Here is a 56,756-nt window from a genome sequence, read left to right as displayed (position 1 = left end):
TTTTGATCCCTTTATGCGGGGAGATATGGGTAATATCACATTTTATGGCGGACAGGTTCAGCAGCAAACCAAACTGAAGAATATGGCTGACAACAATACCGGCAATAAATACCCCGGTAAGTGATATCAGCGGGGGAAGTAATTTCCCGGCAATCAGCACTTTTATATCCGATATCATCAGCGGCAATGGCCGGGTGGCAGCACTCTCAAGGGTATATTGTAACAGTGAATAAAAAGCGGAATATAATGACGGAATAAAGGTGATCAGCCCGCAGACCTGACACAGAGAGATCAGAAAAAGCAGTAATTCCCGGCTTTTAAATACCATGCCTTGTTTGCGGTTATCCCTGCGTTTTTTGGCCGTGGGCTGTTCAGTTTTTTCTCCGCTCATACTGTTTCTGTCGTCACAATAACGGCATATTCAGACGGGTGATAAGGGTAAATGTTTCCCTGACCAGGGTGGTCAGCGGTTCATTGACCAGCATGATATAACCGGTCGCGACAAAGAGTGCAACTGCCGATTTAAGCGGCATGGCAATAACAAAGACATTTAAGGCGGGAACAAATTTATTGATAAACGCCAGCGCAATTTCGGTCAGATACATCGGTATGATAAGCGGCAGGGCAAAATTAATCACCGCATGGCTATAAAGTGACAGTAATCCGTAAAACAGCGGCAGCAGCGTTGCCGGAAACGGAAAATCAGATGCGGTGATCGGATACCAGATCAGACTCCGGAAAAATAATGTCAGTAACTGAAAAAATAAACCTGATGTCAGATAAAACAGGATCAGATACTGCGTGAAAAAGATGCCGGTCAGAGATGCCTGCTGCCCGGAAAGCGGGTTCAGCATGCTGCCTGCCGTGGCACCGCGTTGCTGATCAATAAATTGTCCGGCTGCTTCGATGGCCCAAAACGGTATAACTGCAATCACACCAAAAAGTAACCCGGTGAAAAATTCCCGCAGAATAATAAAAAAGAAAACCCAGGACGTCAGTTCAGGCAGCAATGGCGGCAGACTCTGACGGACAAATAATCCCAGAGATAATACGATAGCATTATAGATTAAGCGGTGTCCGGTCAGTGATTTATTTATCAGCGGTAATAATAAGAAAAAACCGTATAACCTGGGCAGTGAGAGGAAGAGGGAAATCAAAAAGGGATAAATTAATCCGGTTAATAACATTACAGTAATCCGAATATCTGATTCATAAATACCAGTAATTGCTGACCGGACCAGCTCAGCGTCATAAACAGTGTGATAACCACCGCAGTCAGTTTGCACAGAAACCCCAGTGTTTGTTCCTGAATCTGTGTAATAGCCTGAATTATCGCCACCAGTACACCAACGATTGTTGCTGCGAGGATCGCCGGCAGTGACAGAATAAAAATCAGCCAGAGCATTCGTCCGGTGCAGAAAAGCAGTTGCTGATCCATCGTCAGAACTGATAACTGAATAACAGGGCGCGGGTCAGTTTTTCCCAGCCGCCGACCATCACAAATAACAGCAGTTTTAAAGGAACAGAGAGTGTCATCGGTGATACCATCATCATTCCCATTGCCAGTAAAATATTGGAAACAATAAAATCAATGGCCAGAAACGGTAAATAAAGTAAGAAACCCATTTTAAAGGCATTGATTAATTCACTGAGCGTAAAAGAGGGTAACAGAATATATAACGGCGGATTATTTTGTGACGGGTGGTACCGTTCCGGCCAGATGCTCTTAACCGTTTCCTGAAAGAACTGACGGCTTTCAGGGGCGGTATTTCTGATTAAAAAATGGCTGTATATTTTTTCTGCCCGGATGACGGCCTCTGACAGATATGCCGGTTCAGACGATAACCGGTCAGTATCAACGGCATCTTTAATATCGAATATCACGGGTCCCATAACAAACATTGTCAGGATCAGGGCGAAGGCGTGCATCGTCAGATTTGATGGGATTTGCTGTACGCCGAGGGCATTACGGAACAGAGACAGCACAATCCCTATTTTAATAAAGGCAGTTCCGGTCACAATAATCACCGGTATAAAGGACAGCAGTGCCAGCAGGACAATTAAAGAGACCGGTTCTGAAATAGTCATGACCCGGTGTCACTGTTTTCCGGGATACCGGTCAGTGTTTTAATCTGAACGGCAAGGCGCTGCTGAAATGAAACCAGTATGCCGTCAGCAATATAATCGTCGTCGCAGAAAACACGGATATAATGTTCAGATTGCCCGGTCAGTGTTATCAGTGAATCCGGCTTCAGTGCGGCCAGTTCATCCAGTGTTATCTCTGTTTCTGCCAGCTCAAAACGGATCACACTTTTCAGTGATGATAATGCGGTTTTACGCCGTGAATGTAGGGTCATTTTTCGGATAGTCACCTTATTTGAATCCAGGGTGCCGGTTGCCGCAAAAGCGTGCCGGTAATAAACAGAAACCGGAATGTGGTCATCAGAAAACGGGCTGATAATCAGATCATCGGTGTTCAGTCTCAGTATTTCACACCGGGGCAGATAAAAATCGGCAGAACAAATATGTATTTTCAGGGGTATTTTCGCGGTTGGTGTATTCATTAATTCAAGGTGGGAATGAATGAGTGATATATCAGAAAATACGAAAATAGCACTGCTGAAAATAACGGTAAGTCCGGTAACAGTTTTGTTTTCTTTTATTATTTCCTGTAAATGAAATTCTGCGGAGTGGCTGTCCAGCCATGCTGTAATCAATGTTGTCAGTATATCATCCGGTAACAAGCGAATGTCGGTACCTGATAATTGCGGCTGAAGTAAAACAGCCAGGTCATCATAAGTACAGTAAACAGAGCCGGACTGTCCGCGCCGGGTGACAGCCAGTGTCAGTGTTGTGGTGTGTGTCTGATACCGGATTTCCGCATCCCCTGAACCGGAGGAATAGCGCGTCCGGTAACGCTGTTTCAGCCGGATAGCGGCAAGATCCTGTTCGCTGAGGATAATCACCGGGTTTGAAGAACTGTCGTTCATTTATTTGCGCCTCACGGCAGAGGCGGACCCGGAAAGGTGTCCGGTGAGCGAAATAGTGACCGGCTGAGGCGTTTTCTGTGTCAGCCGATCCTGTAACTGAGACAGGCAGGACAGCAGAAGTGCCTGTCCCGCTGACGGACAGCGGATCTGAATATGCACACCGTCTGCACTGTGGCGGACAGTGAAACTGACTTCTCCCAGAACCGGAAAGGTGGCCCGGCAGGTGCTCAGTGAACCGGTTTTTCCGGCAATATGGCTGATGCGGCTGAGCAGTGTATCGCTGATAGCGGTGATAAGATCGTTTCTGCGAAGCTGAAGATGTGCCGTTATTTTTTCTGTGTGGCTGTACGGAACAAGATCTGCGGGGATAGTTTCTGTTTCACCGGGGATTTTGCGGTCAGTGCCTGTATCCTTATCTGCGGCGTTGCCGCGGAAAACCGGCGGTGTTGAGATCGGTTCCCCTTTATCTCCGGCCGGGAACAGACAGAATCCGGGAATCTCTGTTTTTGGTTGTGGCGATATGGCTTCTTTCTGTGGCCGGGCGGAGTGCTGCGGAGATATATCAAATGCCGGCGGGAACTTTCCGTGCTGAGTGACAAACAGAAACCGCCGGATCTCCGCGCTGGTGGCGACAGCTGCCGCTGGTGTGTATACAGCCGGTTTCAGTAACGGTACCGGAACTGCGGTGGTGGCCGGCGGAGAGAAGAAAAAACGTGCCATCAGAACACGTTCCGGTTGATAAGCTGTTGTTTCAGATCCAGTCGTTGTAACTGTTTCTGACGATCGTTCAGAATGCGCTGTGCGGCTTCCGTCGTCTGCGCATGACTGCGCAGCGCATCTTCCGCCAGTACGGTATCGGCACTCAGTCCGATCATTTGCCGGCGGCAGAGATCCAGATAACCGGCGGTCGTGACGGACCCGGCATCCGGGCCTGCGGCAAGTGCATCACGGCACCGGGATAGTACGGCGGCCTGTTGTTCCAGTGTTTCCCGGCGGTGGTTCAGTTGTTGTACTGTTTTGCGGGCTTCCGCCGCCAGTTGTTCTGCCTGTGCTGACTGATAGCGGTAATAACGCAGAATGCGTGCCCGTTTGCTGTTGCTGATGGCGATCATAATACAGACTCCGTGATTTCCCGGCAGGTTTGTGCATAATCCTGAGATTCATCCGTTCCCTGTTTCAGCCATTGCATGATGTTGCGGTATTTGCGGATGATGTCATCATTATCCGGATTTTTTCCGGGCTCATATTCGCCAAGCTGGATCAGAAACTCCAGTTCATCATATTGCGCAAGTACCGTCTTTACAGCGGAAGCCGCTTTTTTCTGACTTTCCGGAATAATACGGTTCATGACCCGGCTTGCGGATTTCAGAACATCAATGGCCGGATAGTGCTGCATTTCCGCCAGTTTTCGCGTCAGAATAATATGTCCGTCAAGGATTGAACGGGTTTCATCCGCAATCGGTTCATTCAGATCGTCACCTTCGACCAGAACGGTATAAAGCGCGGTGATTGACCCGGTATCGGATTGTCCGGCTCTTTCCATCAGCGCCGGTAACTGCGCAAAGACGGACGGCGGATATCCCTGACGGGCAGGCGGTTCTCCGGCAGCCAGGCCTATCTCACGCTGTGCGCGGGCAAACCGCGTCACGGAGCCCATCAGCAGCAGAACCCGTTTTCCCCGGTCACGGAAATACTCGGCTATCCGGGTGGCGGTAAAACCGGCTTTAGCCCGCTCAACAGCGGGTCTGTCCGATGTGGAGACAACCAGCACTGCTTTTTTCAGCCCGCATTCACCAAGGTCATGCTGAATAAATTCATTCAGCTCACGTCCCCGTTCCCCGACCAGCGCCAGCACACAAATATCCGCTTCGGTATTGCGGATAATCGCGGCAAGCAGGGTACTTTTTCCGCCGCCGGCGGCGGCAAATATTCCCATCCGCTGCCCCTCGCCGCAGGTCAGCAGACCGTCAATCGCTCTGATACCCAGAGCAAGCGGAGTGGTGATCATCTTCCGGGTCAGCGCCGGCGGCGGGTCGTTATGCAGATCGCCGTATATCACCTCCGGCGGCAGTGTCACCGGTGTCAGTGCTTCCCCCAGTCCGTTAAAAATGTGACCGGTCATCGACGGCCACAATGCAATCCGCAGGGGGGCACCGGTAGTGAGGACGCCGGTATTGGCCGAGATTCCGTTCACTCCGCCGTAAGGTGTGAGCAGAGCATCACTGCCGTCCAGACCGGCCACTTCGGCTTTTATCCGGTTTCCCGGGGTCAGCAGCAGGCAGATATCCCCGATTTTAACGTGGCTGACCGACGCCCGGATGAGAGTGCCGGTGACACTGAGCACCCGGCCGATTGGCGTGAAAAAGCGATCACCGGTTATGTTTGTCCGCTGTTTTCTGAGACGGGAACGCAGTGTGGTTATTGTCATAAAAACTCCTCCGCACCAGTCTGACGGAAACGGTTTGCCTGCGATGGCAGCGGAAGGGGGAATTTTAGTAAAAACTGCGGGGAGAATATAAAAATAAACGGATGCTGCTGTCAGGGAATCGCAGCAGAGCGGCCGTTATTATTTGCGGGAGGAGTTAACGGATGATTAATCGTATTTCGGCTTACGGCGCTGTTTTTCCGGAGGGAAATCCGCAGGAAATGTCAGCCGGAATGACCACGGCGGCAGTGAAACCGGCCGTATCCGGTGAATTCAGTGATATTTTTCCGTCTGAACTGGCGGCGCTGTATCAATCCGGAGACAGCCGGAAACAGTTATATCTTGCTGCCCGTCCGGTCATTGATCCGCAGCTGGCCGGGCAGCCGGTATTATTCTGTCATTTGCTGAGTGACCTCTGTTTATTAACACATTCAGAGTCTGATCCTGATATCGTCGCTGCTTTTCCGATCTTAAGCTCATTGCTCGACAATATGTTACTTCTGATATCCCACAAAAACCTGATGATAAAAGTATAATATAATGAGCCCATTACAGATCGAAGTATTACTCCAGCAATCCTGGCTGCAATTTCAGTATGGTTTTTTCAGTAACAGTATTACGCTGATCCGGACATTACTTATTTATAATCCGGATCATATCCGCGCACGTAAAATATTAATTCTCGCCCTGATTGAGCATAAACAGGGACAGGAAGCGTTATTTCAGTGTGCACTGCTGCATCATGCCGGATACAGTGATGCGAATCTGCTGTTGTGTGAAACACTGGCATTTCAGCAGGAGGGATTATACGAGGAAGCACTCGAAACCTACCGGCGTTATTTACTGCACAGGACATACTGTGGCTGACGCCAAATCCTTACTTCTCCGCATTGCCGGGCGGCAGGATATATTTCTCGCGCTGTTGTTACTGGCTGTCATTTTTATGATGATTCTGCCGCTACCGGATTTTATTCTGGATACGCTGATTGCCGTCAATATGATGATATCCGTCACCTTGCTGATGATGGCTGTTTATATCCGCTCTCCGCTTCAGTTCTCTGCCTTTCCTGTTGTTCTGCTGGTTACGACGCTTTTCCGGCTGGCTCTGGCCGTCAGTACCACACGGATGATATTACTGGAAGCGGATGCCGGGCAGATCGTTGAGACATTCGGCGAGTTTGTGGTCGGCGGGAATCTGGTGGTGGGTATTGTGATTTTCCTGATTATCACCGTGGTACAGTTTCTGGTGATAACCAAAGGTGCGGAGCGTGTGGCGGAAGTCAGCGCGCGTTTCTCTCTGGATGCGATGCCGGGCAAGCAGATGAGTATTGACGGCGACATGCGTGCGGGCGTGATTGATATGGATGAAGCCCGCGAACGCCGCCGGGTGGTGGAGCAGGAAAGTCAGATGTTCGGTTCGATGGACGGTGCGATGAAATTCATCAAAGGTGATGCTATCGCCGGACTGGTGATCATCTGCGTTAATATCATCGGCGGGCTGGCTATCGGAACCGGGCAGAAAGGGATGAGCGCCGCGGACGCGTTACAGCTGTACAGTATTCTGACCGTCGGGGATGGTATGGTGTCGCAGATCCCGGCACTGCTGATTGCGGTGACCTCCGGGATTATCGTTACCCGGGTCTCTTCCGGGGACTCACGTGATCTCGGAAATGATATCGGACAGCAGATAACCGGGCAGCCGCAGGCGTTACAGGTCGGTGGTTTTCTGCTGCTGTTGTTCGGGCTGGTGCCGGGGTTTCCGGTTCTGACATTTATGACGCTGGCACTGCTCCTGACAGGCGGGGGGTATCTGCTGAAACGGCGTGCAAAAAGTCAGAATATGCCCCCCGCGCAATCACTCAGTGCTGCAGTGGCCGGTGGCGCGGGCGCACCGGTACTGCGTTCTTCTGAGAGGACGACAAAGGCGGACGGTAGTGATGAGGCGCTGGCAGAGCCGGAAACCTTTGCACTGACGGTACCGCTGATGATGGAATTCAGCACATCATTACAGGCCGGACTGATTGCGGATGATTTTAATCAGGCGCTGATCCGCCTGCGCCGCCGCCTTTATCTTTCACTCGGTGTACCGTTCCCCGGCGTGAGTCTGCATTTCAGTGATTATCTTCCGGCGGATACTTACCGGATCTTATTACAGGAAGTACCGGTCGGAGAGGGCGTTCTGCCGGAAAAACAGCTTCTGGTGCGTGAGGAAGAAAAGCAGCTGACGATGCTCGGGGTGCGGTATGAGCAAAGAGGAACATGGTTCGATGGTTCACCGGCGTACTGGATCACAGAACAGGAGTCTGTGCGGGCAAAAGATGCCGGTTTACACTGCTTACCGGCGATGGGCATTATTAAGGCCCATCTGGCGTTTATTCTGCAAAAATACGCTGCCGATTTTATCGGTATTCAGGAAACCCGCTATTTACTCGGGCAGATGGAAGGCAGTTTCAGTGAATTAGTCAGAGAAGTACAGCGGGTGGTACCGCTGTATAAAATCACTGATGTACTGCAACGGCTGGTGGAAGAGGATATTTCTATCCGTAATATGCGCACCGTTCTGGAGGCACTGACAGAGTGGGGGCAAAATGAAAAAGACGTTGTGATGCTGACGGAATATGTCCGCGGAGAGCTGGGCCGTTATATTTGTCATAAATACAGCAACGGCAATTCGGTGTTACCGGCGTTTTTGTATGATCATGAACTGGAAGAACTTATCCGCAGCCATATCCGCCAGACCCTTTCAGGCAGCTATCTGACACTGCCGCCGGGAGTGCACGAAGCATTGATGGCCGCAATGAAAGCGATGTTCGGGGATTTACAGAGAATGATGAATAAACCGGTGCTGATTGTATCACGGGATATCCGGCGTTATGTCAGACGGCTTATTGAGCAGGAATTTTCGTCATTGCCGGTTATTTCTTATCAGGAATTACTGCCTTCGGTGAATATCCAGCCGCTCGGCAGAGTGAGAATTGATGAAGTGATAAACTCACAGATTGATAATGACATAAAATAGCGGGTTTTTATCTTACTATTCCTGCTATGGAAAATGAAAAAATAATAAAAAAAACGCTGAGCGACAGTATCTCTGTGATCAGAGAATATCAGTGCTGTCAGGCAAAATATAATCTGGCATTAATAAGACTGGATATTCATCCGGTGATTGTCAGGTTATATCTGAGTAACATTCCCCGCGAAGAAATAAGGTGAATAAATGGATAGTATCAGCAATATTAATCAGCCGGCTCTCTGGCAACAGGATAATAATAACTGCGGGGCCACTGAAAATTACCGGCTGGTATCCGATATACTGAATAAATATAATATCAGCGTGAACAATGAAGACTACCGTCAATTTTCACCCGATATGGTGATTGATACCTTCTGCCGGAAAAATAACATCATTATTGACAGACAGAAGCTGGATGACAATATCAGTCATATCCGCGGGATCACCGGCGATACTATCAGCCTGAAATCACTGCTGATGATTGTCGGGGCGAGCAATCAGTATAACGACATGGTCAGTGAGATCCTGTCCGGCATGAATAACAGTGTCGAAAGTACACGGGAAGCCCGCGATAATATCAAAGAGGAACTGCATGAACTGGCCATTGAGCTGAAGATTTTCAGTATTATCCAGTCTCAGCTGAATAAAACGCTGTCATCGGCAAATCAGGAAATCAATATTGATAATAACGGCCAGAATTTACTGGATCCGGCGCTGTACGGAATGACAGCGGCTGAGTTTAACGGCCCGCCGCCATCAAAAGAAAAAGTCTTTCTCGATAAAATTGCCGGAAAAGAAACCGGTCCCGGCGATATTTTATCTATCAAAGATTTTCTGCAAAGCGATAAGAAATCATCACCGGCAATGAGCGGGCTGGAAAATAAATATGTCTATGACAAGAATAACAATAAATTAGGGCACTTTGCCGGTATGGTCGGCGATGTATCACGACCGCTTAACGATATGGTGAATGAAAAAAGCACACAGCTTAATGAAATCAGCAATATCTATAATTCATCCATTGAAGCATTAACCCGTTTTATTCAGAAATTAGATACATTACTTCAGGATTTATCCGGCTCGATATAATTAAAGGAAAATAACATGGATGTTCATGACAATACCACAACAGAATCAGAACTGAATAAATTTATTTCGGAAGGCGGATCACTGGCGATGCTGAAAAATATTTCCGGCGATGAACTGGAAAAAATATATGCAGTTGCCTGTGATTTTTATGAATCCGGAAAATATCCGGATGCGGAAAGTTTATTTCAGGTGCTGTGCATGCTTAATCACTACGATAGCCGTTTTTTCCTGGCGCTGGGCGCCTGCCGTCAGCAGCAGGCGCGTTATCACCAGGCGCTGGAAACCTACAGCTATGCTTCGCTGATGTCGCCGTCAGATCCGGCATTTCCGTTTCATGCCGGTGAGTGTCTGCTACATCTGAAAGAGTTCAGCTCAGCAATACAGGCGTTTACCAGTGCGGAATTGCTGGCCAAAACCCGTCCGGGCCATGACGTGCTGCTGAAAAAAGCCGGTGTCATGTTGACGGCGGCCAGAGAACAGGCGGAGGCCGGAAATGCAGAATGTCATTGATTTACCCGGGGTAAGACCGGCACCGGCGAATGATTTTTCTGCCGTATCCCGTGCCGCTGCCCGGCCGGTTCAGCAACCCGGTGCCACCCCGGTTGAGCCGCAGCCTCTGTTGCCGCAGGAAGCAGAGTACGGCCTGACCAAAGATATTATCCCGCTGGTTAAACCGGATATTGAACAGCCGGATAACACGGAAGCATTGGCGGATAAAACACAGGGGGTGGCGGATAAAGACGCTCACCGCAGCTGGCAGGCACTGATCACCAGCCGCGATACGATTGAGAAAGTGCTGGCGAAAGGTAATTTTGAAACCGAACTGGCGTTGTTGCTGACACAAATAAAATCCGATATGAAGGATATCAAAGTCAGCCAGATCCGGCAGGCGCGGGAAGAGAATACGCAGAAAATTGCGGAAAACAGAGAGCAACTGAAAGAAGCGGAAACCCGTTTTGAGGAAGCAGAACGTTCGCGTACGGCGAATAAAATATTCGGCTGGCTGAGTTCGGCGGTTTCAGCCATCGCGGGAACGGTATTAATCGCAACCGGCGTCGGGGCGCTGGCCGGCGCGATGATGATCGCCAGTGCAGTGACCAGCGTTGCATCTCAGATAGTCAATGAAGCGGCGGAAGCCGGTCTGATTGATGATGAAACGATGAAATATCTGGGCCCGGCGATGACAGGACTTCAGGTTGTCGCGGGGATCGCCACCTGCGCGGTGACATTTGGTGGTGGTGCGGCCGGTGTGATTGCTCAGGAGGGCGCCAGAGCCGGGAGTACGCTGGTGCAGACCGGGTTGTCTGTTTCCGGCTCAGTACTGGATGCGGGGGCCGTTATCTCCGGTACCACCGCGGCGGTTTTGTCAGGTCTCGGGAACAAGCAGATTGCCGGTTCACAGGAAACAAAAGGGCAGATGATGCTGTTACAGCAGGCCATGACAAAGCTTCAGAATGAATTCAGCAAAATGATTTCACAGCATCAGGATGCAATGTCGGCATTATCCCGTTTTTCTCAGGAAAAAGCGGAAGTTGCCGGCCGGATAGCCGCGGCACATGCCGCAAAATAAATAGTCGTGAAATTATTATATTAATCAATTAACCAGGGAAAAGGATAGTAATCATGGACGCAATTTCAGGCACAAAAACACCCGTCATCACACTGAATGACATTCAGCAGCCGGACAGTAAACCGGTGAAAACAGCTGAATCAGGCGGAAAAACACCGGTGGAAATGGGACACTCCCCGGTAAAAAATACGGTTATCAGCGGTGACAGCGGTATTGCGCTGCCGAAACCACCGGCAGACGGCAAAGACAGTTCGGTACTGGACACGATATCGTCATCACTGGCGGATTTACAGTCTCTCCTCAGCAGCGTGAAGGACGCCAAAGAGCAAATCAGCAATAAACTGAGTGAAATGACGAACTTCGCTTCTGTTGATAATCTGAAATCATCCGCAGGTGAGCTGAACCTGAGCTCAAACTGGCAAATGGCGTTTTCGGTGATTTCCGGCGTGTTATCAGTGGGGACAATGGTACTGAATAATGTGTCGGCTTATCAGGATCAGATTGCCGCGCAGCAGGAAAATGCACTGAGCAGCGGTATTGAAAAAACACAAAGTGATATTGCCAAAACCACAGAGGCACTGAAAGACCCTGCTCTGACGGCAGAAAGCAAAAAGGCGCTGGATGAGCAGCTTTCGGCTCTGAATACATCACTGGCATCACAACAGGATGCGCTGGCGGAATTGATGTCCGGTACTGAAACCCGCAAAGCCTGGACAGAGCTGGCGCTGAATCTGATGCAGGGTACATCCGGTTTTATCAGTGATAATCTGATCAGCGGCGGTACAGAAGAGATACAACCGGAGACGGAAAGCGTGAAAGAAGAAGGCGGTACTCTCTCCGTACTGGATGACATTATCAGCAAATCAGAATCGGTGCTGGAGAAAGCGAAAAATAATATGGCAGCAGCGGACGCTTTTCCGTACATTCCGGCAAAAGCATAAGGAAACAATACCTTCTATTTCAAAGGGCGCAGAAGCGCCCTTTTTGCTATTTTTACGGCTGATGTTATCAGGCCGGAAACGTCTTTTTTTATACAATCAGCCCTGATTTTTATATGGGGCAATGATGAAAAAATATCTGCTTTTTCCGGTGATAATGCTGGCCGGATGCGTGGTTGTGAAACCAGAGCCTGCGGGCAGGGTAACCGGCTATGCCGATCTGCCGGGGTTCCGTTATGAACAGCAGACACTGGTGCTGACTGTCTGTCAGGGCAAAAAGGCGGTGACATCTCCGGTCGTTGAACAGCGCGCTGAGGTTTCTGTACTGCCCTATTATTTCGACTTTGAACTTCCGCGCTTTATGATTGACGATAAACCCCTGCGTCTGAATGTCCGGCTGTTGCGGGCTGATCAGCTGACGGTTGAAGCGGAGCAGGAACAAACGTTTCTGCCGGGAGAACCGGTCAGTATTACGCTGAAACCGGGCTCTGATTAAGGTGTCTGTTATTTTCATGAATTCTGCACGGAGTAATCTGCCGGAAAATAGCCTGTTTTCACTGGTTCGGGTTGTATATGAATCTGAGAGGAGGGGAATCCCGGCAGAATAAATCGTTGAAACAGAAGGCAGAAAAATCCGGGGGACGACAAGGGCTTGAGGAAGATAAAATCCTGATGTAATTATGATATTTTTATTCTGTCCTCTTCAGTTAAGGTAGACATCTGAGAGGGCGGTGACGGATTGTAATGCAGGGATGTTGTCACGGGATACACGGAGTGTATCCGGATATAGTCACCGCTTTCTCTATTTCCCTGATTACATACTGATACTGGTCTTAATCCGCCCTTTACCGGCGCGGCGGCTGCGTACAATATGACAAAAGAATCTTCCGTAATATAAAAATACCGTGATAAAGGTCTGCCATGCTTAATATTATGCTGACATCCCTTTGGTTTCTATGGGGATTGTTATTGTATGCAGTAATAGCCGGGCATGCATCGTGGCCTGTTTATTTAACGGGTATCGCCGCTGTTATTTGCGCTATTACGATTCTCCCGAAAAGGAAAAAGGAAAGGAAAAACGTCATGTTCGGTAAGAAAAAACAATCAGATGTCCCGGAAGCGGAGCCGGTTGCGGCACCGTCATCAAAAAACAGAGAAGAAAGAGATGAAGAGGACAGAAAAGCAGCTGAACTCAACGCTCAGGCAAATGAAATCAGTCAGTTGCTGTCAACCCGCGGTGAAGAGAAACAACGCCCGCTGGCTTCCCTCGAATCCCGCCAGCCGACTGTGATCAGCAAAGAAACCCGGCTGACCGGTGATCTTGAAATCAGCGGTAACCTGCAAATCTGGGGCAAAATTAAAGGTCAGATCAAAGCCCGTTCCGGCACTGTCAGCATTATGCAGTCCGGTGTGGTGGAAGGGGATATTATTGCTGAAACACTGCTGATTGATGGCGTGCTGACCGGCACCTGTACAGCAGAGCAGGCGGAGATTCTTGAGCATGGTGAACTTAACGGTATCTGCCGGGCGTCTGCTTTCTCCATCCGTAAAGGCGGCACTTTTATCGGCCAGTCAGAACCGTATGTTCCTGCCGGTAAAGCAACCGCAGCGGCACAGGCCCCTCAGTCCCGCCCGGAGAATAATAAACCGGCCGCAGTGACAGAGCCGAAACCGGCTGAAAAAACCGGTGCGGCAGAGAAAGCTCAGGAATCAGCACCAAAATCATCCCCGTCACAGAACGGCAACGGTAAAAGTAAAGAACCGGAAAAGGTCCCGTCTGTCTTTAAGCGCGTATAACCGCGCCGCGTTCAGCCAAATCCGTTATACTTCTCCGGTATCGTTTATCACTGAATACACCGGAGGAGTATATGCTGATTATTGACACCCCGCGTCTGCGCCTGCGTCCCTGGACGCCGGAAGATTATGCGCCGTTCCGCGCGCTGAATGCTGATCCGCAGGTTATGCGTTTTTTTCCTGCATGTCTGAGTGCGGCAGAAAGCGATGCGATGGCCGATGAAATTATCCGCCGTTTTGAGCGGCAGAAATTATTCGGATTATGGGCAGCGGAAGAAAAAAACAGCGGGGAATTCACCGGTTTTGTTGGCCTCAATATTCCGTCAGCTCCTTTTGATTTCAATCCGTGTACTGAAATCGGCTGGCGTCTGGCGAAACGCTTTCACGGCAAAGGCTATGCGACAGAAGCGGCAAATGCGGTGCTGCATTATGCCTTTATGCAGTTGAATATGCCGGAGATTGTCGCTTTTACCGCGAAAGTGAATCTGCCTTCCGAACGGGTGATGGTGAAAGCAGGGATGCAGTATCAGCGGGATTTTCAGCATCCGTCACTGGAACAGGGTCATCCGTTACAGACCCATGTTCTGTATAAAATCACACAGGCGGATTACCGCGCCCGGCAATCCTGATTATTCGCGCGGTGTACGGCGTCTCGGCGGCAGAGGCGGCACCGGTTTTTTGTCATCAATAAGATGACGGACAGCCAGGATCGGATGATGCCACAGCATACGCGGACCGGCCCAGCGCATGATCACTTTCATTTCTTCCCGCGGCTTTGGCTGATAGCAGTGTACCGGACACTGCTTACAGGCGGGTTTATCTTCACCGTAACGGCATTTTTCCAGCCGTTTCACCGCATAAGCCAGCAGATTACGGTAATGTTCCGGGGCATCTGCCGGTGCCGGATGGCGGCGTTCATACAGTTCCACCATACGGGTAACGGTGTTGATTTCCCGCAAAATACGTTTACCGGCCATCGGAAACTCCTCTTTCGTGCAGTAAAACCCATAAATTTAAATAGTGTGCTTAAAATTTGCTTTCTTTTTATTTAAAAATAAAATACTGTATATCTATACAGTTCACGGAGAGCAACATCATGCGTATTGAAATTCTGTTAGATAAACGAAATGCAGTGCCTGCGCATCTTATTCAGTCCCTCGAAGTTCAGTTAAAACGCCGGATCCTGCCGTTATATCCGGACATGCAGTTCCGTATTGCACAAAGCAGCCAGACCACCATTAATATTTCGGGTGTGAAATCCCCCGACGATAAACAGTCACTGATGGATACCATTCAGACCATCTGGGAAGATGACAGCTGGATGGACGATGATAACGCATCATCATGATTTTTTTCCTGTTACAGGAAACGCTATCTCCCTGTTTTTGTGCCTTCAGGGGAGATAGCGGTTTTTTCATGTCACTCAGTGATTGCAGATTTTCTCAGCAGATGTGCTGAACCCTTCTTCACTGCCAATAAATTTTCCGCGTGCCGCCAGAAAACTGACCAGCGCTTTCGCATCCATATTTTCTGCCGAGCAGGTATGGAAACGGGTATCTTCGCCGAATGTGGCGTGAATATCCGCGATAAGGGATTCAGTGGTGTAGTTTTTCCCGCTTTCAATAATCATGTTCATGACTTCGTGGCCATGGACAGAGGCTTTCTCAGACATAATAACTCCGGTCGGATATTAAAGATGTAATTATTATGCATCTTTTAAGGCGCAACAGAATTGCGTCAGGTCAGATTATGGTGAGAAAGGGAAGGTGACATAAGATAACGCCCCGGGAAAGGGCGTTATCTGACAGGGAGAAGTTACTGACACTCCGCTAAAATACGCTGCATCTCATCTTTTACGTGTAGTTTTTCTTTTTTCAGCCGGACGACATTGTCGTTATAGCCTGCGCCGTTCGGGCCTTCAAGCTCGGCAATCTCATTATTTAACTGATGATGCTTCAGATGCAGTGCGGCAAAACGAGGATTTGAATCTTTAAGCTGTGCTATAAGGGCTTGCTGATCAAGTGGCATAGAACCTCCTGTTTGACGGGGAATGTAGCCTTTTCAGTATAACAAACACAATACGGAATGCATGGATCGCGTCGTTATATCCGTGATCAGAATGGCATAAATAGGTGGTGATTTATTGGCGGGATTGATGGCGCTCACCGGAATCATTGGTTTAACACACTGGCCATGATTATTTTTATGATATTATATGCCACTTTATAAGAATACTCTGTGTTTTAGTCTGGCGGTGAACTAAATATTATTATAATGTTCTTAATAGTCAGCATGAAGATTATGAGATGATTTCGTAATCATATGTACTTATAAAAACAAGGTAATTATCTGATGAAAAAATTGATTCTTCCTGTTATGGCCATGTTTGCTGCCGCAGGCGCTTATGCTGAAGAAGCAAAAATTGTTGCTGCAACACCACTGACTGCGGTAAAAGCAGCAGAGCTTGTCAAAACAGAGCCCGCTGCTGAGGTAAAAGCAGCAGAGCTTGTTAAAGCAGAGCCGCTGAAGATGATAAAAAATGACAATGGCATGAATGAGCTGAAACATTTCCCGCAGGCTGCGTCAGGTCAGGTTCGCCATGTGATTGCTGTTGAGCCGAAGGCGGATGAAAGTCAGTATAAAATCGAACTGGTGATCGGTAAAAACCAGATGACGGACTGCAACCGTCAGTGGTTCGGCGGGACGCTGACACAAAAAACCGTTGAGGGTTTCGGTTATGACTATTATGAAACCGGCGAATTAACCGGGCCGATGTCCACCATGATGGGCTGCCTGAATAATGAAAAACATGAAGCATTTATCAGTGCGAATCTGGGCGATGAAGCGTTTGTCCGCTACAACAGCCGTCTGCCGGTTGTGGTTTACGCGCCGAAAGATGTGGATGTGAAATATCGTGTCTGGAGCACGGACAACCAGCTGCTGGATGCACCGGCAAAATAATCCGTTAATTTCTGACATATAAAACACGGCATCCGCCGTGTTTAAGATTGCCGACAAAGCAGGATAAAACGTGGTTTTTCCTGCTTTGTGTTATCAACCAAAAGCGTTATCAGCCGAAAATCAATAAATTGATTTTCCTGGTTTACTTTTACAACCTTTGTCGGACGTCGCCAACCCCTGCGGGTTTGTCAACGGCCTGAAACACGGCATTCGCCGTGTTTTTTTATTCTGTTCTGTCATCATTTCGTCGTACACTTAAACCCATACTGTTTACAGGCGTAACTGTCATTTATTACTGAGGCTATTGATTATGGAATTTCAGCCATCCCGCCAGATAGCAACCGTTCTGCAATGGATTCTGAATATTGCGCTGCTGATTTTAGGTGTGCTGCTGATTGTGTTTATGGGAAAAGAAACACTGACACTGATTAATCTGCTCTTTTCCGCACAGGAGAAAACGACCTATCTGTTATTAGACAGTATCGTGACCTATTTCCTGTATTTTGAATTTATTGCCTTAATTGTGAAGTATTTTTCGTCGGGCTATCATTTCCCGCTGCGCTATTTTATCTACATCGGTATTACGGCGATGGTGCGGTTAATTATTGTTGACCACTCTGACGCTAACGCGACATTCCTGCATACCTTGTCAATACTGGCGCTGACGGTGGCGCTATATCTGGCAAATACCGATAAGCTCAAACGCAGCTGAAATAATATGCCCCGCAGTATCGCGGGGCAGAACCGGCAGATAAACGGGATTAACGGATAACCATCACTGAGGTTTTGGCGTGACGGACAATCGTTGCTGCGGTGGAACCGAGCAGGAATGTTGCCGCCCCCGGGCGGTGAGAGCCCATCAGGATCAGATCGGCGTTAATCTCTTTGGCATAAGAAAGAATTTCATTTTTGGCTGATCCGATAGCCGCGTGCAGGGTGTACTGACTTTCCGGCACGGCAATCCCTTTAATAATCTCTTTCAGTGCGGCAAGCGCCAGCTCAATACGCTCTCCGGACTCCCGCATACTGACCGGCATTGAGGCGTATTCCACACCGAAGAACATTTCCACGTTAGGGATAACGGTGAAGAAATGGATTTTCGGGTTATCAATTTTTGCCAGCGCTTCCACATGGGGCAGCATTTTGTCTGTCAGGTCATCTTCCAGAATATCAATCGGAACCAGAATTGTGTTGTACATACAGCCTCCTGTTAACTGAAATCAGTATCAGTATGGCAAAAAATGACAGGACGTGCTGTGATCATGACGGCAGCTTATTTAATTTGTGAAATGAAAATAACTATCGTTTATTTTTATTATCCGCACTTATGAAAATAACAAAATAAATTAAAGGGAATAATGATGGTTTAATCCGGGCAGGGAAATGAAATAAGTCGTTTTAAAAGCGATAAGAATAATGATTCTCAGTTATAAAAATCAAATGAAATCATAAAATTGGAGACGTGAAAAAATTATTGTGGCATACTGCAGACGCTGAATTATTATTCTGAGATAACCTTATTAATTGTAATTTTTTATTTCCTGTTCATAAAGAACGGCATTTATCCGTTCGCTGAACTATAATGATCACGATTCACTGCAATGATTTGCTTTGTGTTGACCACAATATTAATGTGGAATTAAATTATGTCTAATATACCTGCACAGGCGGATGAAACCGTCAAAAACTGCGCGGATATCAGCCGTGAGATAAAATTTGCGGCCGCGAAAAAAAGTACCTGGGTCAGTGTCTGGGTGAATAGCCTGCTGTCTGCGTGGCAGATAGCGGCAGGTATTTTTTCGCATTCACAGGGTCTGATTGCTGACGGGGTTCATACCTTATCTGACCTTATCGCTGACTTTGTGGTACTGATTGCCAACCGCGGCAGCCGCAAAGCGCCGGATGAAGAACATCCTTACGGCCATTTCCGTTATGAAAATGTGGCATCGCTGGTTCTGGGGGTGCTGCTGCTGGTCGTCAGCGGAGGCATGTTGTGGACGGCCGGTTCACGGATTATGTCGCCGGAAACCATCCCCGAAGTGCACTCACTGGCACTGTATGTGGCGCTGCTGGCGCTGCTGGCAAAAGAGGGGCTGTTCCGTTATATGCTGCATGTGGCGCGCAAAGTGAAATCCAATATGCTGGAAGCCAATGCCTGGCACGCCCGCTCGGATGCTGCGTCATCGCTGGTGGTGGCTGTCGGGATCACCGGCAGCCTGCTGGGTTATAAAATACTGGACCCGATCGCGGCACTGGTCGTCGGGTTATTTATTCTGCGTATGGGGGTGAAATTTACCCTTCAGTCACTTCAGGATTTGATGGATCGCGGTGCGGATGAAGAAACCGTCGCCAAAATTACACAGTTGGTGATGGACACCCCGGGGGTGGAGGGGGTTCATGATCTGAAAACCCGTAAGTCAGGTGATTATCTGCTGGTGGATGTTCATCTTGAAATCGATGAAAACCTGACAGTTAAAGAAGGGCATGACATTGCCATTGTGGCTGAAATGAATATCCGCCGTGACCCGCAGGTGCTGAGTGTGATGACGCATATTGATCCCGCCCAGTCCGTCCGTGCCGGGCTGACAACCTGATTATTATCTTCTGGCAGAATCACCGTTGCGGGTATGAATCCGCAACGGTTATCTGTTATTAGTTGCACCTGTACCCGGTTTAATTAGAATGGCGGACATAATGACATTAATGATCAGAACGCTGCGGGTATGATGAAATTTTTGGGATGGGAAAAATGCAGCTTCAGTGACTATGAAGCCTGTTGTGAAAAATTCGGTTATAACGCGGAAACCTCACCGCACTATATTAAGTTTGCTATGGCGCAGGGTGCTGAACCGGATTTTTACGCCTATACAAAAAAAGGTGTTATTGAAGGTGCGGTCTGCACGGATAATGGCTGGCTGGCAAATGACGATAAAAACCCGGAAAACAGTCTGAAGTGGATGTATTTCCCCCGTTATTCCATCCTGCTGCCTTTTAATAAAAACGTTAAATGTTTTTTGCCGTTTAAAACCAAATCTCTGAGTACGGAATGCCGTCAGTTTTATAACAGCTCATTCTCATTGTTCTCCCGGCGTCATGTGGCCATTTCAAAAGATCTTTCTGCTTTTTCAGCTAAAACCAAAGCCACCCGGAAAAAAGAGATCCGTAAATTTATGGCGGATGGCGGGACATTTGAAAATGTCAGCACTGCGGGGCCGGATTTTTTATTTGAAACTTACTTCCGGTTATATGCTGAACGGCGGGAGCATGAAGTGGAGAATGATCCGGTTATCCGCGCACTTTTTCATCATTGCTATAATCATTTTTTCGGGGAAATTGCATTTTTTGACGGTAAAGCGGTGGGTATTCAGTTATTACTCTCCACGTCGTCAAAACAGGGAACATTTATTGATTTTCTGAATATTGGTTATGATATGGGCTTACGTAAATATTCCGTCGGCACTATGCTGATGTGGCGTAATCTCTGTCTGACAGCGGAACTGCCTGCGCCGGTGACCTATTCTTACGGCATGATGTCGGGGGAATATAAAACCCGCTGGTGTGACCCTGTCAGTGTCGGTCGTTCAATTACATTCTGACGAACAAGACAGGCTATCCCGGTATATCCGTCTTTTTATATAGAACTGCGGGACAGGCGGATAAATCTTCCCTGTTTATCCCGGTGCAGAGAATAAAGGACTTTTTTATTCTGTGCGGATAACCAGATTTCATTCTGTCCCTGATCCTGAGTTCGGTAGAGGTAATAGCCGGTATTATTCAGATAATCTTTCAGGGGCGTGTAATCCCGTGCATCATGAAAAACAATACTGCTCATTTCAGATATTGTTCCCTCTGTCGGGATATATTCAAACTGATATTTTTCTGAAATCCGCGGTGCATTACGTATCCCGCTGTCAGTATACATATAATAGCGGTAAGTATCGGATTCATGATAAATGATGCGCCCCGTTTCATGAAAAAACAGAAATAAGCCAAAAAGAAAAACAGGAATACAAAGAAGCGGTAATCTGATTTTTTTCATGTGCTGACCTTTAATACACTGCCTGTACTATTTTCAAATATCTGTACTCAGGAATAAAGTGTTTCAGGTCAAAATGCTATCGTATTTATCTGATAATTATAATAATTAATATTTTTATCGTGAGCCGGGAGTGACAGCTTCAGCAGATTATCCGCTAAAGATAATCTGCTGTGTTCAGACAGGAAAATTACTGTTGCAGAGCCTGCGGATTGACGCAATTCTGACTGACATCACCTTTCAGGGCGCGCAGAATATTATCGGCGGCACAGGCCGCCATGGCGTAGCGGGTTTCATGGGTGGCGGAGCCGATATGCGGCATCAGTACCACATTATCCAGTGACAGCAGTGGGGAATCCGGCGGCAGAGGTTCCTGCTCAAAAACATCCAGACCGGCGGCGAGAATGGTTTTCTCTTTCAGTGCCTGTGCCAGTGCGGCTTCGTCGATCACGGCACCGCGCCCGATATTAACCAGAATGGCACTGCGTTTCATTTTCTCAAACTGTTCACGGCCGAATAAATGGCGGGTTTCAGCTGTCAGCGGCAGCGTGATGCAGACAAAATCCGATTCTGCCAGCAGGGCATCCAGTGAACGGTATTCAGCCTGATACGCTTTTTCGGTTTTTTCATGACGGGAGCGGGCGTTATAGAGTACTTTCATGCCGAATCCGCAGTGCGCCCGGCGCGCCAGCGCATCACCGATGCGGCCCATCCCGGCGATCCCCATCGTTTTATGATGAACATCGCAGCCGTACCAGTCAGGTGTGATGCTTTCCGTCCACTCGCCGCGTTTCACCCGTTCAGAGCTGATAATCATTTTCCGTGCTGTCGCCAGCACCAGCGCCATAGTAGCGTCGGCAACGGTCTCTGTCAGCACATCCGGCGTATGCATCAGTACCACATTCCGTGCACTGAGGGCTGATACATCAAAATTGTCATAGCCGACGGTGATAGTGGAGGCCACCCGCAGTTTGGGGGCCATCGCCAGAAAACGGGCATCAATTTTCCCGCCGGAACCGAGGATAGCATCCGCTCCGGCCAGCAGCGGTTTCACTGACGGGTCAATGGCCGGATCAATTTCCGGCACACGGCGGACATCACATTCAGCAGACAGGCGGGTGAGGATATCGTCAGGAATATCGCGGTAAACAAGTACGGATGGTTTCATCATGACCTCTCTGAGTGAAAAACTCATAAAATAATCTCTCTTTGATAGTATGATCATTATCACTATATTAACAATAAATCTGACACAGCATCCGAAAGGCGTTATCCCATGATAAAAATGCAAAAAAGCCACTGGTTGTCCGGCTTTCAGTGGTATTTCTTTATTTTCTGCAATACGGTGCTGATCCCGCCGACGCTGCAATCTGCGTTTCATCTCTCTGACGCCGTTACACTGACTATCACCCAATACAGTTTTATTGCCACCGCGCTCGGCAGTCTGGTACAGGTATTTACCGGCCACCAGCGTGCCATTATGGAAGGGCCGACCGGCCTGTGGTGGGCGACTATTCTGGGGATCGCGGTGGCAGAGGTGTCTTTCGGTATTTCTGCGGGCGTCACAGGGGCTAACCTGGCTATCGGGATTGCCTGTGCCGGGCTTATCACACTGGTGATTGGCTTTACCGGTGCGGGGGCCCGTATCGCCCGGATCTTTAACCCGGCGGTGATGGCGGTGTTTATGTTTATGATAGGCGCACAACTGGTGTCTATCTTCCTGAAAGGGATGCTGGGTCTGCCGTTTGGTATTATGCCGCCGGATGCCACGGTGAATTATCCGGTATTTTTCCTGGCGCTGGCAACGCTGATCCTGGTGCTGGGCGTGATTGTGTATGCCCCGGTATCGGTGGCCAAATATGCGCTGTTGATTGGCGTGTTGCTGGGCTGGGGCGCGTATGTGCTGCTGTTTTCCCCGCCGGCGCGGGATGTGGCATCTGCGTCATGGGAATTTCTGCCGCTCGGCAGCACTGACGGGTTTGAATTCCGCTGGGGTGTGATTATTACCTGTATCCTGACCGGATTGCTGAATATCAGTAATACCTTCGGTGCGATCCGTTCGACAGATATGTTTTACATGGATAAATTGCAGGAAAACAGTGTCCTGTTCCGGCGCAGTTTTATTGTCACCGGCTCGGTGACGCTGCTGACCGCACCACTGGCGGTAGTACCGTTTGCACCGTTTGTCTCCTCGGTGGGATTAATCACGCAGACCAATGACAGCAGCCGGACATCGCTGGTGGTCGGCAGTGTGCTGTTTCTGCTGATGGGGCTTATTCCGCCGGTCACGCTCTTTTTCAGCGGACTGCCCCTTGCCATCGGCAGTGCGGTGATGCTGGCGACCTATCTGCCGCTGATGTTCTCCTCGCTGGCTTTTGTGGACAAAATTTCTCTGAATGCGCGCAATATTTACCGGCTGGCAATTCCGTTGTTTGTGGGTATTTTCCTGATCAATCCGCCAGCGGTGTTTATCAGCGACCTGCCGGTGCTGCTGCGTCCGATGCTGGGGAACGGCATGCTGGTGGCAATTTTACTGGCGGTATTATCAGAAAGTCTGGTCCGCTGGGATAAGGTAAAGTAACGCTATTCTGCGGCATTTCTCCGGATGCCCGGGAAACTGTGATAAACTTTGTGTCTGTTCCGGCTCCGGAAAATGCACTGACAAAAGGATATTTATGACGCACAAACTCTGGCTGGCAACCGCACTGCTTCCGATTTTGCTCAGCGGTTGTGCCGCGCCCCTGCCACCGGCGCAGACACAGGAAAACTGCCCGGATTTCACCGGTATTTATCAGCTTCCGTTACAGGGAGAATCACAGAATATCGCCCTGACGCTGCTGGATAAATCCACCAATCAGTATGGTGTGGCAGTAAAAGATAAGAACGGCGTCGATCATTTCACCTCACGTCCGTATCAGGGCGATATGGTGCGGATGGATAAAAAAGAGATGAACGGCCAGCTGGCATGCAGTGTGATGATCGACCAGGTGGGGCTGATTAAGCAGGTTGAAAAGGGCGGCCCGATGCCGGGTTTCCCGGGGATTGCCCGTAACGACGATATTAAAATGGCCACCGGTTATGCGCTGTTTATTTTCAGCCCGCAGGGAATTGATTTTATTAATCTGATCAAAACTTCCGACGTAGTACCGGCGGAGTTGCAGCCACCACGCTGATAGTATGAAGGTGGATTGTGACGCCGGTGATTCCGGCGATAACCGGTAAAAATGAAAAGTCGCTGTGAATACGTCCCTGTAAGCTCAGGCTCGCCATCCATGGCTCGCATGCTTTTCATTTCTTTACCGGCCATCACCCTGTTACATAAAGTCAGAAATTCATAAATGCAAAAAGCCACCATCTGGTGGCTTTTCTGTATCTTCAGGCTAATCAGATATTCTCAACGGACTGCTCGCCGCGTTCCAGCGCGGTTTGCGCGGTCGGGGCATCGGCGATTTTCCGTTCTTCTGCGGTCAGGGTTTTCTCATAACGGCTGTATTTCCACCAAGCGTAGCCCAGGAAAATCAGTATCCCGCTGACGTTATAGAACAGGATGGTGGCAATATTGGCACCGGTCGGGAAAGTGGACGCCAGGAAACCGACAGTGAAAATCACAATCAGCAGGGAGACGACAGCAATCCCTGTGGTGCGTGAGCCCATGCGGAAATCACGCGGGATATGATCCAGTTTGCGGCGCAGGTTCAGATAGGCCAGCATGATAAACAGCGGCGGCAGCATTGAAGCGGCGGCGGTCATGTTGATTACGGTATTCATCAGATCCTGAACGGTATCGGAGCCGAGTGTCGGGATAAACATCAGCGGGATCACAATCAGGAACTGAATCCAGGCGGCACGTGCCGGAACACCGTGTTTGTTCAGTTCGACAGTTTTGGCACCAAAGACACCTTTCGGGATCTCAGCAAAGAAGATTTTGACCGGTGCCGCTGTCCACATCAGGAGAGAGCCGAACATCGCCGTGAAAGAAACCACGCCGACAAAACGGTTCATCAGGATCTCCGGCAGACCGAAATACGTGGATAACCCTTCAAAAACCTGCACAGAGCCGCCGGTGAATTTCAGTGCTTCACGCGGTACAAACACGTTAATCACCACCGAAGAGACAGAATAAAGCAGACCGATGAATAACCCGGCGATAATAATCACTTTTACGAATGCCTTACTGCCGCCTTTGACGTCATTCACATACACGGCAACAGATTCCGCGCCCCCGGCGGCCATAAAGATCCACGCGGTGATCCCGAGGAATGCCCAGTTAAAGTCCGGCGTCATGGCTTCTACGGTGATCGGATCAGCAGGCTGAATTCCGCCGACAAGTGCAACACCGGCCAGCGCGATATAGGAGAAGGTCAGCAGCAGCATCATCGAAGACGTGACCGAAGTCATCGGCCCCAGCAGTTTTGCCCCGTTGGTGGAAACGTAAGTGGAGAATGCAAACAGTATGGTACTGAGCAGCGCGGTGGTGACCGGCGTGAAGATATATTCATAGCCGAGGAACGCGTAAGAGGCATAGGCGATAACGCGCGGCAGCAGTGAGGTGAAGAAAAACAGGTTCACAAACCAGTAGGTATACGCGGCGAGAAAAGCCCAGCGGCCGCCGAGAGCACTGCGCACCCAGGCATACACACCGGCTTCGGAATTTTTATTCAGAGAAACGAACTCTGCGATAATCAGACAGAACGGAATAAAGTAGAAAATCGTGGCGATAAAGAACATCGGCGCAGAGGCCAGCCCGAGCTCGATATTATTATTAATAACATTATTAAAACTGTATACAGCGGCAAAAGTCATGGACAGCAGTCCGAACTTGCCGATGGTATTACGCGCGGATGTGGACATAGCGTTCTCCGTGGATCTCGACGCGGGCGGGTACAGAGCCCTGTTTTGTCGGGTGAAGGCGGGGTGGTTCCCCGCACATTTATTTATTCAGAAAATAACCGTCTTCAATGGTCACGGTGAGCACCACTTTGCGGACATCACCGGTGCAGGCGAACCGGTATGCCTCGTGATTTTCACACACCAGCACATTGCCGGGTTTGCAGAGCAGCGTTTCCCCGTTGCCGCGCAGGGTTTCGCGGTCAGTTTCATCGCAGTAGGCACCCACCGGTGTCAGGGTGGATTTGGCGGCGTATTCTGCGTTTTCTTCCCCCTCCAGCCAGTAATGCACCTGAAAGTAACGGCGTTTGCCGAGGAAATCCGTCTGCGGCTCTGCTTTTGTCTGAAGCCGGTACACCAGTGAATCGCCGACTGAGTAGGTCACATCAGGGCGGATACCGGGCAGGTTATTGATGGCCTCAATACAACGCTGCCATTTTTTTCCCTGACGGAAAAAACGCTGAAAATCAGTTAAATCAGTAAACAGGATCATGCTTCGCCTCCTGAGTGTGTTTCGCCGGAAAAGCGCAGTGCTGCGAGTGTTTCCGCGCGGCAGTCGCCCTGCGTGAACGGCAGCAGTGTGAATCCGAAACGGAACGGGCGGAAATAGACGCGGTAACTGTCGAGGACTTCACTGCCCCAGGAGTTCGAGCCCAGCCCGGTCAGGGCGTGGTCAAGATTCAGGGTGATATGGCCGTCCGGCTGCCATTCATGCTGATGTTGTGCACGGTGAAGCTCTTCCCCCCGGCACGGCCAGCAGCTGAAATTGACAGGCTGATCAGGACGCACAAACAGGCCGCTGCCGTGATTGTCCGTCAGCGCCAGCCAGCGGGTGTCCTGATGGTTGCCGTTGTTTTGCGGGAACGGGTAATTGACAAACAGATCACTGACCGGTGACTGATAGCGGCCGATAAGGTTGGCTTTGCAGCTGTCGGCATAGTTCTCGCCCGGCCCGCGTCCGTAGTATTCCGCGTGGTCAAAGCGGGCATCGATGCCCATATCCATACCGATACACGGGATCACATGCGGATAATCGCCGTACGGCTCGCCACTGAGTGTTACCGCAACATGGCCGTCCGGTGCAATGCTGTAGCGGTAAGTGCAGCGCATGCCGAAATCAAACACCGGCGGGGCTACCACGGAGTTCACCGTGACAATCACATGGCCGTTTTCCTGTGTCGTTTCCATACCACGGAAGTGTTCCTGCATGATTTGCAGGTGTGCCGGATGCCATAACCCTTCATATTCCTGTTTATGGTTATCAATCATCGGTTTAAAGAAACGCATCCGCGGCGCGGCGGCGAGCAGGGATTGCCCGCGGTTTTCCCAGTGAATTAATTTACCGTCGGTTTTTGAGAAGGTGAGGGTAAAATCACAACCGAGGATATGCATTTCCAACCGTTCGTCACAGATAGTCAGCGGAGTCGCATCATGGCGGATAAATGGCAGCACCGGTGCGGATGCCGCCGCCAGCGGGAACTGATAAACTGCGATTTCGTGTCCGGCGGCACTGTAACGGGTGGCATTCGGGCGGGTGACGATGATATTAACAAACATCTCGCGGCCATCAGCCTCCGGCAGATTCAGGGCAACACGTGCACTTTCACGGGAAGCGAGTTCCGGCAGTGATAAGATTTCACTGTGAATAATATTGCCGTCAGCGATGTATTCAGCGCGGATCTGACACTCCGCCAGCGTACTGAACCAAAAACGGTTTTCAATGGTGATTTCGCCGCTGTTCGCATCAAAATCGCGCACTTTCACCGGTGCGATGACCTGTTTGTACTCTTTCAGACCGGCGGATGGCGTCTGATCCGGGAAAATCAGGCCGTCCATACAGAAGTTATAGTTGTTCGGGTAATCGCCATAGTCGCCGCCGTATTTATAGAACGGACGGCCATGTTCATCCTGTGCCAGAATACCGTGATCACACCATTCCCAGACAAAATGTCCCTGAATGGCATCGTGGCGGTCAAATACCGCCTGATATTCACTCAGTCCGCCCGGCCCGTTGCCCATAGCGTGGGCATATTCGCAGATAATGCGTGGTTTCGGGTGCGGATATTCACCAAACTCATTCATCATCTGCACGCGGGAATACATGGTGCTGATGATATCCACCACATCCGCATCACGATCTTCTTCATAGTGGATCAGGCGGGTGTCATCAATAGCTCTGGCTGCATCATACATGGCGCGGATATTACAGCCGTAACCGGATTCATTACCGAGCGACCACATAATCACGGACGGATGGTTTTTCTGCGCATGCACCTGGCGGCGGATACGGTCAACATACACCGGCTCCCAGGACGGATCATCGGTGATCTGACTGAGATTGCCGACGTTGGCAAAACCGTGGGTTTCGACATCGGTTTCCGCCATCACAAACAGGCCGTAAATATCACACAGCTCGTAAAAACGCGGATCGTTCGGGTAATGCGCTGTGCGGACGGCATTGATATTGTGCTGCTTCATCAGCCGCAGATCCTGCTCCATCCGGCGGATACCGACAGCACGGCCTTTCTGTTCATCATTATCGTGGCGGTTGACACCGTGTAATTTCACATAATGATTATTGATATAAAACAGGCCATTGCGGATTTTTATATCGCGGAATCCCACGCGCTGCGGGATCACACTGAGCAGATTGCCGTTACTGTCCGACAGGCGGATCAGCAGGTGATACAGATACGGATCTTCTGCGCTCCAGCAGTGCGGGGAATCCATATCTGCGGTGAATGTAACGGTCTGCTCACCGGCAGTCAGGGTTGTTTTCTGCGAAAAACAGACGGTGCTGCCGTCATACAAAACAGCCTCAATCTGCATCCCGGCGGCGGAACCTGAAATTTCAGCGGATGCGGTCAGGCGCGCGCTGCGGTAATCCGGCGCAAAATCAGTGCGGACAGTCAGATCACGGATATGTACCGGCGGCTGTGCAATCAGATACACATCGCGGAAAATCCCCGCCATCCACCACATATCCTGGTCTTCGATATACGTGCTGTCCGCCCACTGCATGACACGGACCGATAACAGGTTTTCCCCGGTGCTGACAAACGCGGTGATATCAAATTCAGCGGTCAGGCGGCTGCCTTTGCTGAATCCGGCGTAGTGGCCGTTTACATAGACTTCAAAATAGGTTTCAACACCGTCAAATTTAATAATGATTTGCTGTTGCGACCAGCTTTCATCCAGGGTAAACGCGCGCTGATAAGCGCCGGTCGGGTTATCTGACGGGACAAACGGCACATCAATCGGGAACGGCCAGCCTTCATCGGTATACTGAAGCTGTCCGTGGCCCTCCATCTGCCACATATTCGGGACAGTAATGGATGACCACTCTGTCATCGGCGTATGGTAAAAAGCCTCCGGTACGCGCAGCGGATGATCAAAATAGCGGAACTGCCATTGTCCGCTGAGCAGTTTAAAACCCTGACTCAGTTCGCGCTGATACGTGCGTGCGGCGGCATCGTTATCATAGGCAAAGAAATACGCGCGCGGCGGCAGGCGGTTTTCATGCAGCAGGGTATAGTTTTCCCAGTTATTCACAGAAGCTCCTTCTTTATAGTCAGCAATCACTGCGGGCTATCGGATGAGATCAATCATTAACGGGATATTAGTAAAAGTTTTACTAAAAACTATAGAGTAAAACTAAGATATTTAACCTGATCACATATTCAGCATATCAGCGGCGCGATCTTGTGAGCTGAAGCGATAAATTGTGTAAAAGGTGGTCATTTTTTCAGAAGGAAAATTTTACTGAAAGAAAAACAGCAGCCCGGAAAGGCTGCCGTCTGTTCAGTACAGGGGAGGGGTTACTTTGTGGTGCCGCGCAGAATAAGGCGCGAGGCGGCAAAGACCTGAAGCGGTTCCTGCCGTTCATCCCGCAGGCGTTCAAACAGCAGATTGACGCCCTGACTGCCCATCACCTCGGAGTGGATACGGACGGTCGACAGTGACGGAATGGTAAATTTGGCCGTCGGAATATCATTAACACTGATAAGGGCGATATCCTCCGGGATGGCGACATGCTGCTCATGCAGTGCCCGCAGCACCCCGATGGCAATGGAATCTGAGGCGACAAACAGGGCTTTCGGATAGCTCTCTTTTGCCAGCATCTGTTTCGCCAGTGCATAACCGGACGCGCTGGAGAAATCACCGCGATAGATATCATCTCCGCGTACCACACCGCGCAGTGAGCCGTATTCCGTAAAAGCGACTTCACGGATATCTGCCGCCGCCGGGGAATCCTGCCCGCCGATAAAGCCTATCCGGTCATAACCCTGTGCAATAAAGAAGTCAGTCACGGACTGCGCAATGTACGCGAGATCAATATCCACCGCGTCATAATCGCTCTGGCGATCACTGAAATCGATAAAACAGACCGCAGAGCAGAGTGCCTGCACCTCTGTCAGTACCGCACGGGCACCGTGTCCGATCAGCAGCACACCGTCCGGACGGGTAACAGTCTCAGGAAGATTATTTTCATAGGCGTGCGTCAGTTCAATACCCAGCCGTTCACTCTGCAATTCAATGCCGTGGCGGATGGAGAGATAATAAGGATCATTAATTTCAGCGGCTTTCGGATAGCTGTAAACCGCGAGAAAGTGCAGACGCTGCGTCTGACGTTTGCCGGGAGAGTGACGGCGCTGCGCGGAAACGGTGTACTCCAGCTGCTCTGCAATTTCCAGAATACGCAGCTTGGTTTCTTCTTTCACACTGAGTGTCGGATCATCATTCAGCACCCGCGACACGGTTGCGAGTGAGACACCGGCTTGCCGGGCGATATCTTTTAGCGTGGCCATTCTTTTGTTCTTTCTCCTCCGGCCGGAAACTGCGGCAGGGCAACAGGCTTAATTCAGGCAGTAACTCTTGGTTATAGTAGCACAGAACGTTTTAGTAAAAACCATTCAGCGTATTAGTGTAAACGTTTACACAAATACGATCGCTGTCACGGACTCAAATAGTATTCATGGTTAGAATCTTCCCCGTCCTCACGTTATACTTTGGTTTTCTCTGAATACATTACAAAGCCTGAGAGGTATATGTGGAAATTCTTGTCACCGGCGGTATGGGCTATATCGGCAGCCATACCTGCGTACAGCTGATGAATGCAGGCATGACACCGGTTATTGTGGATAATCTGTGTAACGCCAGCGCAAAAGTTCTGGCGCGGATCACCGCAATTACCGGAAAAGAACCTGTTTTTTATCAGGGAGATATCCGTGATGAAGCCTTTCTTGACAGCGTATTTGCCAAACACCGCATCGACGCGGTCATTCACTTCGCGGGCCTGAAAGCCGTGGGTGAATCCGTGGAAAAACCGGTTGAGTATTATGACAATAATATTAACGGTACGCTGGTTCTGCTGCGCAGCATGAAGCGGGCGCAGGTAAAACGGATTATTTTCAGCTCTTCCGCGACGGTTTACGGCGATCCGGCCAGTGTGCCGATCACTGAGGAATCCGCTGTCGGCAACACCACAAACCCTTACGGCACCAGTAAATATATGGTTGAACGTATCCTGCGTGATGTGCTGATCGCAGATAATGACTGGTCTGTATCACTGCTGCGTTATTTCAACCCGGTCGGGGCGCATCCGACAGGCACGATGGGTGAAGATCCGAAAGGTATTCCGAATAACCTGACGCCGTATATTACTCAGGTTGCTATCGGCCGCCGTGAAAAAGTCAGTATTTATGGAAACGATTACCCTACACCTGACGGTACCGGGGTACGTGATTATATCCATGTGATGGATCTGGCGGACGGCCATATCGCGGCACTGAAAACCGTGGCACAGTCCGCGGGGCTGCATATCTATAACCTGGGCACCGGTAAAGGCACCAGTGTGCTGGAAATGATCGCGGCGTTCAGTAAAGCGGCCGGTAAAGCGATCCCTTATGCCATGTGTGACCGCCGTCCGGGCGATATCGCTGAATGCTGGTCCAGCCCGGAAAAAGCCGCCCGCGATATGCAGTGGCGCGCTGTCCGTACTGTTGATGATATGGCGCAGGATTCCTGGCGCTGGCAGCAGCAGAACCCGGAAGGTTACGCAGACTGACGAAGTAAGAAAACCGGTAACGCCTGAGGACAATCACCGCTAACCCGTTTCATCGTCAGAGAGAATTGTATCTATGATGACTTTTGATCCGTCTGATTGCCCTCACCGCCGCTATAACCCGTTAACGGGACAGTGGATTTTAGTCTCCCCCCACCGGGCGAAACGCCCGTGGCAGGGAAGGGATGAAGTCGCTGATGTGGCAGATTTACCGGCTTATGACCCGGACTGTTTTTTGTGTCCGGGAAATACCCGGGTAAGCGGTGACACCAATCCCGCTTATACCGGTACTTATGTTTTTCAGAATGACTTCTCCGCACTGAGGCCGCAGCCCTGCACGCAGCCGGAAAACACACATCCGTTATTTCAGACACAGGTCGTCAGCGGACTGAGCCGTGTGCTCTGTTTCTCCCCCGATCACAGCAAAACCCTGCCGGAACTGCCGGTGACACAAATCCGCGCGGTCATTGATACCTGGCAGGCACAAGCACAGGAACTGGGGGAAAAATACCTCTGGGTTCAGCTCTTTGAAAACAAAGGGGAGCTGATGGGCTGTTCGCAGCCGCATCCGCATGGCCAGATCTGGGCCAGTGACTTTCTGCCCGATGCACTGAGCCGCAAAGACGGGTTGCTGCACGATTATACTCAGCAGCACGGCAGTAATCTGCTGCTTGATTACGCACAGGCGGAACTGAAAGACGGCCGCCGCACCGTAGCGGAAACAGATCACTGGCTGGCGGTGGTGCCGTACTGGGCGGCGTGGCCGTTTGAAACCATGCTGCTGCCGAAACACCGTGTGATCACCCGGATGGAAGAGATGACCGGTGAGGAGCGGGATGATCTCGCACTTGCGCTGAAAAAACTGACCAGCCGCTACGATAACCTGTTCCGCTGTGCTTTCCCGTACTCGATGGGCTGGCATTTTGCCCCGTATTTTCAGCAGGGCGAACCGGTGGATCACTGGCAGTTACATGCACTCTATTACCCGCCGCTGCTGCGTTCTGCGACAGTGCGCAAATTTATGGTCGGTTATGAAATGCTGGCGGAAAGCCAGCGTGACCTGACACCGGAGCAGGCCGCAGAACGGCTGTGTGCGGTCAGCGACCACCATTTTAAAACCCCTTTATAATCTGAGGTTTCCGATGAAAACAGTTATCAGCAAGGCACAGAATGCCTTTGAGCAGTGCTTCGGCGCATCCCCTGACATGCTGATTCAGGCACCGGGCCGGGTGAATCTGATTGGTGAACATACAGATTATAACGACGGTTTTGTTCTGCCGTGTGCCATTGATTTCGGCACGGTGGCGGCCGCTTCGCGGCGTGATGATCAAAAGGTCTGCGTGGTGGCGGCGGACTATGATAATGATCGCGATGAGTTTGATCTCTCACAACCGATCGAATATCGCGACAATAAATTGTGGGCGAATTATATCCGCGGCGTAATCAAATACCTGGCAGAACGCGGTTTTACATTCGGCGGGATGAATATTGCCGTCAGCGGCAATGTGCCGCAGGGCGCGGGGCTGAGCAGCTCCGCCTCACTGGAGGTGGTGATCGGCCAGACCGTCAAAGCCCTTTATGACCTGCCGGTCAGCCGGGAAACTATCGCCCTGAACGGACAGCAGGCGGAGAACCAGTTTGTCGGTTGTAACTGCGGCATTATGGATCAGCTGATTTCAGCCTGCGGGGAAGCCGGGCATGCACTGCTGATCGACTGCCGCAGCCTGGAAACCCGTGCGGTTGCCATGCCGGAAAACAGCGTGGTAATGATTGTTAACTCCAATAAAAAACGCGGGCTGGTGGACAGTGAATACAACACCCGGCGTCGTCAGTGTGAGGCTGCCGCCGCATTCTTCGGTGTTCCGGCGCTGCGTGATGTCACGGCGGAGCAGTTTGCCGCCCATGCCCATGAGCTGGATGCAGTGACTGCGAAACGGGCCCGTCATGTGATCAGTGAAAATATCCGCACACTGGCGGCGGCAGAAGCCCTGAAAGATGGGGATTTACCTCGCCTCAGCCAGTTGATGGCGGAATCCCATCACTCCATGCGTGACGATTTTGAAATCACCGTCCCTGAAATTGATGCGCTGGTGGCCATTATCGGTGATGTGATCGGTCTTGAGGGTGGTGTCCGTATGACCGGTGGCGGCTTCGGCGGTTGTGTGGTCGCGCTGGTGAAGCCGGAACATGTCAGCCCGGTCACCGACGCGATTAATGCACATTACACGGCGATCACCGGTCTGACTGCGGATATTTATGTCTGCCGTGCCACTGACGGTGCCGGAGTGATCCGCTGAACGGAGGTGATATGACACACAGGGAGTTGCGCCCGTATGAACGGGCGCTGGCAACCGCGCCGTTCGCAGACGGCCGGCCGGCGGAGATCGTGGTTCTCACTAACCGTAACGGCATGCGTATCAGTATTGCCGATACCGGCGCGACCTGGCTCAGTTGTGAGCTGCCACTGGCGGACGGTGTGCGGGATGTGGTGTGCGGCGTCGCGGACAGCGCCGGGTTTGCCCGTCAGACTGCGTATTTCGGCGCGACCGTCGGGCGCTTTGCCAACCGGATTGCGGGTGGCGGTTTTACTCTGAACGGGCAGTTTTATCCGCTTGCCTGCAATGAAGGCACCACTTGTCTGCACGGCGGAATGGATAATTTCAGTCACCGGCGCTGGCAGATCCGCCGCCGCTCAGCGGAGTCCGTGACCTTCTCTTTATACTCACCGGACGGCGACCAGGGGTTTCCCGGCAATCTCACCGCAGAAATCACGTATCAGCTGACGCCGGAAAACGAAGTCCGCCTGACATACCGGACACAGACAGATAAAGCTTGCCCGGTCAGTCTGACCAATCACGCTTACTTTAACCTTGCCGGTGAAAACAGCGGCGTGAAAGTGACTGAGGGGGACATGCAGATCCGGGCAGATAAACGGCTCGGACTGAATGCGGAGAACTTACCGGACGGTACACTCTGCCCGGTCGCCGGAACCGTCTTTGATCTGCGCGTCCGCAGGCCGCTGGCGCAGGGATTTATGTCAGAAGCAGCTCAGCGGCAGACAAAAGGATTTGATCACGCCTTTGTGCCGGACCCGGCGTTGTGTGACGGAAAACAGACCGTTGCGGCATACTGGTCCCCGGTTGGGGATGTGTGTCTGGAAGTCGCTACCACGATGCCGTGCATACAGCTCTATACCGGCAATTATCTCGGCGGTCAGCCGGGAAAACACGGCGATTATGAGGATTATGCCGGATTGGCGCTGGAAACCCAGTATTTCCCCGACGGGCCGAATCATCCGCACTGGCCGGATGCGGTCAGAGGTATTTCAGCAGCGGGGGAGCGGCGGGAGAGTGTGACGGTGTACCGGTTTGTGTTTTAAACAGAGGCTCACAGCGGTGAGCCTCTCAGGCCGTTGATAAACTTTACTTTATCAGACAATACGGACACCGGCGGGCATCACGCGTTCCGGGGTCAGCAGGACACTTTCTGAACCGTCATCAGTTTCGGCGCACAGCAGCATACATTCAGAGGTTTCGCCGCGCATTTTGGCTTTTTGCAGATTGCACAGCACCACAACCTGCTTATGCAGTAGCTCTTCCTCTGTATAATACGGCACAAGACTGGTGACGGTCTGAAGTGATCGGTTACCGACATTTATCTGAACAATATAGAGTTTATCGGCATTTTCGTGACGTTTGACATCGGTGATCCGGCCGGTGCGGATCTCCAGTTTAGCGAAATCAGGGTAAGCGACAGTATCCATAGTAAAACCCGGTAAAATTTTAGTAAAAGATAATAAAAATTAGCAGAGTTACACCGGATGGCAAGTACCGGGATCACAAAATACTAACGGAGTGGTGAATGGCGACCATTAAAGATGTGGCAAAACTGGCGGGAGTGTCTGTGGCGACCGTTTCGCGGGTTATCAATCAGTCACCGAAAGCCGGGGCGGAATCTGTCCGTGCGGTTCAGGCGGCAATGAAAGAACTGGCTTACCGCCCGAATGCCGCGGCGCGGGCGCTGGTCAGCCAGAGCAGTGATATTGTCGGCGTGCTGGTGGGCGATGTGTCCGATCCGTTTTTCGGCTCTCTGGTCAAAGCCGCAGATGAAGTGGCGCATCAGCACGGAAAACATCTTTTAATCGGCAACGGTTATCACCGGCAGGAGGATGAGCGGCGCGGTATTGAACTGCTGATGAACAGCCGCTGTGATGCCTGTGTGATCCATGCCAAAGCACTGAGTGATGAAGAGCTGCGGGGATATGCGGCGGAAATGCCGTCGATGGTGTTTATTAACCGGATAATCCCCGGGCTGAAAAACCGCTGTGTTGCTCTGGATAACCGGCGCGGATCACAACTTGCCACACAATATTTGCTGAAACAGGGGCATCGCCATATTGCCTGCTTATCATCATCACATACGATTGAAGACAGCACGCAGCGGCTGGCAGGATACCGCGATGCACTGGCAGAGGCCGGTTGTGAACTGCCGGATGCTTATATTGCTGCCGGTGAACCGGTGGCAGAGGGCGGGGAAGCGGCGATGAGCGCGATTCTGTCACTATCACTGCCGGTAACCGCAGTGGTGGCGTACAACGATTTTATGGCAGCGGGGGCACTTTCCGTGATTGAAGCAAACGGATTGCGCGCGCCGGAGGATATTTCGGTTATCGGCTTTGATGACAGCATGATCGCACGATATATCCAACCTCGCCTGACCACAATACGTTATCCTGTTGACATGATGGCTCAGACAGCAACTCAGCTGGCACTGGCGCTGGCGTCCTCACAGACGCTGCCGTTTTGCCCGCCGTGTTACACACCGGTACTGGTCCTCCGCCACTCGGTGATGAGCAGATTTTCCTGACGAGAATGTGTTAATTTTATTTATCTGTTATCCCTCACTATTTACTTTGGTACTTTGTTAGAAGGCTGCAAATTCGTCTGAATTTGCAGCATTTTTTTTGTCCCGCCATTTTCATTTCCGCCGTTTACTTTCCAGCAGTACTTTCCGGTTTAACGATGTCACAGCAATTTATTATCATCATGATAATAATTTTCATTTGCGATCATATTCTCAATGGCATATATCAATGATAGGATTAATCATTCTCATTTAATATCTCAAATAAAAAATATCAATCTTGTCAGGGAATAATATGAACGCCTCATTCAAACGCTCACTGCTTGCTGTTGCTGTTATGTCAGCGGCTGCTGCCGCTTATGCTGAAAATAAAGAAGATACCATTGTGGTTACCGCGTCAGGTTTTGCGCAGGAAATGCGCGATGCACCGGCGAGTATTACGGTTATCACCAAAGAACAGTTACAAAACAAACCGGCTGCCAACCTGATTGACATGGTAAAAGATGTGGAAGGGGTCAGTGTGATCGGCGGCAGTATGAAGCCCGATATCAGTATCCGTGGCCTGTCCGGCGATTACACCCTGATTATGGTGGATGGTCGTCGTCAGAACAGCCGTGAATCCCGCCCGAACGGCAGCGGCGGTTACGAAGCCGGGTTTATCCCGCCGGTGGAAGCGATTGAACGTATTGAGGTGATCCGCGGACCAATGTCCTCCCTGTATGGTTCTGATGCCATGGGCGGTGTGGTCAACATTATTACCAAAGCGGTAGCGGATGAATGGCACGGCTCAATGGGTATGGGCGGTATCATCCAGGAAAGTAAAGATTACGGTAACTCCGCAAATACCGATTTCTACGTCTCCGGCCCGCTGATTAAAGACAAGCTGGGGTTACAGGTGTACGGCGGACTGAACTATCGCCGTGAAGATCATCTTCAGGAAGGTACACCGCGTAAAGACGATAAAAACATCACCGCCAAACTGGCCTTTACGCCGGTTGAAGGACAGAAATTCCTCGCGGAAGTCGGCCGCAGCACGCAGGAACATACATCCACTCCGGGGAAATCCATTGCTGATTTCTCTGAGCGCGGCGGCCTGAAGCAGAAAAACAATAAATCCGAAGTACACAACGATCGCAATCACTGGGCGCTGACCTGGAAAGGTGACTGGGATGAAATCAACAGTGAAGTGAGTGTGTACCAGGAAAATACCGTCCGTAAAACCAATACCGGTAAATGGAACAAAGTAAACGAAGATTGGGTGATGGCGTATGATGCCCGCCGTCCGGAAGTCACCAACACCGTGGTTGACGGTAAAGTCACGGCATTCCTGCCGTCCAACGTTCTGACCGTTGGCGGACAATATCAGTATGCCAAACTGAAAGATGACTCCGCGATTAAAAACAAACAAACAGTTACCGAGAAAATCACGGCAGACCAGAAAGCGCTGTTTGTGGAAGATGAGTTCAGTGTGACTGACGATCTGACGCTGACCGGCGGTCTGCGTATGGACGACCACGAATTCTACGGTAAACACTGGAACCCGCGTGCTTATGCCGTGTATAAACTGACCGATGAAATCACCATTAAAGGCGGCGTGGCGAAAGCCTTCCGAGCCCCGACACTGCGTGAGTTAAGCCCGAGCTTCGGGACATCGACACAGGGTGGTGCAGCAATCATGTACGGTAACCGTGACCTGAAACCGGAAACCAGCGTTACCGAAGAACTGGGTATTGCTTATGACCACGAATCCGGTTTCTCTGCCAGTGCAACTCTGTTTAACACCGAATTCAAGAACAAGCTGACCAGCTACCAGGTTGCCGGTGAAACCGACCCGCTGACCGGTCTGAATATGTTTATCTACGACAACGTGGGTAAAGCGAATATCCGTGGTGTGGAAATGGCCTCCCGTATTCCGGTGGCAGAAAAATGGAATCTGAACCTGAACTACACCTTCACCGATTCAGAACGTAAGAGTGACGATGAAAAACTCAACGGCAAATCCCTGAAAGGACAACCGCTGGAAATGACACCGCGTCATATGGCAAATGCCAGACTTGACTGGCAGTACCGCCCGGATATGAACTTCTACACTCAGGCAAACTACACCGGCAAACAGGTCTGGGCAGCGCAGCGTAACGGGGCAAAACAGCCGCGCGAGCGCAGCGGGATCACCACCCTCGATCTGGGGATGACCTACCAGGTCATGCCAAATGCTCTGCTGAACTTTGCAGTACTGAACATCGCCAACGAGAAAGGGGATGATATCGATACTAACGGGAACTGGCAGATCGATGAAGGGCGCCGGTATTGGGCTAATCTGAAACTGAATTTCTGATTACGCGTCATTCTTCGCCCTGTGGCGGCGTTGGCTTCGTTCGGCTACCCCGGTCACATACTGATGTATGCTCCCGGGGATATCCTCACTTTGCCGCATGCTACAGAGCGAATGATTTAGCGAATCTGCGTCATCCTCCACTCTGTGGCTGTGTTGGCTGCACTCAGAATTCCGGGTCACATACTGGTGTATGCTCCCCGGAATTCTTCCTTTGCCGCCTTGCCACAAACCGGATGATTCAGCAGATTTCGCGAACAAGGATGTGACAGCGTCTTTTCGTTCTGCGTGGTATCAGCCGGAGCACTGTAGTAAAACGAGTTTTCCCGGAGTCAGGATGTGGAAAAAAATAATGGTGATTTGTTGCATGATGGCGGTATCCCCCCTGATGGCGCGGCCTTCACAAGAGATCACGCCGCTCACTGAAGCGGCAGAACAACAATTTACGGTAACGCATCATGAGATGCAGCAGGGCGATCGTCACTACCGCCTCTTTATCGCGCAGCCGAAACAGCCGCAGACGGCGTACACCGTACTCTATATGCTTGATGGTAACGGCCAGTTTCCGATGATGATTAACCGGCTCAGCGCCGGAAAAAAACGGCCTCTGCCGCTGGTAGTGGGAATCGGTTATCTCTCTGACCAGGCTTACCCGAAAACCCGCACTTTTGATTACACACCACCCGCAGCAGGTGAACAATTTGCAGCAGGCGGCGGTGAACAGACTTTCCGGCAGTTTATCCGTGAACAGGTTATTCCGTGGGTGAGTAGTCACTATTCCGTCAACGACCGCCGCTACTTCTTCGGCCACAGCCTCGGCGGGCTGTTTGTCCTGCGGACGGCTACAGATGAGCCCGGTTTATTTACCGACTACATCAGTGCCAGCCCGTCTCTGTGGTGGGGCCATGGCACCTATATGACGGCAGAGCGCTTTGACCGCCTCCCGCCGGATATCCGTCTGACTATCACTCAGGGCGGACTGGAAGAAAAGCCGGACCTGAGCAAAATGAGTGAAGAGCAGAAACACAATCTCTCTGTCCGTTACAGTGACATTACCGCACGGGAAGTTTGTGAGCAGTTACAACTGCGGGACAAACAGTGCCGGTTCCTGACCTTCCCCGGTAAATCACACGGCAGTGTTATCCCGGATGCACTGGATACAGTAATTTCACTATTACCGGCGGATAAGGAAAAATAAGTTATTTTTTTGTTAATCTGCATGTGAAAATACCAAAAATAACAGGGGAAACCCCATATTCCTCTGTTATTTCCTTCCATAACAAAAACTACTCGCAGCCATTAGTTTTTTTGATTTCATTTTTCCCTCACAAGGGGCTATATTCCGCTCCGTTTCAGACATAAATTCACAATCCACTGCTTCTATCAATGACCCGTCATCAACCATTTTGGCGATGAAACAGCCTGAGAAAAAAAGCAGCGTCATGTTTTTTTGATTTTTTTGTTTTAGGTGGAGAAAAGCAGTGAGTCACAGCACCCGCACGCCGCGTCCTGACAGTGTGTTAATTCCTGTCGCAGGTCTGACGTTATTTGCGATTGCATCCGGTTATCTGATGAGCCTGATCCCGTTATCGCTGGACCATTTTGCCATCGGTACAGATTATGCAGGCTGGTTAGCCAGTGCTTACTATATCGGTTTATTACTCGGTTCGATGCTGATTGAGCCGGTGATTGCCCGTATCGGTCATCGCCGTTCCTTTATTCTCTTTGTGCTGGCCCTGGCGGCAACGGTGGCGGTTTTACCGTTTTATACCGATCTCAGCGCATGGCTGGCATCCCGTATGCTGGCCGGGGTGGCGGTCGCCGGTATTTTTGTGGTGATTGAATCCTGGCTGCTGATTGGCGATAACCCGGCAATCCGCGCCAAACGCCTGAGCTTTTATATGACAGCGCTGTACGGCGGAACCACTCTGGGCCAGCTGGCGATTGGTGTGTTCGGGACTGCGGGTATCGTGCCGTTTGCGGTGGTCATGGTTCTGCTGTTTGCAGCCGTACTGCCGCCGCTGCTTTCCAAAGCGCAACCAGTCTGTCACGGCGGGCATCAAAGCTTATCACTGAAAAAAATCCTGCGTCTGAGCAAACCGGCCATGGTTGGCTGCATGACCTCCGGTATTGTTATGGGCACGATTTACGGGCTGATGCCGCTGGCGTTACAGGAAAAACACTACAATACGGAGCAGGTCGGCGGGCTGATGGCGGCGATTATCCTCGGCGGGATGATTATTCAGCCGGTGATCAGCAAGTTATCCTCGCGGATGAGTAAAGTATTATTGCTGGCAATGGTGTCTCTTGCCGGGGTATTTGCGATGGGAATGATTTACCTCTCCGGCCACTATCTGGTGATGGTGGCAGCGCTGACACTGCTGGGTATGTCCTCTTTTGCGCTGTATCCGGTGGCGATCACACTGGCCTGTGACACACTCACGGCAAATGTGATTGTGGCGGTGACACAGGTAATGCTGTTCTGCTACAGCGTAGGCTCGGCAGCCGGGCCGCTGGTGGCCGGACAGTTTATGAAACAGCCTGACGGTATTATGAACTTCTTCTTTATTGTGCTGCTGTCCACCGCGATTTATATGCTGCTGTCAGCGGTACGCCGCAAATCCCGGATTCTGGCAAGCTGATACCACCGGAATGAAAAATGCCCTCACTGAGGGCATTTTTGTATCGGTATTTATTCTGCGGTTTTTGGTTTATGGACAATATCCGCATAATGACTTTTATCATCCGGTTTCGGGTAGACGCGGTAAATATATTCATCCGGCGTCACTTTGATATTTTCCACCACTCGGGTAAACAGCACTTCCCCTTTATCATTCTTACCGGTCAGTGTCCGGGTTTTACCGTCCGCGCTGAAGGACCAGTCGCCCTGTAATTTCAGCTTTCCTTCCGGGGTGTACATCTTAACGGAACCGTCTTTTTCATAGTTGGCCAGACCAAAGAAGCCCGCCACACTTTCATCGGTGGCCGGAATGGCTTTACCGTCCTGATCCAGTGCCTCTGTCGTTACCCAGGTTTTGCCAACCAGATAATCAGCGGTATTTGCGGCTTTCTGTGCCGTGGCTGTCAGGGGCTTTACCTGAGCATCCGTTGTGGCCGCCAGTGCTGAAAAGGAATACGCCGCTGCGATGATACCGGCAATAATTGTTGTTTTTCTCATGTCAGTTCCTCAGGTTGTTCTGTTTGCTGTCTTTTTTAGTGATAACAATTCCCGATATTAATCATACGGAGATTAATCTTGTCAGCTCATTTTTTATGTAAGGAAGTATAAAGCTGATTAAATTTTATCGTCATTTCTGACACATCTTTCTTCGTGCGAAAAGGTTGAAATGTGGAGAAAAAATGAAGAACTGTGCAGAAATTATGATGAATTGTGCAGGGATTATGATTTCATAGTCAGAATGGGTAAAACGGATTGTCTTACACACCGGTATCGGCAATGATGGCGTCAACAGCAAAACAGTGCTTCAGAAAATTAATTGAGAAGGAATGTTAATATGAAAAAAATCATTGCAGGTGTTATCGGTCTGAGTTTATTAGGTGCGGGTATGACCGCGTTCGCAGCACCAGCTCCGGTTAATCAGCCGCAGCAGAATGGTCAGTATATGAATGGCTACGGCAACTGCGACGGTAACGGCGGGCGTCATATGATGCGCGGCAACCATGACGGACGCGGCTATCATAATAACCGCGGATACCACAACGGTGGTTATAACCGTGCACCGGTCTTTCAGTCAGCACTGACCACTGCCACCCCGGGTGAAGCCCTGAAAAAAATGAGCGCGGATGCGCCGGCAGTCAGTAAAGACGGCAAACAGTATTTTGTCCGCGCCAGCGTCCGTGATATGAACGGCAACACGCTGTATCAGTCTTCATTATCCACCGCAACGCCGAAAGAAGCGCTGGCGAAAATGGCAGGTGATGCACCGGCTGCCGCATCCGGCCAGCAGTATTATGTCCGTGCAGGCATTATGGAAATTCTGCCGGTTAACAACGCCGCACAGTAACCGCTGTCATGAACAAACAAAAATGCCCTCTGATGAGGGCGTTTTTGCTTCACGGATAAAAACCACAGCTGTCAGAGTGTCAGCGCGGTTTCCAGCGCCAGCTCAATCATGTTGTGCATTGCATTCTGACGCTGATCGATAGTCAGTTTTCCGCCGTTTTTAATATGATCAGACGTTGTGAGAATCGCCAGTGCTTTTGCCCCGAGTTCTGCCGCGACCGTATACAGTCCGGCGACTTCCATATCCACCCCGAGAATACCGTACTGCTCCATCACCGCAAACAGTTCCGGGCGGGTGGTATAAAACAGATCCGCAGTAAACACATTGCCGGTTTTGACCGGTAATTGCAGACGTTCAGCTGTTTTAACCGCAGATGAAAGCAGATGCCAGTCCGCCAGCGCCGCGAGGTCGTTACCGTAAAAGCGGTCACGGTTCACTTTGGAATCGGTACTGGCGCCCATGGCAATCACCACATCCATCAGTGACACATCATCCCGCACCGCGCCACAGGTCCCGATACGGATCAGGTTTTTTACACCGAAATCCTGAATCAACTCATACGCATACATCGAAATGGAGGGGATACCCATGCCGTGGGCCATCACCGAAACCGGTTTGCCTTTGTATTCCCCGGTATAACCCAGCATATTACGGACGCTGTTTACTTCCCGCGCCTGCGACAAATAATGTTCAGCAATAAACTTGGCGCGCAGGGGATCTCCGGGCATAATAATGGTTTCTGCGAAATCGTTTGCGCTTGCCTGAATTGCAACTGCCATAAAAAGCACTCTCCTCTCAATCAAACCGTGTGAAGGGTCGGTATTTGTTGGTCAGCATGTTAACACGGTTTGGTTTTTATGCCGCCGCTGCCGGCGGATTTTTCACTCAGGGTTTTTACCGGATTACACATTATGAATACAGCAATCGGCATTCTCGGGATCGTGGTACTGCTGGGAATAGGTTATTTACTGTCTGAAAACCGCCGCGCCATTAATCTGCGTACGGTGGTACTGGCTTTTACTATTGAACTGGCACTGGGCGGGTTAATTCTCTACTCCCCGGCCGGGCAGCAGGTATTATTTGTGATGGCGGAGGCGGTCACCACAGTGATCAACTTCAATAACGCCGGCACATCCTTTATTTTCGGCGGCCTTGTCTCTGACAAAATGTTTGAGATCTTCGGCAGCGGCGGGTTTGTGATCGCACTGCGTGTATTGCCGATCATTGTCTTTTTCTCCGCATTGTCAGCGGTACTTTATTACCTGGGAATTATGCAGATCCTCGTGCGCTGGGTCGGCGGGGCGTTACAGCGCCTGCTGAAAACCAGCCGGGCAGAATCGATGAACTCGGCAGCCAATATTTTCCTCGGCGTTACCGAAGCACCATTGCTGGTTAAACCGTATCTCGGCAGTATGACCCGCTCAGAACTGTTTGCAGTGCTGTGCGGCGGGCTGGCATCTATCGCCGGTACTATGCTGGTGAGTTATGCTTCTCTGGGGGTGAAAATGGAATATCTGCTGGCGGCGTCCTTTATGGCCGCTCCGGGCGGATTACTGTTTGCCAAACTGATGATCCCGGAAACACAGCAGACTGCAGATGAATCCAATGCCAAACCGGTACAGGAAAACCGTCCGGCGAATATTATTGATGCGGCGGCGGAAGGGGCGATCAACGGCCTGAATATGGCACTGGCGGTCGGCGCGATGCTGCTGGCGTTTGTCAGCCTCGTGGCGCTGTTAAACGGACTGCTCGGCGGTGTCGGCGGCTGGTTTGGCCTGCCGGATCTGAGCATGGAACTGATCCTCGGCTATCTGCTGTCTCCGCTGGCGTGGCTGATGGGGATACCGTGGAATGAAGCGCTGACATCCGGTGCGATTATCGGGCAGAAAATTGTTATCAACGAATTTTTTGCCTATGCCAACCTGGCCGAATACCTGAAAGGGAATGAAGTGGTGGCAGCTACCGGTCTGCCGATGACAGAGCGGACACAAATTATCCTATCGTTCGCTCTGTGCGGGTTTGCCAATTTCGGTACTGTGGCAATTGCTATCGGCGGTATCGGCAGTCTGATCCCGAACCGGCGCAAAGAAATTGCCACCCTCGGGATGAAAGCGCTGGTCGCCGGGGTATTATCCAACCTGATGGCGGCCACAATTGCCGGATTGTTTATCGGCGGATAAAGAGTCTGTTATCTGATTTTCTGAAACAACCTGAATGTCAGGTTCATGATAACGGGCAGGCGAACGAAAAGCATGCGAGCCATGGATGGCGAGCCTGAGCGTACAGGGAGGTATTTACAGCGACTTTTCGTTTTGCCCGTTATCATCAGAACCGGAAAGACGGCGCCGTACTTAACACCGCGCCGTCCTGTCCGGCAGAGGATTACTTATAATCCCCCTGCAGATAACGGTAAAAAGACGGGTTTACCCAGACTTTTTCGCTTATCACCTGCATCCCGCTTTTGGCTCTGCGGATATTTTCCGCCTGTTTTTCCGCATTCTCCGGCAGTGCCATCAAATCAGCCTGATAATGGCCGCTGGTCACCCGGGTTTCTGCCACGACATCATAACCGTCCGCCGGCACATAGATGCGATAGAACGGCTGCCACCAGGCTGAACGGATAAGCCCTTTTTGGTCAGCGGTATTTTTCTTGGCGTACTGGTCAATCAGGCTCTGAAAGCGGTTGCGTTCCTCAACTGACGGAAATTCCAGGTCGAGATTATATTCACTGGCGATCGCCACTTTTTTGCCGCTTTTCAGTGTGGTTACCGGATAATCCGCCTCACCCCATTCATCCAGATAGAGAAATGCGGACGATTTCGGTGTCAGTTGCACTTTCGGATCAAACCCTTCACGGCGCAGCAGATAAATCAGCTGGGCGGCGTGATCGATATCATTATGGCCGTAGCGGATCATCCGTGTTTTATCAAAGCCGGATTCTTCGCGGGTGTCTACCAGGTTATAGCCGCTGGTATAGCCTTTATCAATAAAGTTATTCAGGGTTTTCAGTGTATTCGGATCGTTCGGGAACACTGCTGTTTTCCATGCGGTGTGCAGACGCGGCACAATATTTTTATCCGACACATTACCGAGATAGCGGGTGTGACTCTGCTGCTGAGCATCCGCAAAAGCCTGAAGTTTATCACTCTCTGCTGCCGGGTTTTTCAGATCATCAGCTGTCAGTGCACCGATGGTGATCATCAGTGCATCAAACCGGCTTGCCTCCGGTTGTTGTGTCAGCGCGGCAATCTGTTCCGGGCTGTAGGTTTCAGCCAGTTCAGTCAGAGAGAGCGTTTCGGCGGTCTGCTGAGAGGTCAGCGCCAGCGCTGGCTGTAAACCACTGAAAAAAAATGCGGACAGCAATGTGCCGATAAATAACGATTTTTGCATGATTTATCCTGTAAATGCAGCGAACAAACGATTGCATAACTTTATCACAGAGTTGCATTCGGAGTGATAAAGTGTCGTGATTTTTTTACACCGGACAACGGGGAAAATTGTGCGCGGAACCTTGCAGGACGGTGCGGGATGAGTAAGATACGCGGTACGTGGTAGTTATCAGGGTGATAGTTATCACGGTTTTGGAGAGATTATGAAAGCGCTTTACCGTAAGTTTATCAAAAAAATTGATCAGTTTTCCGCTCTTATTCCGATGCGTTTTTTCTGATCCGGCGTTCCCGTCTCTCCCTGCGTGTCATATGAACAGCCCTCTGTAACTGAATAAGTAACCGCAACGCCTGACGGCGGGTAAACAGCGGGTGTTGCCAGTGTAACAGGGTGAAATACATGATTTGCCTCCCGGCAGATCAGAGAGAACCGCTGCACAAGCGGCCGGAGCATTATCTGCATCCGGCCGTCTGTCACCTTTTATTTAAATGCCGGCAGCCAGCCGAACACGTCCAGAATAACCGTCAGATACACAATCGCACCGCAGACAATTACCAGATTCAGTACCGCGTTATTACACGGTGAACGATAAATGGTTGCGCTGTCGCTGTAGCGTTTACGTGAGGCTTTTACCAGGAACGGCGGTAAAATCACACTCCAGATGGTAAAGGCCAGACCGGCATAGCCGATGGCATAAACGAATCCGTTCGGGAAGAAGAAGCACACCACCGCAGGCGGCAGATAAGTGACCACGGCTGTTTTGAAACGGCCGGCGCTGTCATTTTTAAAGTTCAGCAGGTCGGCAATATAGTCAAACAGACCGAGTGTCGCTGCCAGCAGGGAGCTCGCCACGGCGAAGTTACCGAAGAATGTCAGGATGACATCCATGGTTTTGCCTGACATTACACCGCCGATAGCCTCAACGAACACGTCAATATTCCCGCCTTTGGCAATAATCGGGGAGAAATTGGCGCGGCTGATATTGCCCATCGTGACGCCCAGCCAGAAGATATACAGCAGAACCGCAAATATTGTCCCGATAATGATTGAACGGGTAATAAAGCGGAATTTTGTTTTGCCGTACAGCTTCACCAGGCTCGGCACGTTACCGTGGAAACCGAACGAAATAATACAGAACGGCAGTGTCATCAGGACATAGGGAAGATATTTCGTTCCGGGGATGGCAACCGATGCGGAATCCAGCAGATTGGCAATTTCCACATGCGCAACCAGACCGGAAAATGTGGCAAAGAACGCGATAAACTTACCGAAAATTAAAATAGTGGTAATACGCCCGACCCATAAGGAGCTGTACCAGACAATCGCGGCCACCAGACAGGCGACAATCACGACTGCTGCTTTTATCGGCAGCGCAACACCGGTATATTTTAATATCGTCTGAGCCAGTACAGCGGACGACCCGGAGATATAGGCATATGTCAGAATATAGAGGACAAACCCGAAGGCAATACCCACGACGATATTCCATTTTTTGCCCAGTAACTCAGTGGTAAAGGTATTAAAACTGGCGCCCGGTTCAAAATGCAGGTTAACTTCAACTAACATCAGACCGGTCAGTAACATCATAATTGAAACTAAAATCAAAATAACGGTGGCACCGGAAAACCAGACACCGGCCATCGCAATCGGCAAAGAAAACATACCGCCGCCAACGACTGTTGCTATAACAAGCATGGTTCCGCTGGTCAGTCCGGGTGATTTATTTGTATCGGCACTATGAATACTCATAATAAAAGTTTCCTATTAATGATAAATATCACCAACAGCATTCATATTTATCGATTTTATTTGTTCTTTATTGTTATAGGGATACAGAGACAAAAAGGCCCCATTAAAATAATGAGGCCGCTGTCATCAGATAATTACACGTAATCAAAGCGTGCTGTGAAGAAACGTAACTGCTTCGGCTCGTAAATGAACTTCAGCCCTTTAATGTCTTCTTTGTGTTTGAACAGTTTGATAATACCGTCAGCAACCAGATCCATGTGTGCATAGGTGTATACACGACGCGGAATAGTCAGACGAACGGTTTCCAGCTTCGGACGGTGATGGTCGCCGGTTTCTTTGTTACGGCCTGCGGAGATAATACCGCGCTCCATAGAACGGACACCGGTTTCCATGTAGATGCTGGCTGCCAGGCTCTGCGCCGGGAACTCATCCTGGGTCAGATGCGGGCAGAAACGGCGTGCATCGAGGAATACTGCGTGGCCGCCGACCGGCTCAACAATCGGTACACCGGCTGCTTTCAGTTTTTCGCCCAGGTAACGAACCTGCTTGACGCGGTGCTCGATATATTCGAACTGCATCGCTTCGCGTAAACCGATAGCCATCGCTTCCATATCACGACCGGCCAGGCCGCCGTAAGAAGGCATCCCTTCATAAACCACAACCAGTTCACGTGCAGCAGAGAACATCTCGTCGTCGTTCATACACAGGAAACCACCGATGTTCACCAGACAGTCTTTCTTACCACTCATGGTACAACCGTCAGCGTAGCTGAACATTTCGTGAACGATGTCTTTAATGGAGACATCTTCGAAGCCTTCTTCCTGCTCTTTGATAAAGTAGGCGTTTTCCACACAGCGGGTCGCATCGTAGAATACTTTGATGCCGTGTTTATCACATAACTGACGGACTTCACGCATGTTTGCCATTGAAACCGGCTGACCACCCGCGAGGTTTACAGTCACTGCCAGGCAGATGTAAGCGATATTTTCCGCGCCTTTCTCTGCAATCAGTTTTTCCAGTTTCTTAACGTCGATATTGCCTTTGAATTTCACATCCAGGCCCGCATCGTGAGCTTCATCGCGGACGATATCGATGAATGTCGCACCATTTTTTTCCTGGTGATAACGGGTGGTGGTGAAGTACATGTTACCTGCAACATACTGACCCGGTTTGATCGCTAATGAAGACAGTAAGTTTTCTGCACCGCGGCCCTGGTGAGTAGGAACAATGTGTTTAAAGCCGAATAATTCCTGAACGGTCCTTTCCAGGTGGAAGAAGTTTTCGCTGCCCGCATACGCTTCGTCACCCATCATCATGCCGGCCCATTGTTTATCGGACATGGCGTTGGTGCCGCTATCGGTCAGTAAGTCTACATAAACATCTTTGGAATTTAACAAGAAAGTATTGTACCCGGCCTCTTTCATTCTTTTGATACGCTCTTCGCGAGGGATCATGGATACGGTTTCAACACTTTTAATACGATACGGTTCTGCTGGATACATCATGGTAAAATCTCCAATTATTTATAATAATAACTCGATAATTTACACAGGCATTTATCTGTTTATAAATCTCATGCCTTGTGAATGATATAGCAATTGTAAATCCGGTAGTGTTCTTGTCTTAATTCAAATTCAGTTTTTAATTTTCTGTTGTTTCTTTTTCTGCCATCCGTTTCGTTTGGCGTGAAATCATCATGCGTGAAAAAAAATGAAAAGGGAATGGGGACGGTATAAATAAACGAAAGGTGTATTAACTACAGGTGTAAACCGGGTGATCTATATCACTTAAACAAAAATATTTCTTTTTATTCATAAAGTTATGTTTGTTAACCCTATGTTGTGTATTTATGGGTAATATACGATTTTCATGGCATTAAAGTCAGGGTCAAATATAAATAATCTAATGGCTGCGGGTGGTTATACAGTAATGCAAAGCTGTTGTATTCGGTGTTTTTTTATAAATGTTAATAAAGGGTAAATAAGGATGGTGAAGTGATAATTTAAATCTATCTTTACAGGATGAATAAATAAACGAGTGAAGAGTTCTGTTATGTCTTAATCAAGACTATGCATTACATACATGTATACCGCATTTTATATGAAAACATCTAATTAATACCCATTGTTATAATCACACTTGTTTATATTGATCGTACGGAAAAACATTATGAATTATTGAATCCTTAAACTGAAACCAGAGATAAAAATAAAAATGTGACACAGTCAGGATAAATTTGATGATAAAGATCACATTGATAATGTTACGTTACATGAATGAAAAACAAGCGGACGGCGGGAATAACAAAGATAATTAATTAAAGCAGTGAATTGTTATGCAATGCGGTATATGACCGTTTAGTGATCATATTCACGGTTTCACATTTACAGTCATGTTAGTAAAGCAAAATGGTGTACTGGAATATTTACACTATCGGCGAAAGAAGAGTAACAGGATATTTGTAATGTACATATCTGCGAAATAAATTTATCAGAATAAAATAATTAAAAAATAAATTAAAATAGATTGTATTGCTGGTTTTTGTCGCTGGTTTAGGGTTTTGATTGAGTTTAATCCGGTTTAGTGCGTTATTTTACTTTGGTCGTAAATGGTGGCGTTTACAGATGACGACATCATTTTTCGCATGTCCGGCAGCAGCCCGATGAAAATGCAAAATATGGAATTTGTGCATCAGATCACGCAAGGCAGGCATGAATAAAGACGCAAAAACAGACAAACCGGCCACGATTTCCGCTTTTTTTCTTGAAAACCCGGCGGAGCAGGCGTGTAATAATGGCGTGCCGGATTAGCTCAGTTGGCAGAGCAGTTCATTCGTAATGAAAAGGTCACCAGTTCGAATCCGGTATCCGGCACCATTACCTGTCAAAGAGCCAGCGATTATCTCCCGATACCGGCTTTTCACCCCGGGACGTATTTGAGACGTAACCCGGTCGTTCTTTTATACTCCGTCTTCCGGAGCTGATTATCAGTCATCATATTCCCGCTGTATATTTAACCAGCAATACAGAGACTAAGCATTATTTTAATCTGAGGAATATAAAATGACTGATAAAGCAAATAACGGAAAGAAAGAGGCCGGAAACGAAAATCTGAAAAAGATACCTTCGCTGACAATCAAACCACCACCACTTACTCCCCCGCCAACGGGGACAGTAACCGCGCCGCCGATTACCACGCCGCGGCTGCAATAAAAGTATAACCGGGTTATATACCGAAGCCCCGCTGAAATTGCGGGGCTTTTTGGTGTCAGGCGCGGATAACGGCCTGCGGGACAGACTGTGCGACCCGCTGATGCCCTTTATGATTAAGATGAAGATGATCTCCTGAATCATATTGCGCGCTGAGCTGCTGAGGGCAGTCCGGGTTGCGTACCAGCAGATCGCTGTCAATCACGGCATAAAACTCACCGCTTGTCCGTATCCAGTGGTTTATCTCCTGCCGTACAGCCTCTTTTTCTGCCGAATAAAAATCTGCCATGCCATACTCACCGGTTCCGCGCAGGGGCACCAGTGTGACAGCCGTCATGCGGATATCCTTTTCCCGCGCCATGGTCAGTAATTGCCGGTATCCCGTAATGACATCCGCTGCTGAAGGTACAGAACCTGCCGGATCTAACGCCGTTCCTGCCAGTCCGATATCATTGAGTCCGGCCTGTACGATACAGGCTGTGACACCGGGCTGCTGAAGGACATCCCGTTCAAACCGTGACAATGTACTGATGCCGATAGTGTTTTTCAGCAAGCGTGAACCCGATTGCCCGGCATTCACCACGGCAATATTTTCATCAATAAAACGTTCAGCGAGTAAATCAGTCCAGCGGCCGTATGTGTCCATTTCGACGCCGTTACCGTCAACCATCGAATCACCGATAACCACGAGTGTCGCGGCCTCCTGTTCCGGCTGAATCAGCACGCTTTCAAGTAAAAGGCGGGAGCTGAGAAACTGACCGTCAGCATCTTCTTTCCGGGCAGCCCGGTTGCCCGGTTCCAGTAAGGAAAAATGACGCGCATCCCAGTGAAAGGTATTGAGCGGCACCGGCTCCGGCAGGAAAGTCCGCAGAGTGATGACTGATAATGACGGAATGTGCAGCGGGATCTCATCACTGCGCAGGATATCGCCCGCAGGAATGACTGCGCCGGGTTGTCCGCCAAAGGTGACGGGTACTGCGCTGTACAGGCCGGAGACGGACAGATAACTCTCTCCGGCCACCAGGGGTTGTGTGCCGTAACGGTTGGAAAAAACCAGCCGCAGTTTTCGCCCGCCAAGGCTGATGCGAAATGTCTGCCGGAGGGTCTGATTACCGGTGATGGCCGGAATATCCGCCGGAAACGGAAATGTCTCACCGGATGCGGGCTGGGAGGTTGAAAGCCACGTACATACCGGGTGAAAGGGAGAGGACATCAGGGATTCTCCTGTCAGTGAAAACAGATTCAGTGTGTATCCGGCGGGGTGGTCATCGCATCAAACGTGTGCATGGCAACCTCCGCCATCGCCAGCAGGCGGTCGCGGCTGACGCCATCCCGTGCCTGAACAGAAATTCCGTGCAGCAGTGTGGCGACGTAATCCCCGAGGGCCTGTATATCAGTGTTTTCCGGTATATCACCGGACTCAGCACCACGGCGGATACGCTGTATGATGCCGTCTGTCCGCGCACGGCGGTGATCGGCCAGCCAGTGCATGATGGCCTCGTTTTCAGTGGTATAGTTAGTCAGTGACAGCACCACCATACATCCGCGCGGCCGGTCATCACGGGTATAGGTATCAACGGCAGCGGTCAGCAGATGTTTTATGGCGCTGCGGGTATCCGGCTCTGCCATGGCCGCACCGGCAAAAGCGCCTTCTTCGGCCAGATAAAGGGCTATTGCCTCACGAAACAAATTTTCCTTCGATCCGAAAGCGGCATAGATCCGGGCTGATGCAATACCCAGTGCAGCAACCAGATCAGACACCGACGTGCCTTCATAACCACGTTGCCAGAACACCTGTTCAGCCTTACGTAATGCCTCTTCGCGATCAAATTCTCTTGGTCTGCCTGCCATTATTAATTCTCCGTATACGTTATCTGAAACAAATGCTACCAGTTCTTTATCGGTTAACAAAGAATTATTTTTTAATGATTGACAAAGATTTGAATTCCCCCGTAATCTATTAATTGTCGATTGACCAACAATTGGTTCCGCAACAGGAAATACCCGTTCTTACGGGCTGCCCGGGACTCTTATCATTTACAGATTATACGGAACAGGTATGAACACATTATTCAGGAAGGTATTACTGGCAGCAGTCATGACGTTCGCAGTGCACGGTACGGTGCCTGCGGCAAATACACAGAAACAGCCGGTAACACCAGTAATACAGGCGAATGAAGCAGATTTTCAGCATCACTACACGGATGTGGCCGGGCAGCGTATCCATTATGTGACGGCGGGAAAAGGGGAGCCGGTATTACTGATCCCCGGCTGGCCGCAGACCTGGTATACATGGCGCTATGTGATGACAGAGCTGGCTGCGCAGGGATATACGGCGATAGCCGTGGATCCGCCGGGAACCGGTTACTCCGCCCGTCCGGAGAGTGGTTATGATACCGGCGCGGTGGCAACGGTGTTACACACCATGATGCATCAGCTGGGCTATAAAACGTATTCGGTTGTTGGTCACGATATCGGCATGTGGGTTGGTTATGCACTGGCGGCGGATTATCCTGCGGATATTAAAAGAATAGCGTTAACGGAAGCGGTTATTCCGGGGCTGGCGCCGGCACCGGCTATTTTTGTTGATCCGGAAGAAAATATTTTCCTCTGGCACTTTATGTTTAATCAGGTGCCGGATTTACCGGAAATGCTGACTGCCGGAAAAGAGCAGGACTATCTGAATTTTATTTTTGACCACTGGGCTTACCGCCGTGATCGCGTTGCGGCACAAACCTATATCGCTGCCTATTCTTCGCCGGGCGGGTTGCGTGCCGGATTTGCCTATTACAGGGCTATCCCGCAAACCATCCTGCAGAATAAGCAGCGGGCAGAGAAAAAACTGATGATGCCGGTTCTGGCTATCGGAGCGGATCACGCTACCCGTGATGCCCCGCAGCAGACAATGCAGGGAAGAGCCGCTGATTTGCAGGGGGCGATGCTCAGTGAATGCGGTCATTTTGTGACAGAAGAATGCCCGGAACAGCTGATGGATGTATTACTGCCATTTTTACGTAAATAAAAATCCTGACGACAGATATAAGGACTGGTCAGTCAGCAACCTCAAGCCTCCGGAATGGAGGCTTTATTTTTTACTGGCACTTTTGTTCAGGATTGATATTGTCTGTTGCCGGAAAACTGCCGGCCTGAGTAATAAGTCAAATACGGCACGACAACGTTATCATGAAATCAACGGGTATATTTAATAATGAAAAAAATAACGATGCTATCTGCTTTGATTGCGGCATCTCTGCTGCTGGGAGCCTGTGATAAATCAGAGGCAGGTAATACAGTTAAACATGAACAGTCCGGCGCGCGTTATTCCGCACCTTTCGGGCTGACCTGGGGGATGACCGAAGAGGCGCTGGCACCACGGCTCGGCAGTCAGCCTGAGACGGATAACAGTGAGTATGCCTGTCCGCTGACCAAAGTGACTTCCAAAACATTTTCCGGCGGATTAAATGAAGCAGGAGAGTACGAGTTCCGTTTTTTACCGCAGTACGGACAGCCGGATTTCAGCGGGCTGGTCGGGATCGGCTATTTTTATTCCACTGACGATGAAACCGCGTATCAGACTCTGCTGAAAAAATTACAGCACGACCTTGAAGCGGAATATGGCAAGCCTTCAGTACTGGAAAGCAAAAAAGCAGACGAAGAGCATTTCATTTATAAATCAAAAGAAAAAGAGATCAGTTTATTTGTAATGATGCGGGATGCCCGTTTCTATATTTCGCTGGATTACAGTTACTTCCCTGAAGAACATCAGGTATCGCTGAAGAATAATATGCAGAAAATAAAAGAAACCTGTGTTAAGCAGCGGGAAGAGTAGTACGTCACTGCGTACAGAAAACTACCCGGTTACTTTCTGTTTTATGCTGTAACACCGTCATATTAGTGATGGTTTTCTCAGAATATGATGTCCCGGTAACTTATACTGGCCATCAGGGAAAATCATCACAAAGCCGGGAGCAACGGATGCATAAACGGATTTTCAGGGAATTGTTTAAGCCGGACAGCACATCGGTTCTTGCGCGATGGCCGTATTTTATTGCCAATTTGTGGCTGGGGCTGTTTACCGGACTGGCGGTACTGACCATGCCGGTGTATCCGGATCTGCTGGGTTTTCCTTACTCTTCCTTTTATTTCTTCACTTATATTGCGGTTGCCGGTGGTATCTTTCTCTGGTGTTCAGTCAATATTCTTGCTAAACGGCTGCGTGATATCGGGTTTACGATGGCCTATAATACGTCGATATTGTATACCGTTATTGATTTGCTTCTGATATGGCAGACGGATTATCTCATTGTGGATCTTATCAGCATTGCGATCACGATTATGATTATGCTGATCCCCGCCGGATATCTGAATAAAAAAGAAATATCTGTCTGAACCCTCTTTTCCCGGAGATAAAATGTCCGTTTATTTCGTCATTTCGGTTCTGATTATTTTTATTATTATCCTGCTGATAGTATTAACTATTACCGATAAAATTGTAATCAGGCGGAAAAAAACCGTTTATTTATCGCTGATTGTGCTGTTTTTTGCTTTTTTTATTAAAAGCACGCTATCGGAAAAAGAGTTGCAGTTAAAGACGCGTATTCTTGATATGTCGCCGACACTGAAAGCCATCAATCAGGTTGATCCTGAGGCGTTTGATGCCTTTTTTGCCGATTATAAAAATGCCGGCAGTATCCCGGGAAAAAGAGAAGGGCATTATATGCGGGTACAGCAGTGGGCTACTGCAAATCTTAAACACCTGCTTTATCTTGCGGCAGATGATGCAGTCATTAATTACGGGAAAATGCGGCTGGAATTTTTACAGAAAGCGCTGGCACAGGATACATCCGGTGACTTCTGCTTTCGCGTGTTGCATCCGGAAGTGTCAGGCCCGCCGGATATGAAACTGGCCTCCGCGGAATACCGCAATTTTATTATCAGCAACAGAGCGGTACTGGATCTGGTGAATTCTGCCGGCGAAGGCGTTCCTGTTGAACACTATTCTGCGGATGATATTAATATATTATTTTCAGCGCAGATACAGGAACCAGCGGATAAATACGGTGACCGTTTCCTGATGGATGACCCGCTTGCACTGGCGGAAAATAAGCGGCAAACCTGTCAGATGGAAATTGATCTGATGGATGCGGTGCTGAAAGCACCGCCCCGTGAATCAGCGGAATTGATCCGTTATGTATTTGCGGATAAGTGGCCGGAATAAACAAAACCGGACTTAATACATCTTAAGCCCGCATCTGATATCATTATTCTGCACCAAACGGCTTACGGAGGACGGGATGCTGCCCATTGAGACAACCAGACTGCCTTCTGATTATTAATATTTTTCGCTATTAATCAGAAGGAATAAACATGAATTTTACCAGAATTGATTTGAATACCTGGAACCGCAGAGAACATTTTGCTCTT

At 49.9% G+C, this 56,756-nt stretch carries 59 protein-coding genes and 1 tRNA gene (2 of these 60 running past the window's edge); 34 read left to right on the top strand and 26 right to left on the bottom strand.

Features of this window, described 5'->3' with window-relative positions:
* The 8 genes in view from AAZR23_RS09745 to AAZR23_RS09710 are tightly spaced (at most 29 nt apart) and all read right to left on the bottom strand, a layout consistent with a single transcriptional unit that may run on beyond the window.
* Nucleotides 1–391, bottom strand: partial view of an EscU/YscU/HrcU family type III secretion system export apparatus switch protein gene (locus AAZR23_RS09745; protein WP_434692150.1) — the beginning only. Its footprint begins 692 nt before the window's first position; only the first 391 of its 1,083 coding nucleotides appear in the window; the start codon lies at nt 389–391; its stop codon lies off the left edge, out of view.
* Nucleotides 392–404: 13 nt separating this feature from the next.
* Entirely contained in the window at nt 405–1,157 is a 753-nt protein-coding gene (gene sctT / locus AAZR23_RS09740) for a type III secretion system export apparatus subunit SctT (protein WP_434692147.1), read from the bottom strand.
* 29 nt (nt 1,158–1,186) lie between these two features.
* Nucleotides 1,187–1,438 carry a type III secretion system export apparatus subunit SctS gene (gene sctS / locus AAZR23_RS09735; RefSeq protein WP_166708272.1) on the bottom strand — a complete coding sequence of 84 codons (252 nt, stop codon included), beginning with the start codon at nt 1,436–1,438 and terminating at the stop codon, nt 1,187–1,189.
* Nucleotides 1,439–1,440: 2 nt separating this feature from the next.
* Nucleotides 1,441–2,088: a type III secretion system export apparatus subunit SctR gene (gene sctR / locus AAZR23_RS09730; protein ID WP_166708271.1), complete on the bottom strand. Its 648-nt coding sequence runs from the start codon at nt 2,086–2,088 to the stop codon at nt 1,441–1,443.
* A complete protein-coding gene (locus AAZR23_RS09725) occupies nt 2,085–2,990 on the bottom strand; it encodes a FliM/FliN family flagellar motor C-terminal domain-containing protein (RefSeq protein ID WP_434692143.1) in 906 nt (301 codons plus the stop codon). Before AAZR23_RS09725 ends, sctR begins: the two co-directional genes overlap by 4 nt.
* A complete protein-coding gene (locus AAZR23_RS09720) occupies nt 2,991–3,710 on the bottom strand; it encodes a hypothetical protein (RefSeq protein WP_434692140.1) in 720 nt (239 codons plus the stop codon).
* Complete coding sequence (locus AAZR23_RS09715; RefSeq protein WP_434692137.1) at nt 3,710–4,102, bottom strand: hypothetical protein; 393 nt, start codon at nt 4,100–4,102, stop codon at nt 3,710–3,712. Before AAZR23_RS09715 ends, AAZR23_RS09720 begins: the two co-directional genes overlap by 1 nt.
* Complete coding sequence (locus AAZR23_RS09710) at nt 4,099–5,418, bottom strand: FliI/YscN family ATPase (protein ID WP_434692135.1); 1,320 nt, start codon at nt 5,416–5,418, stop codon at nt 4,099–4,101. Before AAZR23_RS09710 ends, AAZR23_RS09715 begins: the two co-directional genes overlap by 4 nt.
* Before the next feature lie 161 nt (nt 5,419–5,579).
* Between AAZR23_RS09710 and AAZR23_RS09705 the strand changes: the two genes are divergently transcribed.
* The 10 genes from AAZR23_RS09705 (at nt 5,580) to AAZR23_RS09660 (ending at nt 14,448) form a co-directional block, all read left to right on the top strand.
* The gene (locus tag AAZR23_RS09705; protein WP_166708266.1) at nt 5,580–5,951 is read left to right on the top strand and encodes a hypothetical protein; all 372 of its coding nucleotides are present in this window, start codon (nt 5,580–5,582) and stop codon (nt 5,949–5,951) included.
* Nucleotides 5,952–5,955: 4 nt separating this feature from the next.
* Entirely contained in the window at nt 5,956–6,282 is a 327-nt protein-coding gene (locus tag AAZR23_RS09700; RefSeq protein ID WP_046894405.1) for a hypothetical protein, read from the top strand.
* A complete protein-coding gene (gene sctV / locus AAZR23_RS09695) occupies nt 6,275–8,434 on the top strand; it encodes a type III secretion system export apparatus subunit SctV (protein ID WP_348770425.1) in 2,160 nt (719 codons plus the stop codon). Before AAZR23_RS09700 ends, sctV begins: the two co-directional genes overlap by 8 nt.
* Before the next feature lie 198 nt (nt 8,435–8,632).
* Entirely contained in the window at nt 8,633–9,517 is an 885-nt protein-coding gene (locus AAZR23_RS09690; RefSeq protein ID WP_434692131.1) for a virulence-associated V antigen, read from the top strand.
* Between the two features lie 15 nt (nt 9,518–9,532).
* Entirely contained in the window at nt 9,533–10,027 is a 495-nt protein-coding gene (locus AAZR23_RS09685) for a SycD/LcrH family type III secretion system chaperone (protein ID WP_218426457.1), read from the top strand.
* A complete protein-coding gene (sctE, locus tag AAZR23_RS09680) occupies nt 10,011–11,087 on the top strand; it encodes a type III secretion system translocon subunit SctE (protein WP_434692128.1) in 1,077 nt (358 codons plus the stop codon). Before AAZR23_RS09685 ends, sctE begins: the two co-directional genes overlap by 17 nt.
* A gap of 53 nt (nt 11,088–11,140) precedes the next feature.
* The gene (gene sctB / locus AAZR23_RS09675) at nt 11,141–12,028 is read left to right on the top strand and encodes a type III secretion system translocon subunit SctB (protein WP_166708261.1); all 888 of its coding nucleotides are present in this window, start codon (nt 11,141–11,143) and stop codon (nt 12,026–12,028) included.
* A 121-nt stretch (nt 12,029–12,149) separates the two neighbouring features.
* Entirely contained in the window at nt 12,150–12,521 is a 372-nt protein-coding gene (locus tag AAZR23_RS09670) for a hypothetical protein (protein WP_166708260.1), read from the top strand.
* A 587-nt stretch (nt 12,522–13,108) separates the two neighbouring features.
* The gene (locus tag AAZR23_RS09665; RefSeq protein WP_218426454.1) at nt 13,109–13,822 is read left to right on the top strand and encodes a bactofilin family protein; all 714 of its coding nucleotides are present in this window, start codon (nt 13,109–13,111) and stop codon (nt 13,820–13,822) included.
* 71 nt (nt 13,823–13,893) lie between these two features.
* Nucleotides 13,894–14,448, top strand: a complete 555-nt coding sequence (locus tag AAZR23_RS09660) for a GNAT family N-acetyltransferase (RefSeq protein ID WP_107679993.1) — start codon at nt 13,894–13,896, stop codon at nt 14,446–14,448.
* Here AAZR23_RS09660 and AAZR23_RS09655 read toward each other — a convergent pair whose 3' ends face one another.
* Nucleotides 14,449–14,796, bottom strand: coding sequence for a nitrous oxide-stimulated promoter family protein (locus AAZR23_RS09655; protein WP_434692124.1), 348 nt, complete (start codon nt 14,794–14,796; stop codon nt 14,449–14,451). It abuts the gene before it with no gap.
* 119 nt (nt 14,797–14,915) lie between these two features.
* Between AAZR23_RS09655 and AAZR23_RS09650 the strand changes: the two genes are divergently transcribed.
* On the top strand, nt 14,916–15,167 hold the full coding sequence (locus AAZR23_RS09650; RefSeq protein WP_107679991.1) for a DinI family protein: 252 nt from the start codon (nt 14,916–14,918) through the stop codon (nt 15,165–15,167).
* A gap of 75 nt (nt 15,168–15,242) precedes the next feature.
* Here the strand turns inward: AAZR23_RS09650 and AAZR23_RS09645 are convergent, their stop codons facing one another.
* Nucleotides 15,243–15,491: a YecH family metal-binding protein gene (locus AAZR23_RS09645; RefSeq protein ID WP_052927692.1), complete on the bottom strand. Its 249-nt coding sequence runs from the start codon at nt 15,489–15,491 to the stop codon at nt 15,243–15,245.
* Nucleotides 15,492–15,634: 143 nt separating this feature from the next.
* Nucleotides 15,635–15,847 carry a DUF465 domain-containing protein gene (locus tag AAZR23_RS09640; RefSeq protein WP_046894397.1) on the bottom strand — a complete coding sequence of 71 codons (213 nt, stop codon included), beginning with the start codon at nt 15,845–15,847 and terminating at the stop codon, nt 15,635–15,637.
* A 324-nt stretch (nt 15,848–16,171) separates the two neighbouring features.
* Between AAZR23_RS09640 and eco the strand changes: the two genes are divergently transcribed.
* Entirely contained in the window at nt 16,172–16,780 is a 609-nt protein-coding gene (gene eco / locus AAZR23_RS09635) for a serine protease inhibitor ecotin (protein ID WP_166708256.1), read from the top strand.
* A gap of 310 nt (nt 16,781–17,090) precedes the next feature.
* Entirely contained in the window at nt 17,091–17,492 is a 402-nt protein-coding gene (psiE, locus tag AAZR23_RS09630) for a phosphate-starvation-inducible protein PsiE (protein ID WP_166708255.1), read from the top strand.
* Between the two features lie 49 nt (nt 17,493–17,541).
* Here the strand turns inward: psiE and AAZR23_RS09625 are convergent, their stop codons facing one another.
* A complete protein-coding gene (locus AAZR23_RS09625; RefSeq protein ID WP_107679987.1) occupies nt 17,542–17,979 on the bottom strand; it encodes a universal stress protein in 438 nt (145 codons plus the stop codon).
* Between the two features lie 447 nt (nt 17,980–18,426).
* Between AAZR23_RS09625 and AAZR23_RS09620 the strand changes: the two genes are divergently transcribed.
* Nucleotides 18,427–19,374, top strand: a complete 948-nt coding sequence (locus tag AAZR23_RS09620; protein ID WP_434692118.1) for a cation diffusion facilitator family transporter — start codon at nt 18,427–18,429, stop codon at nt 19,372–19,374.
* A 129-nt stretch (nt 19,375–19,503) separates the two neighbouring features.
* Nucleotides 19,504–20,376: a GNAT family N-acetyltransferase gene (locus AAZR23_RS09615; RefSeq protein ID WP_071243248.1), complete on the top strand. Its 873-nt coding sequence runs from the start codon at nt 19,504–19,506 to the stop codon at nt 20,374–20,376.
* 35 nt (nt 20,377–20,411) lie between these two features.
* Here AAZR23_RS09615 and AAZR23_RS09610 read toward each other — a convergent pair whose 3' ends face one another.
* Both AAZR23_RS09610 and ghrB read right to left on the bottom strand, forming a co-directional pair.
* The gene (locus tag AAZR23_RS09610) at nt 20,412–20,819 is read right to left on the bottom strand and encodes a hypothetical protein (protein WP_434692116.1); all 408 of its coding nucleotides are present in this window, start codon (nt 20,817–20,819) and stop codon (nt 20,412–20,414) included.
* A gap of 187 nt (nt 20,820–21,006) precedes the next feature.
* Nucleotides 21,007–21,984, bottom strand: a complete 978-nt coding sequence (gene ghrB, locus AAZR23_RS09605; protein ID WP_230061327.1) for a glyoxylate/hydroxypyruvate reductase GhrB — start codon at nt 21,982–21,984, stop codon at nt 21,007–21,009.
* Nucleotides 21,985–22,092: 108 nt separating this feature from the next.
* Here ghrB and AAZR23_RS09600 point away from each other — a divergent pair, with 108 nt between their 5' ends.
* A complete protein-coding gene (locus AAZR23_RS09600; protein WP_434692113.1) occupies nt 22,093–23,397 on the top strand; it encodes a uracil/xanthine transporter in 1,305 nt (434 codons plus the stop codon).
* A 94-nt stretch (nt 23,398–23,491) separates the two neighbouring features.
* Complete coding sequence (locus AAZR23_RS09595) at nt 23,492–23,989, top strand: hypothetical protein (protein WP_434692110.1); 498 nt, start codon at nt 23,492–23,494, stop codon at nt 23,987–23,989.
* A gap of 211 nt (nt 23,990–24,200) precedes the next feature.
* On the opposite strand, the gene AAZR23_RS09590 is transcribed toward AAZR23_RS09595, so the two are convergent.
* The 4 genes from AAZR23_RS09590 to ebgR all read right to left on the bottom strand — a co-directional run bounded on the left by AAZR23_RS09590 (nt 24,201) and on the right by ebgR (nt 30,511).
* Nucleotides 24,201–25,667 (bottom strand): amino acid permease, encoded by a 1,467-nt coding sequence (locus AAZR23_RS09590; protein ID WP_107679982.1) that lies wholly within the window; start codon nt 25,665–25,667, stop codon nt 24,201–24,203.
* A 79-nt stretch (nt 25,668–25,746) separates the two neighbouring features.
* A complete protein-coding gene (locus AAZR23_RS09585) occupies nt 25,747–26,196 on the bottom strand; it encodes a beta-galactosidase subunit beta (RefSeq protein WP_166708249.1) in 450 nt (149 codons plus the stop codon).
* A complete protein-coding gene (ebgA, locus tag AAZR23_RS09580) occupies nt 26,193–29,255 on the bottom strand; it encodes a beta-galactosidase subunit alpha (protein ID WP_434692107.1) in 3,063 nt (1,020 codons plus the stop codon). The genes AAZR23_RS09585 and ebgA overlap by 4 nt, the downstream gene beginning before the upstream one ends.
* Before the next feature lie 266 nt (nt 29,256–29,521).
* On the bottom strand, nt 29,522–30,511 hold the full coding sequence (ebgR, locus tag AAZR23_RS09575) for a transcriptional regulator EbgR (protein ID WP_046894387.1): 990 nt from the start codon (nt 30,509–30,511) through the stop codon (nt 29,522–29,524).
* A gap of 242 nt (nt 30,512–30,753) precedes the next feature.
* Here ebgR and galE point away from each other — a divergent pair, with 242 nt between their 5' ends.
* From galE to AAZR23_RS09555, 4 genes are all read left to right on the top strand, one after another.
* Nucleotides 30,754–31,770, top strand: coding sequence for a UDP-glucose 4-epimerase GalE (gene galE / locus AAZR23_RS09570; protein ID WP_052927700.1), 1,017 nt, complete (start codon nt 30,754–30,756; stop codon nt 31,768–31,770).
* 73 nt (nt 31,771–31,843) lie between these two features.
* Complete coding sequence (locus tag AAZR23_RS09565) at nt 31,844–32,896, top strand: UDP-glucose--hexose-1-phosphate uridylyltransferase (RefSeq protein WP_434692103.1); 1,053 nt, start codon at nt 31,844–31,846, stop codon at nt 32,894–32,896.
* A gap of 13 nt (nt 32,897–32,909) precedes the next feature.
* Complete coding sequence (galK, locus tag AAZR23_RS09560; RefSeq protein ID WP_218426444.1) at nt 32,910–34,064, top strand: galactokinase; 1,155 nt, start codon at nt 32,910–32,912, stop codon at nt 34,062–34,064.
* 11 nt (nt 34,065–34,075) lie between these two features.
* Entirely contained in the window at nt 34,076–35,146 is a 1,071-nt protein-coding gene (locus tag AAZR23_RS09555; protein WP_434692102.1) for a galactose-1-epimerase, read from the top strand.
* A 51-nt stretch (nt 35,147–35,197) separates the two neighbouring features.
* On the opposite strand, the gene AAZR23_RS09550 is transcribed toward AAZR23_RS09555, so the two are convergent.
* Nucleotides 35,198–35,530, bottom strand: coding sequence for a tRNA-binding protein (locus AAZR23_RS09550; protein WP_434692100.1), 333 nt, complete (start codon nt 35,528–35,530; stop codon nt 35,198–35,200).
* 98 nt (nt 35,531–35,628) lie between these two features.
* On the opposite strand from AAZR23_RS09550, the gene AAZR23_RS09545 reads away from it, so the two are divergent.
* The 4 genes from AAZR23_RS09545 (at nt 35,629) to AAZR23_RS09530 (ending at nt 41,604) form a co-directional block, all read left to right on the top strand.
* Complete coding sequence (locus tag AAZR23_RS09545) at nt 35,629–36,633, top strand: substrate-binding domain-containing protein (protein ID WP_434692098.1); 1,005 nt, start codon at nt 35,629–35,631, stop codon at nt 36,631–36,633.
* Between the two features lie 292 nt (nt 36,634–36,925).
* Nucleotides 36,926–38,965: a TonB-dependent receptor domain-containing protein gene (locus AAZR23_RS09540; RefSeq protein WP_218426442.1), complete on the top strand. Its 2,040-nt coding sequence runs from the start codon at nt 36,926–36,928 to the stop codon at nt 38,963–38,965.
* Between the two features lie 334 nt (nt 38,966–39,299).
* Nucleotides 39,300–40,160, top strand: coding sequence for an alpha/beta hydrolase (locus tag AAZR23_RS09535; RefSeq protein ID WP_349417227.1), 861 nt, complete (start codon nt 39,300–39,302; stop codon nt 40,158–40,160).
* Nucleotides 40,161–40,443: 283 nt separating this feature from the next.
* Nucleotides 40,444–41,604 carry an MFS transporter gene (locus AAZR23_RS09530; RefSeq protein WP_434692093.1) on the top strand — a complete coding sequence of 387 codons (1,161 nt, stop codon included), beginning with the start codon at nt 40,444–40,446 and terminating at the stop codon, nt 41,602–41,604.
* Between the two features lie 50 nt (nt 41,605–41,654).
* On the opposite strand, the gene AAZR23_RS09525 is transcribed toward AAZR23_RS09530, so the two are convergent.
* Nucleotides 41,655–42,140, bottom strand: a complete 486-nt coding sequence (locus AAZR23_RS09525; protein WP_434692090.1) for a DUF4822 domain-containing protein — start codon at nt 42,138–42,140, stop codon at nt 41,655–41,657.
* A gap of 337 nt (nt 42,141–42,477) precedes the next feature.
* Here AAZR23_RS09525 and AAZR23_RS09520 point away from each other — a divergent pair, with 337 nt between their 5' ends.
* Nucleotides 42,478–42,987 carry a hypothetical protein gene (locus tag AAZR23_RS09520; RefSeq protein WP_024474923.1) on the top strand — a complete coding sequence of 170 codons (510 nt, stop codon included), beginning with the start codon at nt 42,478–42,480 and terminating at the stop codon, nt 42,985–42,987.
* A 71-nt stretch (nt 42,988–43,058) separates the two neighbouring features.
* Here the strand turns inward: AAZR23_RS09520 and deoD are convergent, their stop codons facing one another.
* The gene (deoD, locus tag AAZR23_RS09515) at nt 43,059–43,766 is read right to left on the bottom strand and encodes a purine-nucleoside phosphorylase (RefSeq protein ID WP_107679969.1); all 708 of its coding nucleotides are present in this window, start codon (nt 43,764–43,766) and stop codon (nt 43,059–43,061) included.
* Between the two features lie 132 nt (nt 43,767–43,898).
* On the opposite strand from deoD, the gene AAZR23_RS09510 reads away from it, so the two are divergent.
* Nucleotides 43,899–45,167, top strand: coding sequence for a NupC/NupG family nucleoside CNT transporter (locus AAZR23_RS09510; RefSeq protein WP_046894982.1), 1,269 nt, complete (start codon nt 43,899–43,901; stop codon nt 45,165–45,167).
* A 202-nt stretch (nt 45,168–45,369) separates the two neighbouring features.
* On the opposite strand, the gene AAZR23_RS09505 is transcribed toward AAZR23_RS09510, so the two are convergent.
* The 3 genes from AAZR23_RS09505 to AAZR23_RS09495 all read right to left on the bottom strand — a co-directional run bounded on the left by AAZR23_RS09505 (nt 45,370) and on the right by AAZR23_RS09495 (nt 49,628).
* Complete coding sequence (locus tag AAZR23_RS09505; protein ID WP_434692085.1) at nt 45,370–46,377, bottom strand: hypothetical protein; 1,008 nt, start codon at nt 46,375–46,377, stop codon at nt 45,370–45,372.
* Nucleotides 46,378–46,854: 477 nt separating this feature from the next.
* Nucleotides 46,855–48,123, bottom strand: coding sequence for an aromatic amino acid transporter (locus AAZR23_RS09500; RefSeq protein WP_182107203.1), 1,269 nt, complete (start codon nt 48,121–48,123; stop codon nt 46,855–46,857).
* A 134-nt stretch (nt 48,124–48,257) separates the two neighbouring features.
* Complete coding sequence (locus AAZR23_RS09495; protein WP_166708237.1) at nt 48,258–49,628, bottom strand: tyrosine phenol-lyase; 1,371 nt, start codon at nt 49,626–49,628, stop codon at nt 48,258–48,260.
* A 1,295-nt stretch (nt 49,629–50,923) separates the two neighbouring features.
* On the opposite strand from AAZR23_RS09495, the gene AAZR23_RS09490 reads away from it, so the two are divergent.
* Both AAZR23_RS09490 and AAZR23_RS09485 read left to right on the top strand, forming a co-directional pair.
* Nucleotides 50,924–50,999 (top strand) — tRNA-Thr (locus AAZR23_RS09490).
* Between the two features lie 186 nt (nt 51,000–51,185).
* Nucleotides 51,186–51,335 carry a hypothetical protein gene (locus tag AAZR23_RS09485; protein ID WP_218426438.1) on the top strand — a complete coding sequence of 50 codons (150 nt, stop codon included), beginning with the start codon at nt 51,186–51,188 and terminating at the stop codon, nt 51,333–51,335.
* Between the two features lie 55 nt (nt 51,336–51,390).
* On the opposite strand, the gene AAZR23_RS09480 is transcribed toward AAZR23_RS09485, so the two are convergent.
* Both AAZR23_RS09480 and AAZR23_RS09475 read right to left on the bottom strand, forming a co-directional pair.
* Nucleotides 51,391–52,545, bottom strand: a complete 1,155-nt coding sequence (locus tag AAZR23_RS09480) for a GDSL-type esterase/lipase family protein (protein WP_434692082.1) — start codon at nt 52,543–52,545, stop codon at nt 51,391–51,393.
* 29 nt (nt 52,546–52,574) lie between these two features.
* Nucleotides 52,575–53,183, bottom strand: coding sequence for a TetR/AcrR family transcriptional regulator (locus AAZR23_RS09475; protein WP_434692079.1), 609 nt, complete (start codon nt 53,181–53,183; stop codon nt 52,575–52,577).
* A gap of 208 nt (nt 53,184–53,391) precedes the next feature.
* On the opposite strand from AAZR23_RS09475, the gene AAZR23_RS09470 reads away from it, so the two are divergent.
* The 5 genes from AAZR23_RS09470 to catA all read left to right on the top strand — a co-directional run.
* Nucleotides 53,392–54,354, top strand: coding sequence for an alpha/beta fold hydrolase (locus AAZR23_RS09470; RefSeq protein ID WP_434692076.1), 963 nt, complete (start codon nt 53,392–53,394; stop codon nt 54,352–54,354).
* 186 nt (nt 54,355–54,540) lie between these two features.
* Entirely contained in the window at nt 54,541–55,161 is a 621-nt protein-coding gene (locus AAZR23_RS09465) for a hypothetical protein (RefSeq protein ID WP_218426436.1), read from the top strand.
* A 146-nt stretch (nt 55,162–55,307) separates the two neighbouring features.
* Entirely contained in the window at nt 55,308–55,721 is a 414-nt protein-coding gene (locus tag AAZR23_RS09460) for a hypothetical protein (RefSeq protein ID WP_434692073.1), read from the top strand.
* Nucleotides 55,722–55,743: 22 nt separating this feature from the next.
* Nucleotides 55,744–56,550 (top strand): hypothetical protein, encoded by an 807-nt coding sequence (locus AAZR23_RS09455; protein WP_434692071.1) that lies wholly within the window; start codon nt 55,744–55,746, stop codon nt 56,548–56,550.
* Nucleotides 56,551–56,699: 149 nt separating this feature from the next.
* On the top strand, nt 56,700–56,756 hold the beginning of the coding sequence (gene catA / locus AAZR23_RS09450) for a type A chloramphenicol O-acetyltransferase (protein WP_434692068.1). The gene runs 585 nt beyond the window's last position; only the first 57 of its 642 coding nucleotides appear in the window; it begins with the start codon at nt 56,700–56,702; the stop codon falls past the right edge of the window.

Origin of the sequence: Morganella sp. Je.2.23 (assembly GCF_051129855.1) — a bacterium.
In the GTDB taxonomy this organism is placed as follows: domain Bacteria; phylum Pseudomonadota; class Gammaproteobacteria; order Enterobacterales; family Enterobacteriaceae; genus Morganella; species Morganella sibonii.
This window is presented reverse-complemented; position numbering and strand designations above follow the sequence as displayed.

What these genes read in the sequence shown, in the direction of transcription:
- sctR (WP_166708271.1), bottom strand. Translation starts at nt 2,088, where the DNA reads ATGACTATTTCAGAACCGGTCTCTTTAATTGTCCTGCTGGCACTGCTG.
- sctS (WP_166708272.1), bottom strand. Translation starts at nt 1,438, where the DNA reads ATGGATCAGCAACTGCTTTTCTGCACCGGACGAATGCTCTGGCTGATT.
- AAZR23_RS09595 (WP_434692110.1), top strand. Translation starts at nt 23,492, where the DNA reads ATGACGCACAAACTCTGGCTGGCAACCGCACTGCTTCCGATTTTGCTC.
- AAZR23_RS09685 (WP_218426457.1), top strand. Translation starts at nt 9,533, where the DNA reads ATGGATGTTCATGACAATACCACAACAGAATCAGAACTGAATAAATTT.
- AAZR23_RS09550 (WP_434692100.1), bottom strand. Translation starts at nt 35,530, where the DNA reads ATGGATACTGTCGCTTACCCTGATTTCGCTAAACTGGAGATCCGCACC.
- AAZR23_RS09665 (WP_218426454.1), top strand. Translation starts at nt 13,109, where the DNA reads ATGTTCGGTAAGAAAAAACAATCAGATGTCCCGGAAGCGGAGCCGGTT.
- ghrB (WP_230061327.1), bottom strand. Translation starts at nt 21,984, where the DNA reads ATGAAACCATCCGTACTTGTTTACCGCGATATTCCTGACGATATCCTC.
- AAZR23_RS09705 (WP_166708266.1), top strand. Translation starts at nt 5,580, where the DNA reads ATGATTAATCGTATTTCGGCTTACGGCGCTGTTTTTCCGGAGGGAAAT.
- AAZR23_RS09590 (WP_107679982.1), bottom strand. Translation starts at nt 25,667, where the DNA reads ATGTCCACATCCGCGCGTAATACCATCGGCAAGTTCGGACTGCTGTCC.
- ebgR (WP_046894387.1), bottom strand. Translation starts at nt 30,511, where the DNA reads ATGGCCACGCTAAAAGATATCGCCCGGCAAGCCGGTGTCTCACTCGCA.
- AAZR23_RS09660 (WP_107679993.1), top strand. Translation starts at nt 13,894, where the DNA reads ATGCTGATTATTGACACCCCGCGTCTGCGCCTGCGTCCCTGGACGCCG.
- AAZR23_RS09480 (WP_434692082.1), bottom strand. Translation starts at nt 52,545, where the DNA reads ATGTCCTCTCCCTTTCACCCGGTATGTACGTGGCTTTCAACCTCCCAG.
- AAZR23_RS09600 (WP_434692113.1), top strand. Translation starts at nt 22,093, where the DNA reads ATGATAAAAATGCAAAAAAGCCACTGGTTGTCCGGCTTTCAGTGGTAT.
- AAZR23_RS09690 (WP_434692131.1), top strand. Translation starts at nt 8,633, where the DNA reads ATGGATAGTATCAGCAATATTAATCAGCCGGCTCTCTGGCAACAGGAT.
- sctE (WP_434692128.1), top strand. Translation starts at nt 10,011, where the DNA reads ATGCAGAATGTCATTGATTTACCCGGGGTAAGACCGGCACCGGCGAAT.
- AAZR23_RS09645 (WP_052927692.1), bottom strand. Translation starts at nt 15,491, where the DNA reads ATGTCTGAGAAAGCCTCTGTCCATGGCCACGAAGTCATGAACATGATT.
- AAZR23_RS09610 (WP_434692116.1), bottom strand. Translation starts at nt 20,819, where the DNA reads ATGAAAAAAATCAGATTACCGCTTCTTTGTATTCCTGTTTTTCTTTTT.
- sctB (WP_166708261.1), top strand. Translation starts at nt 11,141, where the DNA reads ATGGACGCAATTTCAGGCACAAAAACACCCGTCATCACACTGAATGAC.
- AAZR23_RS09510 (WP_046894982.1), top strand. Translation starts at nt 43,899, where the DNA reads ATGAATACAGCAATCGGCATTCTCGGGATCGTGGTACTGCTGGGAATA.
- AAZR23_RS09710 (WP_434692135.1), bottom strand. Translation starts at nt 5,418, where the DNA reads ATGACAATAACCACACTGCGTTCCCGTCTCAGAAAACAGCGGACAAAC.
- AAZR23_RS09535 (WP_349417227.1), top strand. Translation starts at nt 39,300, where the DNA reads ATGTGGAAAAAAATAATGGTGATTTGTTGCATGATGGCGGTATCCCCC.
- AAZR23_RS09625 (WP_107679987.1), bottom strand. Translation starts at nt 17,979, where the DNA reads ATGTACAACACAATTCTGGTTCCGATTGATATTCTGGAAGATGACCTG.
- AAZR23_RS09655 (WP_434692124.1), bottom strand. Translation starts at nt 14,796, where the DNA reads ATGGCCGGTAAACGTATTTTGCGGGAAATCAACACCGTTACCCGTATG.
- AAZR23_RS09455 (WP_434692071.1), top strand. Translation starts at nt 55,744, where the DNA reads ATGTCCGTTTATTTCGTCATTTCGGTTCTGATTATTTTTATTATTATC.
- AAZR23_RS09565 (WP_434692103.1), top strand. Translation starts at nt 31,844, where the DNA reads ATGATGACTTTTGATCCGTCTGATTGCCCTCACCGCCGCTATAACCCG.
- psiE (WP_166708255.1), top strand. Translation starts at nt 17,091, where the DNA reads ATGGAATTTCAGCCATCCCGCCAGATAGCAACCGTTCTGCAATGGATT.
- galK (WP_218426444.1), top strand. Translation starts at nt 32,910, where the DNA reads ATGAAAACAGTTATCAGCAAGGCACAGAATGCCTTTGAGCAGTGCTTC.
- AAZR23_RS09500 (WP_182107203.1), bottom strand. Translation starts at nt 48,123, where the DNA reads ATGAGTATTCATAGTGCCGATACAAATAAATCACCCGGACTGACCAGC.
- AAZR23_RS09505 (WP_434692085.1), bottom strand. Translation starts at nt 46,377, where the DNA reads ATGCAAAAATCGTTATTTATCGGCACATTGCTGTCCGCATTTTTTTTC.
- AAZR23_RS09495 (WP_166708237.1), bottom strand. Translation starts at nt 49,628, where the DNA reads ATGATGTATCCAGCAGAACCGTATCGTATTAAAAGTGTTGAAACCGTA.
- AAZR23_RS09725 (WP_434692143.1), bottom strand. Translation starts at nt 2,990, where the DNA reads ATGAACGACAGTTCTTCAAACCCGGTGATTATCCTCAGCGAACAGGAT.
- AAZR23_RS09670 (WP_166708260.1), top strand. Translation starts at nt 12,150, where the DNA reads ATGATGAAAAAATATCTGCTTTTTCCGGTGATAATGCTGGCCGGATGC.
- AAZR23_RS09700 (WP_046894405.1), top strand. Translation starts at nt 5,956, where the DNA reads ATGAGCCCATTACAGATCGAAGTATTACTCCAGCAATCCTGGCTGCAA.
- AAZR23_RS09470 (WP_434692076.1), top strand. Translation starts at nt 53,392, where the DNA reads ATGAACACATTATTCAGGAAGGTATTACTGGCAGCAGTCATGACGTTC.
- AAZR23_RS09720 (WP_434692140.1), bottom strand. Translation starts at nt 3,710, where the DNA reads ATGGCACGTTTTTTCTTCTCTCCGCCGGCCACCACCGCAGTTCCGGTA.
- eco (WP_166708256.1), top strand. Translation starts at nt 16,172, where the DNA reads ATGAAAAAATTGATTCTTCCTGTTATGGCCATGTTTGCTGCCGCAGGC.
- AAZR23_RS09485 (WP_218426438.1), top strand. Translation starts at nt 51,186, where the DNA reads ATGACTGATAAAGCAAATAACGGAAAGAAAGAGGCCGGAAACGAAAAT.
- AAZR23_RS09545 (WP_434692098.1), top strand. Translation starts at nt 35,629, where the DNA reads ATGGCGACCATTAAAGATGTGGCAAAACTGGCGGGAGTGTCTGTGGCG.
- deoD (WP_107679969.1), bottom strand. Translation starts at nt 43,766, where the DNA reads ATGGCAGTTGCAATTCAGGCAAGCGCAAACGATTTCGCAGAAACCATT.
- AAZR23_RS09650 (WP_107679991.1), top strand. Translation starts at nt 14,916, where the DNA reads ATGCGTATTGAAATTCTGTTAGATAAACGAAATGCAGTGCCTGCGCAT.
- AAZR23_RS09585 (WP_166708249.1), bottom strand. Translation starts at nt 26,196, where the DNA reads ATGATCCTGTTTACTGATTTAACTGATTTTCAGCGTTTTTTCCGTCAG.
- AAZR23_RS09460 (WP_434692073.1), top strand. Translation starts at nt 55,308, where the DNA reads ATGCATAAACGGATTTTCAGGGAATTGTTTAAGCCGGACAGCACATCG.
- AAZR23_RS09475 (WP_434692079.1), bottom strand. Translation starts at nt 53,183, where the DNA reads ATGGCAGGCAGACCAAGAGAATTTGATCGCGAAGAGGCATTACGTAAG.
- AAZR23_RS09620 (WP_434692118.1), top strand. Translation starts at nt 18,427, where the DNA reads ATGTCTAATATACCTGCACAGGCGGATGAAACCGTCAAAAACTGCGCG.
- AAZR23_RS09540 (WP_218426442.1), top strand. Translation starts at nt 36,926, where the DNA reads ATGAACGCCTCATTCAAACGCTCACTGCTTGCTGTTGCTGTTATGTCA.
- AAZR23_RS09555 (WP_434692102.1), top strand. Translation starts at nt 34,076, where the DNA reads ATGACACACAGGGAGTTGCGCCCGTATGAACGGGCGCTGGCAACCGCG.
- AAZR23_RS09640 (WP_046894397.1), bottom strand. Translation starts at nt 15,847, where the DNA reads ATGCCACTTGATCAGCAAGCCCTTATAGCACAGCTTAAAGATTCAAAT.
- AAZR23_RS09525 (WP_434692090.1), bottom strand. Translation starts at nt 42,140, where the DNA reads ATGAGAAAAACAACAATTATTGCCGGTATCATCGCAGCGGCGTATTCC.
- AAZR23_RS09520 (WP_024474923.1), top strand. Translation starts at nt 42,478, where the DNA reads ATGAAAAAAATCATTGCAGGTGTTATCGGTCTGAGTTTATTAGGTGCG.
- AAZR23_RS09715 (WP_434692137.1), bottom strand. Translation starts at nt 4,102, where the DNA reads ATGATCGCCATCAGCAACAGCAAACGGGCACGCATTCTGCGTTATTAC.
- AAZR23_RS09615 (WP_071243248.1), top strand. Translation starts at nt 19,504, where the DNA reads ATGATGAAATTTTTGGGATGGGAAAAATGCAGCTTCAGTGACTATGAA.
- AAZR23_RS09465 (WP_218426436.1), top strand. Translation starts at nt 54,541, where the DNA reads ATGAAAAAAATAACGATGCTATCTGCTTTGATTGCGGCATCTCTGCTG.